51 protein-coding genes, 5 tRNA genes and 2 rRNA genes (2 of these 58 only partly in view) are annotated in these 57,671 nt (G+C 51.7%); 44 read left to right on the forward strand and 14 right to left on the reverse strand.

The features are described from left to right. The 7 genes from PAE68_RS05955 to PAE68_RS05985 form a co-directional block, all read left to right on the forward strand. Nucleotides 1–2,649, forward strand: a 23S ribosomal RNA gene (locus tag PAE68_RS05955); it begins 283 nt to the left of the window's first position. A gap of 171 nt (nt 2,650–2,820) precedes the next feature. After that, nucleotides 2,821–2,937: ribosomal RNA gene (rrf, locus tag PAE68_RS05960) — 5S ribosomal RNA — on the forward strand. A 38-nt stretch (nt 2,938–2,975) separates the two neighbouring features. Beyond that, nucleotides 2,976–3,048: transfer RNA gene (locus PAE68_RS05965), tRNA-Lys, on the forward strand. A gap of 13 nt (nt 3,049–3,061) precedes the next feature. After that, nucleotides 3,062–3,146, forward strand: a tRNA-Leu gene (locus PAE68_RS05970). Nucleotides 3,147–3,158: 12 nt separating this feature from the next. Further along, nucleotides 3,159–3,242, forward strand: a tRNA-Leu gene (locus PAE68_RS05975). 11 nt (nt 3,243–3,253) lie between these two features. Further along, nucleotides 3,254–3,330 (forward strand) — tRNA-Arg (locus tag PAE68_RS05980). 160 nt (nt 3,331–3,490) lie between these two features. Then, nucleotides 3,491–3,567, forward strand: a tRNA-Pro gene (locus PAE68_RS05985). A gap of 39 nt (nt 3,568–3,606) precedes the next feature. Here the strand turns inward: PAE68_RS05985 and PAE68_RS05990 are convergent. Together PAE68_RS05990 and PAE68_RS05995 are read right to left on the reverse strand one after the other, a co-directional pair. After that, on the reverse strand, nt 3,607–3,984 hold the full coding sequence (locus tag PAE68_RS05990) for an EMC3/TMCO1 family protein (RefSeq protein WP_281885053.1): 378 nt from the start codon (nt 3,982–3,984) through the stop codon (nt 3,607–3,609). Nucleotides 3,985–4,167: 183 nt separating this feature from the next. Continuing rightward, the gene (locus tag PAE68_RS05995) at nt 4,168–4,896 is read right to left on the reverse strand and encodes a 3D domain-containing protein (RefSeq protein WP_281885055.1); all 729 of its coding nucleotides are present in this window, start codon (nt 4,894–4,896) and stop codon (nt 4,168–4,170) included. A 98-nt stretch (nt 4,897–4,994) separates the two neighbouring features. Between PAE68_RS05995 and PAE68_RS06000 the strand changes: the two genes are divergently transcribed. Continuing rightward, on the forward strand, nt 4,995–5,807 hold the full coding sequence (locus PAE68_RS06000) for a uroporphyrinogen-III synthase (protein ID WP_281885057.1): 813 nt from the start codon (nt 4,995–4,997) through the stop codon (nt 5,805–5,807). Between the two features lie 57 nt (nt 5,808–5,864). On the opposite strand, the gene PAE68_RS22780 is transcribed toward PAE68_RS06000, so the two are convergent. Continuing rightward, nucleotides 5,865–5,990 (reverse strand): response regulator, encoded by a 126-nt coding sequence (locus PAE68_RS22780; RefSeq protein ID WP_397378259.1) that lies wholly within the window; start codon nt 5,988–5,990, stop codon nt 5,865–5,867. A 438-nt stretch (nt 5,991–6,428) separates the two neighbouring features. Here PAE68_RS22780 and phnC point away from each other — a divergent pair, with 438 nt between their 5' ends. From phnC to phnE (PAE68_RS06015), 3 genes are read left to right on the forward strand one after another with little or no spacing between them, the layout of a single operon-like run. Next, nucleotides 6,429–7,199: a phosphonate ABC transporter ATP-binding protein gene (gene phnC, locus PAE68_RS06005; protein WP_281885059.1), complete on the forward strand. Its 771-nt coding sequence runs from the start codon at nt 6,429–6,431 to the stop codon at nt 7,197–7,199. A gap of 1 nt (nt 7,200) precedes the next feature. Then, nucleotides 7,201–7,992: a phosphonate ABC transporter, permease protein PhnE gene (gene phnE / locus PAE68_RS06010; RefSeq protein ID WP_281885061.1), complete on the forward strand. Its 792-nt coding sequence runs from the start codon at nt 7,201–7,203 to the stop codon at nt 7,990–7,992. Next, a complete protein-coding gene (gene phnE, locus PAE68_RS06015; protein ID WP_281885063.1) occupies nt 7,989–8,783 on the forward strand; it encodes a phosphonate ABC transporter, permease protein PhnE in 795 nt (264 codons plus the stop codon). Before phnE (PAE68_RS06010) ends, phnE (PAE68_RS06015) begins: the two co-directional genes overlap by 4 nt. 626 nt (nt 8,784–9,409) lie before the next feature. Here phnE (PAE68_RS06015) and PAE68_RS06020 read toward each other — a convergent pair. Both PAE68_RS06020 and PAE68_RS06025 read right to left on the reverse strand, forming a co-directional pair. Then, nucleotides 9,410–10,027 (reverse strand): TetR/AcrR family transcriptional regulator, encoded by a 618-nt coding sequence (locus PAE68_RS06020; RefSeq protein ID WP_281885065.1) that lies wholly within the window; start codon nt 10,025–10,027, stop codon nt 9,410–9,412. Between the two features lie 147 nt (nt 10,028–10,174). Further along, complete coding sequence (locus tag PAE68_RS06025; protein WP_281885068.1) at nt 10,175–10,540, reverse strand: DUF4277 domain-containing protein; 366 nt, start codon at nt 10,538–10,540, stop codon at nt 10,175–10,177. A gap of 209 nt (nt 10,541–10,749) precedes the next feature. Between PAE68_RS06025 and PAE68_RS06030 the strand changes: the two genes are divergently transcribed. After that, nucleotides 10,750–11,532 carry an SDR family NAD(P)-dependent oxidoreductase gene (locus PAE68_RS06030; protein ID WP_281885070.1) on the forward strand — a complete coding sequence of 261 codons (783 nt, stop codon included), beginning with the start codon at nt 10,750–10,752 and terminating at the stop codon, nt 11,530–11,532. 461 nt (nt 11,533–11,993) lie between these two features. Continuing rightward, complete coding sequence (locus PAE68_RS06035) at nt 11,994–12,554, forward strand: pyridoxal-phosphate dependent enzyme (RefSeq protein ID WP_281890923.1); 561 nt, start codon at nt 11,994–11,996, stop codon at nt 12,552–12,554. A gap of 90 nt (nt 12,555–12,644) precedes the next feature. Here PAE68_RS06035 and PAE68_RS06040 read toward each other — a convergent pair whose 3' ends face one another. Continuing rightward, nucleotides 12,645–13,616, reverse strand: a complete 972-nt coding sequence (locus PAE68_RS06040) for a phosphate/phosphite/phosphonate ABC transporter substrate-binding protein (protein WP_281885072.1) — start codon at nt 13,614–13,616, stop codon at nt 12,645–12,647. 202 nt (nt 13,617–13,818) lie between these two features. Here PAE68_RS06040 and PAE68_RS06045 point away from each other — a divergent pair, with 202 nt between their 5' ends. From PAE68_RS06045 to PAE68_RS06065, 5 genes are all read left to right on the forward strand, one after another. After that, nucleotides 13,819–15,417, forward strand: coding sequence for a bifunctional metallophosphatase/5'-nucleotidase (locus tag PAE68_RS06045; protein ID WP_397379400.1), 1,599 nt, complete (start codon nt 13,819–13,821; stop codon nt 15,415–15,417). Between the two features lie 169 nt (nt 15,418–15,586). After that, nucleotides 15,587–16,462 (forward strand): 5-oxoprolinase subunit PxpB, encoded by an 876-nt coding sequence (pxpB, locus tag PAE68_RS06050; RefSeq protein ID WP_281885076.1) that lies wholly within the window; start codon nt 15,587–15,589, stop codon nt 16,460–16,462. A gap of 201 nt (nt 16,463–16,663) precedes the next feature. Next, nucleotides 16,664–17,683 (forward strand): 5-oxoprolinase subunit C family protein, encoded by a 1,020-nt coding sequence (locus PAE68_RS06055; RefSeq protein ID WP_281885078.1) that lies wholly within the window; start codon nt 16,664–16,666, stop codon nt 17,681–17,683. Nucleotides 17,684–18,193: 510 nt separating this feature from the next. Then, nucleotides 18,194–18,478 (forward strand): CD3324 family protein, encoded by a 285-nt coding sequence (locus PAE68_RS06060; RefSeq protein ID WP_281885080.1) that lies wholly within the window; start codon nt 18,194–18,196, stop codon nt 18,476–18,478. 290 nt (nt 18,479–18,768) lie between these two features. Next, nucleotides 18,769–19,539, forward strand: coding sequence for a LamB/YcsF family protein (locus PAE68_RS06065; protein ID WP_281885082.1), 771 nt, complete (start codon nt 18,769–18,771; stop codon nt 19,537–19,539). 254 nt (nt 19,540–19,793) lie between these two features. Here PAE68_RS06065 and PAE68_RS06070 read toward each other — a convergent pair whose 3' ends face one another. Continuing rightward, nucleotides 19,794–20,555: a sulfite exporter TauE/SafE family protein gene (locus PAE68_RS06070; RefSeq protein WP_281885084.1), complete on the reverse strand. Its 762-nt coding sequence runs from the start codon at nt 20,553–20,555 to the stop codon at nt 19,794–19,796. A gap of 151 nt (nt 20,556–20,706) precedes the next feature. Here PAE68_RS06070 and tnpA point away from each other — a divergent pair, with 151 nt between their 5' ends. Genes tnpA through PAE68_RS22785 form a run of 3 tightly spaced genes read left to right on the forward strand, consistent with a single transcriptional unit; the run spans nt 20,707 to nt 21,610 of the window. After that, complete coding sequence (gene tnpA / locus PAE68_RS06075) at nt 20,707–21,105, forward strand: IS200/IS605 family transposase (RefSeq protein ID WP_281885086.1); 399 nt, start codon at nt 20,707–20,709, stop codon at nt 21,103–21,105. A gap of 2 nt (nt 21,106–21,107) precedes the next feature. Further along, complete coding sequence (locus PAE68_RS06080; protein ID WP_281885088.1) at nt 21,108–21,302, forward strand: helix-turn-helix domain-containing protein; 195 nt, start codon at nt 21,108–21,110, stop codon at nt 21,300–21,302. Continuing rightward, the gene (locus PAE68_RS22785; protein WP_397379403.1) at nt 21,239–21,610 is read left to right on the forward strand and encodes an RNA-guided endonuclease InsQ/TnpB family protein; all 372 of its coding nucleotides are present in this window, start codon (nt 21,239–21,241) and stop codon (nt 21,608–21,610) included. Before PAE68_RS06080 ends, PAE68_RS22785 begins: the two co-directional genes overlap by 64 nt. 242 nt (nt 21,611–21,852) lie before the next feature. Here the strand turns inward: PAE68_RS22785 and PAE68_RS06085 are convergent, their stop codons facing one another. Beyond that, nucleotides 21,853–21,993, reverse strand: coding sequence for an N-acetylmuramoyl-L-alanine amidase (locus PAE68_RS06085; protein WP_281885090.1), 141 nt, complete (start codon nt 21,991–21,993; stop codon nt 21,853–21,855). A 129-nt stretch (nt 21,994–22,122) separates the two neighbouring features. On the opposite strand from PAE68_RS06085, the gene PAE68_RS06090 reads away from it, so the two are divergent. Beyond that, the gene (locus PAE68_RS06090) at nt 22,123–22,515 is read left to right on the forward strand and encodes a gamma-glutamylcyclotransferase family protein (RefSeq protein ID WP_281885092.1); all 393 of its coding nucleotides are present in this window, start codon (nt 22,123–22,125) and stop codon (nt 22,513–22,515) included. Nucleotides 22,516–22,594: 79 nt separating this feature from the next. Here the strand turns inward: PAE68_RS06090 and PAE68_RS06095 are convergent, their stop codons facing one another. Then, on the reverse strand, nt 22,595–22,978 hold the full coding sequence (locus tag PAE68_RS06095; RefSeq protein ID WP_281885094.1) for a hypothetical protein: 384 nt from the start codon (nt 22,976–22,978) through the stop codon (nt 22,595–22,597). Nucleotides 22,979–23,192: 214 nt separating this feature from the next. Here PAE68_RS06095 and PAE68_RS06100 point away from each other — a divergent pair, with 214 nt between their 5' ends. After that, a complete protein-coding gene (locus PAE68_RS06100) occupies nt 23,193–23,579 on the forward strand; it encodes a response regulator transcription factor (protein ID WP_281885096.1) in 387 nt (128 codons plus the stop codon). A gap of 87 nt (nt 23,580–23,666) precedes the next feature. Next, nucleotides 23,667–25,409: a diguanylate cyclase gene (locus PAE68_RS06105; RefSeq protein ID WP_281885099.1), complete on the forward strand. Its 1,743-nt coding sequence runs from the start codon at nt 23,667–23,669 to the stop codon at nt 25,407–25,409. Between the two features lie 72 nt (nt 25,410–25,481). Here the strand turns inward: PAE68_RS06105 and PAE68_RS06110 are convergent, their stop codons facing one another. Together PAE68_RS06110 and PAE68_RS06115 are read right to left on the reverse strand one after the other, a co-directional pair. Continuing rightward, nucleotides 25,482–26,519, reverse strand: a complete 1,038-nt coding sequence (locus tag PAE68_RS06110) for a ribonucleotide-diphosphate reductase subunit beta (RefSeq protein ID WP_281885101.1) — start codon at nt 26,517–26,519, stop codon at nt 25,482–25,484. Nucleotides 26,520–26,741: 222 nt separating this feature from the next. Continuing rightward, entirely contained in the window at nt 26,742–28,967 is a 2,226-nt protein-coding gene (locus PAE68_RS06115; protein WP_281885103.1) for a ribonucleoside-diphosphate reductase subunit alpha, read from the reverse strand. Between the two features lie 532 nt (nt 28,968–29,499). Between PAE68_RS06115 and PAE68_RS06120 the strand changes: the two genes are divergently transcribed. Both PAE68_RS06120 and PAE68_RS06125 read left to right on the forward strand, forming a co-directional pair. Beyond that, on the forward strand, nt 29,500–31,179 hold the full coding sequence (locus tag PAE68_RS06120) for a copper resistance CopC/CopD family protein (protein ID WP_281885105.1): 1,680 nt from the start codon (nt 29,500–29,502) through the stop codon (nt 31,177–31,179). Between the two features lie 137 nt (nt 31,180–31,316). Then, on the forward strand, nt 31,317–33,062 hold the full coding sequence (locus PAE68_RS06125; protein ID WP_281885107.1) for a putative bifunctional diguanylate cyclase/phosphodiesterase: 1,746 nt from the start codon (nt 31,317–31,319) through the stop codon (nt 33,060–33,062). Between the two features lie 111 nt (nt 33,063–33,173). On the opposite strand, the gene PAE68_RS06130 is transcribed toward PAE68_RS06125, so the two are convergent. Next, a complete protein-coding gene (locus tag PAE68_RS06130) occupies nt 33,174–33,854 on the reverse strand; it encodes a DNA-binding response regulator (RefSeq protein WP_281885109.1) in 681 nt (226 codons plus the stop codon). Between the two features lie 670 nt (nt 33,855–34,524). Here PAE68_RS06130 and PAE68_RS06135 point away from each other — a divergent pair. The 6 genes from PAE68_RS06135 to PAE68_RS06160 all read left to right on the forward strand — a co-directional run bounded on the left by PAE68_RS06135 (nt 34,525) and on the right by PAE68_RS06160 (nt 38,992). Beyond that, complete coding sequence (locus PAE68_RS06135) at nt 34,525–34,662, forward strand: hypothetical protein (RefSeq protein WP_281885111.1); 138 nt, start codon at nt 34,525–34,527, stop codon at nt 34,660–34,662. 827 nt (nt 34,663–35,489) lie between these two features. Next, nucleotides 35,490–35,945, forward strand: a complete 456-nt coding sequence (locus PAE68_RS06140; protein ID WP_281885113.1) for a DUF6884 domain-containing protein — start codon at nt 35,490–35,492, stop codon at nt 35,943–35,945. An 18-nt stretch (nt 35,946–35,963) separates the two neighbouring features. Then, the gene (locus PAE68_RS06145) at nt 35,964–36,092 is read left to right on the forward strand and encodes a hypothetical protein (protein WP_281885114.1); all 129 of its coding nucleotides are present in this window, start codon (nt 35,964–35,966) and stop codon (nt 36,090–36,092) included. A gap of 57 nt (nt 36,093–36,149) precedes the next feature. After that, nucleotides 36,150–36,839, forward strand: a complete 690-nt coding sequence (locus PAE68_RS06150) for a CPBP family intramembrane glutamic endopeptidase (protein ID WP_281885116.1) — start codon at nt 36,150–36,152, stop codon at nt 36,837–36,839. A gap of 199 nt (nt 36,840–37,038) precedes the next feature. Continuing rightward, nucleotides 37,039–37,629 (forward strand): sigma-70 family RNA polymerase sigma factor, encoded by a 591-nt coding sequence (locus PAE68_RS06155; RefSeq protein WP_281885118.1) that lies wholly within the window; start codon nt 37,039–37,041, stop codon nt 37,627–37,629. After that, complete coding sequence (locus tag PAE68_RS06160) at nt 37,619–38,992, forward strand: hypothetical protein (protein WP_281885120.1); 1,374 nt, start codon at nt 37,619–37,621, stop codon at nt 38,990–38,992. The genes PAE68_RS06155 and PAE68_RS06160 overlap by 11 nt, the downstream gene beginning before the upstream one ends. Nucleotides 38,993–39,069: 77 nt before the next feature. On the opposite strand, the gene PAE68_RS06165 is transcribed toward PAE68_RS06160, so the two are convergent. Both PAE68_RS06165 and PAE68_RS06170 read right to left on the reverse strand, forming a co-directional pair. Further along, nucleotides 39,070–40,287, reverse strand: coding sequence for an MFS transporter (locus PAE68_RS06165; protein WP_281885122.1), 1,218 nt, complete (start codon nt 40,285–40,287; stop codon nt 39,070–39,072). A gap of 28 nt (nt 40,288–40,315) precedes the next feature. Continuing rightward, nucleotides 40,316–40,513, reverse strand: coding sequence for a tautomerase family protein (locus tag PAE68_RS06170; protein WP_281885124.1), 198 nt, complete (start codon nt 40,511–40,513; stop codon nt 40,316–40,318). A gap of 353 nt (nt 40,514–40,866) precedes the next feature. Here PAE68_RS06170 and PAE68_RS06175 point away from each other — a divergent pair, with 353 nt between their 5' ends. From PAE68_RS06175 to PAE68_RS06230, 12 genes are all read left to right on the forward strand, one after another. Continuing rightward, on the forward strand, nt 40,867–41,724 hold the full coding sequence (locus tag PAE68_RS06175; RefSeq protein WP_281885126.1) for a polysaccharide lyase family 7 protein: 858 nt from the start codon (nt 40,867–40,869) through the stop codon (nt 41,722–41,724). A 235-nt stretch (nt 41,725–41,959) separates the two neighbouring features. After that, nucleotides 41,960–42,958: a right-handed parallel beta-helix repeat-containing protein gene (locus PAE68_RS06180; protein ID WP_281885128.1), complete on the forward strand. Its 999-nt coding sequence runs from the start codon at nt 41,960–41,962 to the stop codon at nt 42,956–42,958. A 201-nt stretch (nt 42,959–43,159) separates the two neighbouring features. After that, nucleotides 43,160–44,149 carry a right-handed parallel beta-helix repeat-containing protein gene (locus PAE68_RS06185; protein WP_281885130.1) on the forward strand — a complete coding sequence of 330 codons (990 nt, stop codon included), beginning with the start codon at nt 43,160–43,162 and terminating at the stop codon, nt 44,147–44,149. Nucleotides 44,150–44,199: 50 nt separating this feature from the next. After that, entirely contained in the window at nt 44,200–45,525 is a 1,326-nt protein-coding gene (locus tag PAE68_RS06190; RefSeq protein WP_281885132.1) for a polysaccharide lyase family 7 protein, read from the forward strand. Nucleotides 45,526–45,875: 350 nt separating this feature from the next. Continuing rightward, nucleotides 45,876–46,832 carry an ABC transporter permease gene (locus tag PAE68_RS06195; protein ID WP_281885134.1) on the forward strand — a complete coding sequence of 319 codons (957 nt, stop codon included), beginning with the start codon at nt 45,876–45,878 and terminating at the stop codon, nt 46,830–46,832. Nucleotides 46,833–46,845: 13 nt separating this feature from the next. Next, nucleotides 46,846–47,727 (forward strand): carbohydrate ABC transporter permease, encoded by an 882-nt coding sequence (locus tag PAE68_RS06200; protein WP_281885136.1) that lies wholly within the window; start codon nt 46,846–46,848, stop codon nt 47,725–47,727. Nucleotides 47,728–47,857: 130 nt separating this feature from the next. Beyond that, entirely contained in the window at nt 47,858–49,405 is a 1,548-nt protein-coding gene (locus PAE68_RS06205) for a type 2 periplasmic-binding domain-containing protein (protein ID WP_309299311.1), read from the forward strand. A 98-nt stretch (nt 49,406–49,503) separates the two neighbouring features. Then, nucleotides 49,504–50,538 carry a response regulator transcription factor gene (locus tag PAE68_RS06210; protein ID WP_281885139.1) on the forward strand — a complete coding sequence of 345 codons (1,035 nt, stop codon included), beginning with the start codon at nt 49,504–49,506 and terminating at the stop codon, nt 50,536–50,538. Next, entirely contained in the window at nt 50,538–52,406 is a 1,869-nt protein-coding gene (locus PAE68_RS06215; RefSeq protein ID WP_281885141.1) for a sensor histidine kinase, read from the forward strand. The genes PAE68_RS06210 and PAE68_RS06215 overlap by 1 nt, the downstream gene beginning before the upstream one ends. Further along, on the forward strand, nt 52,402–53,166 hold the full coding sequence (locus PAE68_RS06220) for an SDR family NAD(P)-dependent oxidoreductase (RefSeq protein ID WP_281890927.1): 765 nt from the start codon (nt 52,402–52,404) through the stop codon (nt 53,164–53,166). Before PAE68_RS06215 ends, PAE68_RS06220 begins: the two co-directional genes overlap by 5 nt. After that, nucleotides 53,163–55,256, forward strand: a complete 2,094-nt coding sequence (locus PAE68_RS06225) for a heparinase II/III domain-containing protein (protein WP_281885143.1) — start codon at nt 53,163–53,165, stop codon at nt 55,254–55,256. The genes PAE68_RS06220 and PAE68_RS06225 overlap by 4 nt, the downstream gene beginning before the upstream one ends. A gap of 148 nt (nt 55,257–55,404) precedes the next feature. Then, nucleotides 55,405–57,671, forward strand: the 5' portion of a protein-coding gene (locus PAE68_RS06230) for a DUF4962 domain-containing protein (RefSeq protein WP_281885145.1). The gene runs 31 nt beyond the window's last position; 2,267 of the gene's 2,298 nt are visible here — the first part of the coding sequence; the start codon lies at nt 55,405–55,407; its stop codon lies beyond the right edge, outside the window.

A 57,671-nucleotide genomic window follows, 5' to 3' on the forward strand; every position in this document is an offset into this window, starting at 1 on the left:
ATTATATCGCTAGGGGTTGTAGGACCTCGATGTGGCAAAAGCTTGTTAGGCGAAGTGGTCTGGAAAGGCCCGGCACAGTAGGTAAAACCCCTGTAGCCAAAAGCGAGCGTATGCCTAGAGGAATCCTGAGTACGGCGGGACACGTGAAACCCCGTCGGAATCCGGCAGGACCATCTGCCAAGGCTAAATACTCCCTGGTGACCGATAGTGAAGCAGTACCGTGAGGGAAAGGTGAAAAGAACCGCGGGAGCGGAGTGAAAAAGAACCTGAAACCGTGTGCTTACAAGAAGTCAGAGCCCGTCTTGATATTTCCTTCGGAAAATCAGGGGTGATGGCGTGCCTTTTGTAGAATGAACCGGCGAGTTACGTTTGCAAGCGAGGTTAAGGTGAGAAGCCGGAGCCATAGCGAAAGCGAGTCTGAATAGGGCGAATGAGTTTGTAGACGTAGACCCGAAACCGTGTGATCTACCCCTGTCCAGGGTGAAGGTGCGGTAACACGCACTGGAGGCCCGAACCCACGAATGTTGAAAAATTCGGGGATGAGGTGGGGGTAGGGGAGAAATTCCAATCGAACTCGGAGATAGCTGGTTCTCCCCGAAATAGCTTTAGGGCTAGCCTCGGGATTAGCGTAGCGGAGGTAAAGCACTGATTGGGTGCGGGGCCCGCCAAGGGTTACCAAGTCCAGTCAAACTCTGAATGCCGCATACGTATACCCGGGAGTCAGACAGTGAGTGCTAAGATCCATTGTCAAGAGGGAAACAGCCCAGATCATCAGCTAAGGTCCCCAAGTGTGTGTTAAGTGGGAAAGGATGTGGAGTTGCACAGACAACCAGGATGTTGGCTTAGAAGCAGCCACCATTTAAAGAGTGCGTAATAGCTCACTGGTCGAGTGACTCTGCGCCGAAAATGTAACGGGGCTAAACACACCACCGAAGCTATGGGTCCATTAAGGGCAGTAGGGGAGCGTTGTATGCGGGTAGAAGCTAGATCGTGAGGACTGGTGGACTGCATACAAGTGAGAATGCCGGTATGAGTAACGAAAAGATCAGTGAGAATCTGATCCGCCGTAAGCCTAAGGGTTCCTGAGGAAGGCTCGTCCGCTCAGGGTAAGTCGGGACCTAAGGCGAGGCCGAAAGGCGTAGTCGAAGGACAACAGGTTGAAATTCCTGTACCACCGTGAACCGTTATGAGCAATGGGGTGACGCAGAAGGATAGTGACGCGGACTGATGGATGTCCGTCCAAGCAGCAAGGCTGGTTAGTAGGCAAATCCGCTAACCGTAAGGCTGAGCTGTGATGGGGAGGGAAATAAAAGTACCGAAGGTCATGAGTTCAAGCTGCCAAGAAAAGCCTCTAGCCAGGGAGAAGGTGCCCGTACCGCAAACCGACACAGGTAGGCGAGCAGAGCATGCTAAGGCGCGCGGAAGAACTCTCGTTAAGGAACTCGGCAAAATGACCCCGTAACTTCGGGAGAAGGGGTGCCTCGGTAGGGTGAATAGCCCGAGGGGCCGCAGTGAAAAGGCCCAAGCGACTGTTTAGCAAAAACACAGGTCTGTGCGAAGCCGCAAGGCGAAGTATACGGGCTGACGCCTGCCCGGTGCTGGAAGGTTAAGGGGAGCGGTTAGGAGTAATCCGAAGCTGTGAACCGAAGCCCCAGTAAACGGCGGCCGTAACTATAACGGTCCTAAGGTAGCGAAATTCCTTGTCAGGTAAATTCTGACCCGCACGAATGGCGTAACGACTTGGGCGCTGTCTCGACGAGAGATCCGGTGAAATTTTAATACCTGTGAAGATGCAGGTTACCCGCGACAAGACGGAAAGACCCCATGGAGCTTTACTGCAGCTTGATATTGGACTTTGGTACGATCTGTACAGGATAGGTGGGAGCCTGAGAAGCCGGAGCGCCAGCTTCGGTGGAGGCGCCGTTGGGATACCACCCTGATCGTATCGGAGTTCTAACCTGGTACCGTGAACCGGTATGGGGACAGTGTCAGGTGGGCAGTTTGACTGGGGCGGTCGCCTCCTAAAATGTAACGGAGGCGCCCTAAGGTTCCCTCAGAATGGTTGGAAATCATTCGCAGAGTGCAAAGGCATAAGGGAGCTTGACTGCGAGACAAACAGGTCGAGCAGGGACGAAAGTCGGGCTTAGTGATCCGGTGGTACCGTATGGAAGGGCCATCGCTCAACGGATAAAAGCTACCCTGGGGATAACAGGCTTATCTCCCCCAAGAGTCCACATCGACGGGGAGGTTTGGCACCTCGATGTCGGCTCATCGCATCCTGGGGCTGAAGTAGGTCCCAAGGGTTGGGCTGTTCGCCCATTAAAGCGGTACGCGAGCTGGGTTCAGAACGTCGTGAGACAGTTCGGTCCCTATCTGTCGCGGGCGTAGGAAATTTGAGAGGAGCTGTCCTTAGTACGAGAGGACCGGGATGGACGTACCGCTGGTGTACCAGTTGTTCCGCCAGGAGCACGGCTGGATAGCCAAGTACGGACGGGATAAGCGCTGAAAGCATCTAAGCGTGAAGCCCCCCTCAAGATGAGATTTCCCAATATGTAAGACCCCTTGTAGACGACGAGGTTGATAGGTTCGGGGTGTAAGCACGGTAACGTGTGTAGCTGACGAATACTAATCGGTCGAGGGCTTATCCTAAATAATTATGAGATGTACATCTCATAATGCTAATAAAGAGCATCAGCGTGCTTGAGTTTCGTATCCAGTTTTCAAGGTGCAATAGCCTTGAGTTTTAAGCTGCATGTCCTTTTCAAGGTTGGATATTTTATTTTCGAATCTCGAAGAAGTGATGTCAGCATAAAAATCCGGTTTGGTGATGATGGCGGAAGGGAACCACGCGTACCCATCCCGAACACGACCGTTAAGCCTTCCAGCGCCGATGGTACTTGGACCGCAGGGTCCCGGGAGAGTAGGACGTCGCCAAGCTTGAAATGATGTGAGTATTAAGCTCACATCATCCTCATGAGTCATTAGCTCAGTCGGTAGAGCACCTGACTTTTAATCAGGGTGTCGTAGGTTCGAGTCCTACATGACTCACTTTTCTAAATATGCGGTTGTGGTGGAATGGCAGACACGCTATCTTGAGGGGGTAGTGGGCTTCGCCCGTGGAGGTTCGAGTCCTCTCAACCGCACCATAAACTAAATATGCGTTCGTGGCGGAATTGGCAGACGCGCTAGATTCAGGTTCTAGTGGGGTAACAGCCGTGGAGGTTCGAGTCCTCTCGAGCGCATATTGTAAGTTGTGCCCTTAGCTCAGCTGGATAGAGCGTTTGACTACGAATCAAAAGGTCGGGAGTTCGAATCTCTCAGGGCACGCCATTTAACTTCATCGATACACAAAGTGACATGAGACACGATTCGAACGAGAGGGAGTTCGTCGGAGCGTAAGCTTCGTTAGGACAACTTCGCAGTCGGTCGAAAGGCCGCATCTCTCAGGGCACGCCATTTAATTTTATTGAAACAAACCTATTTATTATATCGGGACGTAGCTCAGCTTGGTAGAGCACCTGGTTTGGGACCAGGGGGTCGCATGTTCAAATCGTGTCGTCCCGACCATATCAAACATTCAAATTGCAGAGAATCTCTGCAATTTTTTTAGTTGTTTTCGGGCTTGTTTTTTGACTGCGTATTTTCTTCAGGTTTCGCCCAAGGGTTATTGTTCTTTCTAAGCTTCGTTTGCATGTCAAGCTCTTGCTTTAGCATCTGCTGTCGTTCCTTTTGCAGTTGCTTGAGTTGCTTTTTTTCAAGCTCTCGTTTTTGTTTATATTGCTCGTATTCTTGCTCTTTGATCTCCTGATACATCTCCATCTGCTGCTTCAACACGGTATCGATCGGCTTAGACTCTTGTTTAGTACTCTTGGCTTGTGGTCCGCTGCTGTCAGAAGCGGCTTGCTCACTCGAACTGCAGCCTGTAACCAGTAGACCAACCGAAGTGAATACGACAAGCCATTTTATTGGCTGCTTTGTGTTCATAACGTTACTACCTCCCAGTGCTCGACATCGTATGACAACGTTATTTTACCCAAAAGTATAAAAAACATGTTGGGAAAGTACGCAATATCGTATTATGATAAAGAGGATCGTACAAACGGTATGGACAAGACGCAGCACAAAATCGTTGTTCCCATTGAATCAGGACCAACGATTGATGAGAGGTTAACCGGTAAAGCCGCTGCCAACCGCTTTGTCTGTCAGTACATAGACTTTGACATTTTTCTTGACACCAAAATCTCGAGCTTCTTGGAGATCCGGGATGTACACATCGATCCTAGAGCCGCGGATCGCAGAGCCGGTGTCTTCTGCCGTACGAAAGCCGATTCCGTCGATGAAGACCTTGGAGCCAATCGGGATAATGTCGGGGTCGACAGCAATGGTGCGACCTGCCTGAACTTTACTACCGCTGTATGTAATTCCGTATTGCGGATGGCCAGGGGTCTTGCCAGTTGATTCATAGCCGGCTGTATAAGCGGTCAATGTCGATGATAGCACCTGCTTAATGACAGCGGACTCACCACTGGCGGCTTGTAGCACAGGCTCTTGAACGGGTACATTTAATTGTAAGCCGATTGCAAGGCGATTAGGGTCTAACGCAGTGTTAGCCGCGAGCAGTTGTTGAATCGAGACACCGAATGAACGGGCAATGCGATAAAATGTGTCTCCAGGACGTACCTCATATGGGATCGATGATGGTAAAAGGACAGCTTTGGCGGTTTCGACCGGGGCTACATGCTCTTCAGACTCTGAAGCGATATAAAAATCATTAATGAAAATAGCACCATAGCTATCTTCATTAGCGGCAGCAGTTAACGTGGAGACAAAGGTCAGCAGCAACGCAAGCGTAAGCATGCTGAAGCAATTACGAATCTGAGAAATGATGGTTACCATGTGTAAATCCTCCTCTAGCAATTAGTTGTACAACTCTAGTACAAGAATTGCCAGCTTCGGAGATTTCTAAACATGAATAGATAAGGGAGAGATATAATTTGGCAAAGCTCGATGGAAAGCGTATCGCAATAACAGGTCCTCGTAAGGCCGCGGAGTTAAGTGTGATCGTAGAAAAGATGGGTGGTATTCCGATCGTTCGTCCTGCTCAAGGAACGGTTGCTGTAGAGTCAGAGCTTGTTCACCTTGAGGTAGAGAAGCTGCTGCAAGAAGGAGCAGATTGGTTCATCTTGACGACGGGAGTCGGCACAGAGCTACTACTTAAGGCGGCGGAAGAAACGGGGCGCTTAGATGATTTTATTGCTTTGCTTAAGTCCTCGAAGACGGCGGCCCGGGGCTATAAGACGGTGAATGTGCTGCGTAAGCTCGGTGTGGACCCAGAGGTTCGTGACGATGACGGCACGACATCCGGACTGCTGCGAGCACTGGAGGGCACGGATCTTGCTGGAAAAAGAGTAGCGCTGCAGCTATACGGCGATCACGCACCAAAGCTGGTACAGTGGCTGAAGGCGCGAGGAGCGATTTTCCACGAAATATTGCCGTATCGACATATCGCGCCTGAGCTGTCTGTCGTGGATCAGCTTCTGCATGAGGTGATAGATGGACAAGTAGATGCGGTAACGTTCACAAGCACCCCGCAAGTACGCTTCTTGATGCAGTATGCCAAGGAAAAAGGGCTGCACGAACGTGTGCTGCAAGCCTTTGAAAGCTCGGTTGTGGCCGTTGCGGTAGGGAAGGTGACTGGGGAAGCGCTTCGCGAGGAAGGAGTAGGACACGTCGTCGCCCCAGAGGAAGAGCGAATGGGTAGTATGATCGTATCCTTGTCTAAATATTACGAGTCGCTGGATCAATAGTACGAAACGGACAAGTCCTGTACTTCTGCAATAATAGAAGGGGCGCTTGTCCGTTCTTCATTGTTTGCGCGTGTCTCCGGTTAAGAGCAGAATGGGAACAGATGACGTAGGCTCATGCGCCTGTAGAAGCTCGAGAGCGTCTAGTCCGTTCGTACCTGGCATGTTCATATCCATAATATGCAAATTAACATCCTTATGTTAATGCAGTTGATGAAATGAACAGTAATGGGCCGGCAACTCAGTCTCAGTCCTCTAGAGAGGAGCGGATGAAAGCGGTATTGCTCCAAACCAAGAGGCTGTTTATTTCAGATGCTCGTTAAAAGGCATCGCCCAAGCAGAGCTACAGGCTGCGGCTGATGATCTGCTGCAAGCGGTTCGGCTGGAGGCAGAAGCATTCCTTGATGAATAGCGAGTAGCCAGTAGCGATAGATGCTCAAGCAATCCTTGTACATTATAACGTACTCATGACGGATAGGCATAAGGATACAGATATGAATGCTTACAATTGATTGACTTCACATTAAGGTTTTATGAAGATCGCAAGATGTAGAGGATTAGCACGTTAAATGTCGAATATAATCGTGTTAGTCATTATTCCAAAAAGGGGATTTATGGTAGCCTATGATCGAATTTAAGAACGTCTCCAAGCAATACCCGAATGGAACAATAGGTCTGAAGGACATTAATCTCACGATCGGAAAAGGCGAGTTTGTCGTCATTGTCGGTCTTTCCGGAGCAGGTAAGTCGACACTGCTGCGCTCGATTAATCGATTGCATGAAATAACCGACGGTCAGATTCTCATTGACGGCAGATCGATTACGTCTGCCAAAGGTGCGGAGCTACGGCGATTCCGCCGTGACATCGGCATGATCTTCCAGAGCTTCAACCTCGTCAAGCGCTCGACCGTGCTTCGTAACGTGCTGTCAGGGCGTGTGGGCTATCACTCGACGCTGCGTACGCTGCTCGGATTATTCCCGAAGCAGGATATGGAGCTCGCCTTCAACGCACTGGAGCGTGTGAACATTCTCGACAAGGCGTATTCCCGTGCAGATCAGCTCTCCGGCGGTCAGCAGCAGCGGGTGTCGATTGCGCGTGCGCTAGCGCAGGAAGCGAAGATCATACTGGCGGACGAGCCGGTCGCTTCACTTGACCCGTTGACGACACGGCAAGTTATGGACGACCTGAAGCGGATCAACCAGGAGCTCGGCATTACGACGATCGTGAACCTTCACTTCATCGACCTGGCACGCGAATATGCAACACGTATTATCGGCCTACGGGCTGGTGAGCTCGTGTTCGACGGCCCAGTGGAGCAGGCAACGGATGAGGCGTTCTCGGAGATCTATGGACGTCCGATCAAGAAGGACGAGCTGCTGGGGGTGGAAGCGTAAGATGTCGGATGCTGACCGCAAGAAGCTGCTTCAGAAGCCTTCAAGGATGAAGTCGTACATGACAGCGGTGCTGCTGCTTGGGCTGCTCTGGTGGAGCGCAGATAATACGGAATCCAGTATGGTGAAGCTCATTCAAGGCTCGCCGGAGATGGGGAAGCTGCTCGTCGAGATGGTCCCGCCGGATTGGAGCTATATTGACGTCATATGGGACCCGATGATGGAAACGGTACAAATGGCTGTCATCGGTACAACAATCGGTGGTCTGCTTGCGATTCCGATCGCTCTGCTCGCTGCAGGCAACGTGACGAGAACACCTTGGATTTATCAGCCGGCGCGCTTCATACTTAACCTCATTCGTACGATTCCAGAGCTGCTGTTCGCCGGCTTGTTCGTCGCCATATTCGGGATCGGCGCTGCGCCGGGGGTACTCGCTCTGATCTTCTTCTCCTTCGGCTTGATCGCCAAGCTGACCTTCGAGTCGATCGAGGCGATCGATCCAGGGCCGCTTGAAGCGATGACGGCTGTAGGCGCGAATAAGCTGCAGTGGATTCAATTCGGTGTCGTTCCTCAGGTAGCGGCGCAATATATGGCGTACTTCCTCTACACATTCGAGGTCAATGTGCGCGCGGCGGCTGTACTTGGTCTGGTCGGAGCAGGCGGTATCGGCTTGTACCTCGACCGCACGCTGCAGCAGTTCCGCTATGACCGCGCATCGCTCATCATTATATTGACGCTAGTGATCGTTCTGTTGATTGACTACGTCAGCACCAAGGTAAGGGAGAAGCTTCTATGAATAATAGACCTGTGCCTAAGAAGCCGAGCCGTATCCGTTTTTGGCTTGTTGCTGTATTTATATTCGCTATTTATGTCTGGTCGTTCACGGGCATTGATTTCGGTGGCTTTACAGAGAACGCCCTGCGTGACTTCAAGACGATTATGCGCGGACTGTTCAATCCGGACTGGGGCTATGTGTACTTGCCCGAGGGTGAGGACCTGCTACGGGGTCTTCGTGACACGCTAGGCATCTCGATCATCGGAACGTTCATCTCCGCGATATTGTGTGTACCGTTCGCATTTTGGGCGGCTGTTAATATGAGCAAGCTTCGCTCCGTATCGGGCAGCGGCAAGTTCGTGCTCAGTCTCATTCGGACGTTTCCGGAAATTATTATGGCTATCATCTTTATTAAAGCGGTCGGACCAGGCGCCTTCGCCGGCGTACTCGCGCTCGGATTGCACTCGATTGGTATGCTCGGTAAGCTGTACTCGGAGGCGGTTGAGGATCTCGACCTTGGACCTTCCGAGGCATTGACGGCTTGTGGAGCGAACCGTCTGCAGGTGCTGTGGTTCGCCATTATGCCGCAGGTGCTGCCGCAGTTCTTCTCCTTCGCGCTGTACCGTTTCGAAATTAACATTCGTTCCGCGTCGATTCTCGGCTTGATCGGAGCAGGTGGTATCGGTACGCCGCTGATCTTCGCTCTCGAGGCGCGCGCGTGGAGCCGTGTCGGGATTATATTGCTCGGTATTATCGTGATGGTTACGATAATTGATATCATCTCGTCCAGTATTCGTAAGCGACTCGTATAAAAGCATTGCAGCATAAGCAGCAGCCTGCTTCTTAGCCTTCATGGCTAGGAGGCAGGCTGTTCGCGTTAGGTTGAAGCATGGCTAAGGTGTTACTAGAGAGAAGGTCAGCCAAGCTTTAGCCTATGGGCACAACTGCATCGAATCGAAGGCTCATACGATGATGGAATCCGTTATTTACAGCTGTTCGAAGAAAATAAAGTATTAGACTGGAGTTGTTGATTTGACGCGGTTTTTGAGTTTGAAAATCGTCAGCTTATGAGAATTAAGTTTTAGTCTGAAATTCAATTAGAAACATAGTTGTTTCAGATTCTCGAAAATAAAGTATCAGACTACGCGACAAGTAATATGTGTTTCTTAATGTTACTTTATTTTGAAAGCACGGAAGCTGAATCAGACTGTAACCAATAACGTACGGTTTGGAGTAGAGGATGAATCCCTTTCGGGTCAGAGAAGTCTATGTCATCATCTACTTCACGACCATCATACAGTAAATAAACTGCCCCCGTTACTATTATGACACGTTGGATGATAGTGTTGATATAATCGACATGGATATCCGGTTCAGGGAGCCATGGTGTGGGAGGTCGGTATTCAATTAATGGATAGTCTCCTACCCGATTGGATTACTAATTAGAGCTTCGGAAGTAAGTGTGAATCAAATTTGTTACAGATTTGTCATACAAGGCTTTTGTGGTTTCTAAGTTTTCGATGTGGCCTCCAAGATAGAGGTGGATCACTCCGTGTAACGATGCCCATATAACTTGGACTACTAATATAGGGTCTTTCTCTGCAATTAGCCCCATTTCAATCGCCTCTGTAATAATATTAATGAACTGCTGCAATGCTGTTACTGTAGAGTGTAAACTTTCTTCCTCTGGCTTAAACTCACTAAAAGCTCCGCCGAACATTAACTTATAATAACTCGTATAGTTTTGTCCGAAAACCCAATAGGCTTCACCAAGTTCTCGAACATACTGCTCTAGATTTTCTTGCCTGATTACCGATTCGAAATTTTTGGCCAATAACTTACAGCCTTCTAGATATAGAAGTTTAATCAAACCATCCTTATTGTTGAATAAATTATATATAATTTTGGTCGAACATTCCATTTCTTCGGCAACCCTACGTATAGTGACGGCTTCAGGTCCATGTTCCTGCAGGATCATTGCAGCAGCTTCCACAATGGTATGTTTTAGATTCTCAGCATGCTGTAGTTTTGATTCTTGATAGGTTTTGGCTTTCATGTGATCTCACCCTCAGAACATATTAATGTTATAGCCCACATTCCGCATATGAAATTTAAACGCGACGACACTTAACCCTCTAGATGACACACTTGCAACCGTGAAGGCCGTTGGTCTGTGAGCTTCACGACGAAAGCTGCGGAGATTTCACCATCTTCGACAGAGCGCGTACAGACTGGTGGTGTATTTGCTTAGCGGCTTACGGATTTGACAACGTTCGCAGTATATATTGTCATGTCGTAGCTCGCGGGCGAGGGCATCATCGTTCAAGTCGTCGGCTGTAACCTCTTCGCCGAACAGAAGCCCAACATCTTGGTCGCGATAGAACTGATCGACATGACAGAGTGGATCTCGTCCGGTCATCACATTGATGACCAATGCTTTCAAGCGCGTGCCAGGCGAAAGCTTGCAACGCTTCTCGTCCCATGACAGCAGACGATTGATCGTAGGCTCGAACTCGATTTCCTTACTCATCCGATCCAGCAGCACGCTGGACCGGATGAGTAAGGACAAGGATGGAAATCCTATCGAAATTCGTTTAGAGATTCAATTACACGTGCGGAATGTGGGTTATAGAAACACCGTTTTCAATACCTGTACTATAGTGTATGATCCGACGTCTAGTCAAATAAATTGACAATAATCTTTTTCTCAGATACAATGTTTTTGAAAAGAAACATTGTTTCCTGATTGTGAAATAAAATACTGAGAGGGTTGGAAATATGAAAAATGTGAATAACAAATGGACTCTTATTACAGGTGCTTCATCAGGTATAGGTGAAGTATTCGCACATGAATTGGCAGCTAAAGGGAGTCACTTGATCTTAACGGCTCGCTCGGAATCTAAGCTCAATGATCTTGCACAGAAACTTAGTAAGAAACATGGAATCCAAACTGAGGTTATTGTCTCAGATCTGTCCCAAGCAGGTGCTCCTGCAGAGCTCTATCAAGCATGTATTGAGCGAGGTCGTAGTATTGATATATTAATTAATAATGCTGGCTTTGGTACACATGGACTTTTTGAGGAACAGTCCTTTGACAGAAATCATGATGAAATTATGCTTAACGTTATGGCTGTCGTAGAGCTTACTCATCTATTCTTACCGGAGATGCTAAGAAAGAGAAGTGGTGTGGTCATTAATGTGGCATCCACAGCGGCATTCCAACCGGATCCTTATATGGCTGTATACGGTGCAACCAAGGCTTTTGTACTCTCGTTTACACAGGCATTATGGGAAGAAAATCGCAAACGTGGCGTTCAATTCCTTACTTTGTGTCCAGGTTCAACAGAAACAGCCTTCTTCGATGTTCTAGGTACTAATGATGCATCAGTTGGAAAGAAAGCTACTCCAAAGCATGTAGTAGATGTTGCTCTTCGTTCACTAGGGACTAATCGATCTTATGTCGTTGCAGGGTCTATGAATTATATTAACTCTCAAGCAACTCGCTTAATTCCAAAAAAAATAATGCTTCGTATAGTCAGCGGTATGCTGCGTCCACGTTAGTAGACCAATAAGTAACTTTCCCCACGTCGAGGTTCGTACAGTACGAATTACTCGAATATTTAGAGTTATATACTCTTTAACAGTCTCCACACATGTGGAGCGACTATGAATTAGGTATAATCGGAATTTTAGACTTTATATTACATATTTTGTTGATATAATAAGTGCCTTGTGCTTGGGTGAACTTCATACCAATGGGATAAATCCCTTTCTGTAATCTGTCCAGAAATTGACGGTGTTAGTTGTCCAAGATTTGACGGGCTGAAAAGAAAATAGGGCTACCCGAAGGTAGCCCCAAATGGAGTCATGATGTTATTCTAGATGTCGATTCTTAGACTGTAGAAGAGCTCCTAGTAGCAGTATGGCCAAATTCGTCAGTCTAATACTTTATTTTCTTCTGACAACAGCAGTATGCTGCCGAGCAGCAGTGGTATGTATGAAATTCGATTAATCCTTGGCGTATAGAGGGGCAAAAAAGTATAGCCTTCGAGCTGGCACAAACGTTCGATTGGGTGCTTCCAGACTGGATCGTGCTTCCAGGTGGTGCGCTCAGTAATGTGTCCGCTCTCGGTAAAGGTCTCCGAGAGATGCGGGAGATCGGGCTCATTCAGAGGCTGCCGCGAGTCGCGGTCGTGCAAGCGAAAGGGGCATCACCGCTGGCCGATATGCTCAGTCGAGGGAGTAAGACGCTTGTCCCTGTATCGAAGCCTTCTACTAGGGCGAGCGCCATGCGAATAGGTGCACCGCCAAGCTGGCGCAAGGCGCTGCGGGTTCTCGAAGAAACGAACGGTGTCGCCATCTCCGTGAGCGATGAGGAGATCTTCACGGCTAAGGTGGTGATCGATCGGAGCGGCATCGGCTGCGAGCCAGCATCTGCTGCATCGCTTGCGGGCTTGAAGCAGCTTGTGGCTGCTGGAGTCATTCATCGTGAGCAGTCTGTCATCTGCTTGCTGACCGGCCACATGCTGAAGGATGCTGAGTCTCTGGAGCTTTATTGGAACGATGGAATGGACGCTGAGTGATGAGCATAAATAGAAACAACCTCCGAAGGCGTAGGGTTACGCAGCTTCGGAGGTTGTTTGGCATGTTAGACTGTTGAGGATGGTCAGAAATTACTTCTGGCCTACACCCTTGGAGTATTCACGAACGATATTGAACTTTGCATCCTCGGACTTCACATAACCGCGGTGCGAGTATACTTCGTAGATGATTTTGCCGCCTTCTTCGGATTTACCGATCTCAATGAAGGCATTTGCAATCTTTTCTTTCCATGCTGCATCCATGTCGTTACGAACGGCAATCGTATCGTTAGGAATCGGCTCTGTGAACGCCAGTACGCGAGTCTTCTCGAATACGTCTGGGATGTCCTTCTTCACAGTGTTACGAGCGTCTTGGAAAATAGCAGCTGCGTCAGTCTGGCCGTTCAATACAGCAAGAACGCCCTTGTCATGACCTTTCACTTCTACGCCTTTAACGTCCTTCTCTGGGTCAACGCCATTCTTCTTCAGGAAGTTAGCCGGCCATACGAAGCCTGCGGAAGATGTTACACCTTGCCATGCGATCGACTTGTCCTTCAGATCTGCAACCGTCTTGATAGGGGAGTCAGCTTTAACGATGATCATAGCTTTGTAGAAGTCAACCAGATCCTTCGTTTCGCCGCCTGTTTTATCGTCTACACCGTAGCGTTGAGCTTGCAGAAGCAGGTCAGCTGCCTTCTTCTCATCGTGTGCAAGCACGTAAGCGTTCGGAGGCAGGAAGCCTACGTCTACTTGCTTGGAAGCCATTGCTTCGATAACTGTGTTGTAGTTCGTCGATACGGAAACCTTAACCGGGATGCCGAGCTTGTCGCTGAGAAGCTTCTCGAGCGGCTTCGCCTTTGCTTCAAGCGTCTCAGCGCTCTGGGATGGAACGAACTGTACGCGAAGCTCCTTCGGCTCGAAGCCTTTTGCTGCCGGCGTTTCTACTTTTTTGTCTGTTGCCGGAGCTTGACCACCTTGATTCGTTTCTGGCTTAGTGCCGCAACCTACCGCGATCCCTGCAGTCAGTACGAGGGACAGGCTCAGAGCTGCCATTTTCTTAAGCATGGTTCTTTTCCTCCTAAAATATGGGCTTGGTTTCTATTACCATAAAACAATATACCATATTTTCATATAAAAACTCTTTAAGATTTTATGAAGAAATTGCACGATTTTACCAGCTTGTTGTCGAATATAGCTCTTTCAGATGGAATTTGTTATAGTGTAAGCAATTTAATGACATAGGAGTGAGCTTCCCTTGAACAGATGCATGACGATGACTGTGCTGGAAACAAGTGACATTCATGGGCATATTGTGCCCATTTCATATGCAGACCATTCGGCGATCGAAAGCGGGCTTGCCAAGCTGGCCGCCGTCATTCGTAAGGAGCGGGCCAACACGGAGCATGTCTTGCTGATCGATAACGGCGACCTTATTCAAGGGACTCCACTGGCGTATCACCATGCGAAGCTCGATGCAAAAGTGCCGAACCCGATGATCCGCGTCTTGAACGAGCTGGGCTATGATGCGGCGATTATTGGTAATCATGAGTTCAATTACGGGCTTCCGCTGCTGGAGAAGGCTGTGGGGGAGTCGAATTTTCCATGGTTGAGCGCTAATATTGTACGTGAATCAGATGGGGAGCCGCTCTTCGGTCGACCGTATGTGATCAAGGAGCTGGGTGGCGTGAAGGTCGGGATCTTGGGCCTGACGACGCGCTACATTCCGAATTGGGAGAAGGCCGAGCATATCGCCGGGCTGCGGTTCGAGGGAGCGGTGGACAGCGCCAAGCGTTGGGTGCCGTACATGCGTGAGCAGGAGGGCGTCGATGTGGTCATCGTCTCGTATCACGGTGGCTTCGAGCGCAGCCTCGATACAGGAGAGCCGACCGAGCCGTTGACTGGAGAGAATGAAGGCTACGCTCTGTGTCAGGAGGTGGCGGGAATTGACCTGCTGTTAACCGGACATCAGCATCGCACCATAGCAGGAGTTCAAGTGTGCGGCGTCCCTGTAGTGCAGCCGGGGAGTGCGGGCGGATGGCTCGGGAAGGCGACGATCAAGCTCACATCAGGCAGTGAGGGCGGTTGGCACGTGGAGGAGATCACGACGGAGCTGTTGACACCCGCAGGCGTCGCGCCTGACCCGGTTGTGCTGTCGATGACAGAGCCGCATGAGCGTCTCGCGCAGAAGTGGCTGGATCAGCCGATTGGCAGACTTGTCGGTGACATGCGGGTAACGGACCCGATGCAGGTGCGGCTTGCGGAGCATCCGTTGATTGAGTTTATCAATCGCGTGCAGATGGAGCTGTCGGGTGCACGTATCTCCAACACAGCTTTGTTCGATAATGTGTCACCGGGCTTCCCCGAGCATATTACGATGCGCGATATCGTATCCAATTACATCTATCCGAACACGCTGCAGGTCATTCGGGTCAAGGGCAGCGATATTCGGGCTGCGCTGGAGCAGACGGCGTGTTATTTTGATACCTATACGGGGGAAGGGGACATTCGGGTCAGCGCCGAGTTCGGCGAGCCGAAGCCTCAGCATTATAACTACGACATGTGGGAAGGAATCCGATATAAGCTGAATATCTCGCGTCCGGCAGGACAGCGGGTGGTCGAGCTTGAGTTCGACGGCGCTCCGCTTGATCCAGACGGTGAATACGACGTCGTCATGAACAATTATCGAGCAGCAGGCGGCGGGAATTATATGATGTTCCAGGGCAAGCCGGTCGTGAAGGACATTCCGACGGATATAGCGGAGCTGCTGGCGAGCTATATTATGGAGAGAGGCACGATCGAGGCGACGCTGAATCGCAACTGGCAAGTGGTGTGGGACGGGAAGTCGGAGTTGTCCGAGGCAGAGTGAGTAGTGGTGTGAGCGTAAGTGTTAAGAGTAAGTGATAAGATCAAGTAAGCAGATCAAAGATGACCCGCTTGTGCACATGTAGGTGTAGCTATATATGAAGAAGTGAGGATCAGTTGGACTAGAAAGGGGGACGGTCACGCTGGAGCCGCAGTCATTGGAGGCAAGAGGGATGCGCATTCAGACCAAGTATGGGCTTCTGGAGCTTCATTCTCTGGGGGAGGAGGCTGTTGTGCTTCGTCCGGTGCTGGAGTGTGCAGCTGACGAACGTCCCATGCAGATGGACAGTCGTCTGATCGAGTGGCTGGACGATATTCAAGCACGTCTCGCTCTACAGCCGTCTGAGGCGATTCGCGATGTGGTGCGAACGTTTATGACGATTACGGTGTTCTATGAGCCTTGGGCTGTGCAGAAGGGAAGGCTGGACTTCGTGCAGGCAGGGGAGCTGGTCAGCCGTTCCGGGCACAGGTTGCTTCTGAATGCGGATAGTCCGTACGAGCGGGTGTGCGGTTGGCTGAGCCGTGTGCTGGAGGACCGAGACAGTGGCAAGGCCAAGGAGCAGGAGCTAATGCCATCGTCGGGAGTAGACGGTGTGAACCGTGGTAGCAGCATCGCTGTCACGTACACGCGTGTACCGGTATGCTTCGATCCAGAGCTCGGCCCGGATCTCGAGGAGGCGGCTGCATGGAGCGGTCTGACCGTGTCGACGTTCATTGAGCAGTTCTGCGCTGCGGAGTATACGGTGATGATGCTTGGCTTCATGCCGGGCTTTCCTTATCTGCACGGACTGCCTGAGCAGTTGGCTCAGCCTCGCAAGCAGGTGCCCCGGCTGCAGGTTGCACAAGGCTCGGTGGCGATCGGTGGTGCTCAGGCTGGCATCTATCCACTGGAGGCGCCGGGCGGCTGGAGGCTGCTAGGTCGCACTCCGTTGAGATTGTTCGTACCGGAGCGGGAACGGCCGAGTCTGTTGATGGCAGGCGATCGGGTGCGGTTCGAGGCGATTGATCTTGGGACGTATCGACGGCTTGTGGAGTTCGTGGACAAGTGATCGAGGCAGTTGTTGAAAGTAGATTCCGACTTGGTTAAAATTGGAACATACCTTGTCGGGAGAGGTGTTGCGCTTGATGAAGCTGCTGATGAACATCTTGTTAGTGACGGTATTCATGATGATTGTGATTGGAATTATTCAATTCTACACGAATTAAATATCGTTACAATTGACAGAAGGTTGATTAGGGGGGGATGTGTTGTGGCGGTGCATGTCTTGTCGCCGGGTCTCCTGGCGACGGTGCAGGACGCGGGGCGCTTCGGGAGCCGCGCGATCGGCGTCGCGGTGAGCGGCGCCGCGGATTCGTTCGCCCTGCGTGCGGCGAACGTACTGGTTGGCAACGCGCCGGGGGAAGCGGCGCTGGAGCTGACACTGACGGGCGCATCGCTCCGGTTCGAGAGCGATGCGCTCGTCGCCTTGTGCGGCGCGGCGATGGACGCGCGCGCCGAGGGCGGGCCGCCACTTGCGCTGTGGCGGCCGTGCTATGTGCGCAGCGGTACCGTGCTGCGCATTGGTGCGGCGCGCGCCGGTGTGCGCGCCTATCTCGCTGTGGCCGGCGGCTTCGCCGTGCCGGCCGTGCTGGCGAGCCGCAGCACGCATGCGCGCGCGCGGCTCGGCGGCTTCGCCGGTCGCCCGCTGGCCCCGGGCGACCGGCTGCCGCTAGGCGCGCTGCCTCGCCGCTCGGCAGCGCTGATGGCGTGGCTGGCGGCCCGCGCCGCCGCCAGCGACAAGCTGCTGGCCGCGGCCCCGTGGGCGCTGGCCGAGGGCGCGAAGCCGCCGTATGCGGAGCATCCGGCGGTGCGCGCCGTGCGCGGGCGCGAGGCCGAACGCTTCGAGACCGCAGGTCTCGAGGCGTTCTTCGGCGCGCCCTACAGGCTCTCCCCGCAGTCGGACCGCATGGGCTGCCGACTGGAGGGGCCGCGGCTCGCGTTGCAGGAGCCGCTCGAGATGCTGTCCGAGGCCGTCGTCCCCGGCACGGTGCAGGTACCACCAGACGGCCAGCCGATCGTGCTGCTGGCCGACGCACAGACGACCGGCGGCTACCCGCGTATTGCGCAGGTGGCAGCGGTCGATTTGCCGCTTGTCGCGCAGGCGCGACCGGGGGCGCGGCTTCGTTTTATCGAGATTACACATCGGGAGGCGGAGCGACTGTACCTCGAGCGGGAGCAGCTGCTCGTGAGTCTGGCTGCATCGGTAGACTTGCGGATAAAATCATTATAACGATTCTGCACCTTGCCGCTCTCGGGGCGATTGTGCGTTAATAGTACATGTAGCGGGCTGACTACCGCCGAAGTGAAGTGTGCAAGGTGCTGCGTAGACAATTTGGCAAAGTATGGTTTATAATGAGGCAAGATTGAAGCCGAAAGCACGATGCGGCGATGGTCAACGAATCATGAATACGAAGGGAGTGGCGTGTGATGCGTATCTACACGTGGATTATGATAAGAGGAATTGATGACAAATGAATAGCATTTTCTCCAATCACCGTCACCTGATCCCCGTCTCCATGCAGGAACTGAACATCGAGGTATTCGGGCACGTATCGGCAGAGCGTGTTTTTTCCATTTTATAGAGACTATCGAGAAGACCGAACACTTGGATCAGAGTGCCCTGAAGGCTCTATGCGAACGTACCTGTATGTTAGAGGCACATGCGTAGGAGGTGTGAAGATGAAAATGCTGACAACTTTCGGATTAATGGCCGTCTCGGCTCGAAAGGAGGCATTCATCGGTGGGGTACAAAAATGGCAAGGACATTTTACCGCCCAGCTTGCTCAAGCAGCTTCAGGATTACATCCAGGGCGAAATTATATATGTTCCGAAGAAGGAGCATACCCGAGCCGGCTGGGGTGAGAACAACGGCACCCGGCAGTCGATCCGGAAGCGGAACGACGAGATTTTCCAACTATATGAGAACGGATATTCGGTTACAGAGCTTATTACCAAGTTCCATCTCAGTGAGGACAGCATTCGTAAGATTATAGTGAAAACGCGCGGTCTGGCTGCGAGGCAGTAGGCGGTGCGGGGCATGTGGCGTTCAGCGATTAGTCAAGAATCATATTGTGACGGACCCCGGACTTGACAAAGTTGCGGGGTTCTTCGTTGATGGATATGATGATAGTTAGATTGATGTTTATGTAAATGGTTACGTAAATGGTTACGTTAATAGTTACGTTGATGGTTACATGATATGGATATGAATTTGGTTTTGGTGGTTATAAATGGTTGCGAAGAGTGTCGCGACTTTGCGACTTCGAGACATCGAAATATTGTACGACGGTACGATATAGGGAAGGAGGAGCTGTCATGGCTAACCTATCGCTTCGAGTGGATTTGAACGCCGATATGGGCGAAAGCTTCGGCGTATATCGGCTAGGCGCTGACGAGGAGCTTGTCCAGCATATTACGTCTGCGAATATTGCATGCGGCTACCATGCAGGTGATCCGTCGGTGATGAGGCGGACGGTCAAGCTTTGTCTGGAGGCAGGGGTAGGGATCGGTGCGCATCCGGGTCTTCCCGACTTGAGCGGCTTCGGCCGACGCATGATGCAGGTCAGCCCGGAGGAGGTATACGACCTGATGCTGTATCAGATCGGAGCGCTGCAGGCGATCGCACGTGCCGAAGGGGGGAGCGTTCGGCATGTGAAGCCGCACGGCGCGCTATACAATATGGCTGCTGTGCAGCCTCCGCTTGCCGATGCGATCGCGGAGGCGGTGCTGCGGCTCGATCCAACGCTAATGCTGTTCGGTCTCGCCGGTAGCGAGCTTATTCGTGCTGCGGAGCGCAAGGGGCTGCGTGCTGTTCCGGAAGCGTTCGCGGACCGGACTTATACGCCAGAGGGGACGTTGACGCCGCGAGGTGAGAGCGGGGCTCTGCTTCACGACCCGGAGCAGGCGGCCGCGCAGGTACTGTCCATTGTGCGCGATGGCCTCACGATCTCGAAATCCGGCTCGCCGGTGTCCTTGCAGGCCGAGACCTTCTGCATCCACGGCGACGGTCCCGGCGCTGCCCAGCTTGCCGCCGCTCTGAAGCTGAGCCTCATCCAACACGGCGTTGAAGTAAAGCCCGTCACCTGATTGAGCGCGGTTCCACCCGCTGCTCGGGCCAGGTGACGGAAACGTGTTCCCCCGTAACTCCCCGTCACCTGATTGAGCGCGGTTCCACCCGCTGCTCGGGCCAGGTGACGGAAACGTGTTCCCCCGTAACTCCCCGTCACCTGATTGAGCGCGGTTCCACCCGCTGCTCGGGCCAGGTGACGGAAACGGGTTCCCCCGTCAAGCCCGTCACCTGATAGATCGCGGTTTCTCCCGCGACTGGGGTCAGGTGCCCCCTACATCAGCTTGATGCCGCTGATCAAAATAATGATCGCCATGACCGTTCTCAGCGGCTTGGCGGGTACCTTCGCGGATAGGCTGCTGCCGAGGAGGACGCCGGGCACGGAGCCGATCAGTAAGTTGATCGCCAGCATGTAATGGATGTTGCCGAAACCAGCATGCAGCAGGCCTGCAGCCGATACGAGCAGGAACGCGTGTACGATGTCGGTGCCGACAAGCTCCGCTGCCTTAAGTCGGTAGAAGAACATCATGGCCAGAGCGAATAAGGAGCCGGAGCCGATCGAGGTCAAGCCGACTACGAAGCCGAGGAGAACGCCGATCATGATCGATAAGGCTCGTTTCTCATGAAGCGGCTTATCCTGAAGCGCCGTCGGCTCACTCGGGATGAACCATACCTTAATGATGCTCAGCAAGGCGACGATGACCAGGACGAAGCCGAGCGCGTGCTTAATGATCGTATCTTGATACGCATGCAGCGACGGCACGAACTTCAGCAGCAGTACGGCGACGATCGCACTCGGGATGCTGCCCCAGGCCATGTGCTTCACAAGCGTCATGTTGACCGTCTTCTGCCGAACGTGCTGGATGCTGCCGAATAGCTTCGTCACCGCATTATAGAACAGATCTGTAGCGACAGCGACAGTAGGCTGAATGCCTAGAAACACGAGCAGCGGGGTTAACAGGGCGGCTCCGCCTACACCGGTCAGACCGACAAGCAGGCCGACCAGCGCCCCCATGAGCACAATACCCAATTCCATCGTTTCCACCTCTAGTCCTCAATTTATAGTCTGCGACGTAAAACCCCTTGCTTGAGCTATGGGGATGTAAGTCGCCATCTGCGAACAGCTTTCGTTAGTTTTCTTGAATCTATCTATTGTTTTGTGGTATGCTGATCTTGAGGTGATAACCGTGTCAAGAGACGTATATAGCACTAACAATGTGGTGTTCGATTGCAAATACCATGTCGTATTCTGCCCGAAGTATCGGCGTAAGGTGCTTGTATCTCCAATCGACGAACGACTGAAAGAGTTGTTCCTGCTGAAAGCTAACGAACTTCAAGCGGAAATCGTCCATATGGATATCATGCCTGACCATGTGCATGTGCTGATTAGGTGCGATCCGCAGTTCGGCATTCACAAAGTTGTGAAGCATCTGAAAGGGTATACGTCGCGTATGTTGCGCCAAGAGTTCAAGCAGCTTACATCTCGGCTTCCGTCGCTGTGGACCAATAGCTATTTCGTCGCTACGGTTGGAAGCGTGTCGCTTGAAACGGTACAGCGATATATTGAAGAACAGAAGGATCGTTGAACATGCGAATAACGTACAAATACCGACTGTATCCAAGCCGCGAACAGCGCAAGGCGATTCACTTCACTATAGAGCGTTGCCGCCTGCTGTATAACCGTTTGCTGGACGAACGTATTCACGCCTACTCGCTCGACTGCATGAACATGTTGCCAATCAGCGCAAGGATTACGCGCATAAGCTGTCTCGTAATCTCGTAAGCCGCTTCGGCTTGATCGCTTTCGAAGATTTAAATACGGTTGGTATGGTCAAGAATCACAACCTCGCAAAGTCGATCGTAGACGCTGGCTGGCATCAGCTCGTACAATTCACGAAATACAAGGCTGAGAGTGCCGGTAGAGTCGTGAAACAAGTCGATCCACGAAATACGTCACAGATATGCTCGAATTGCGGTGAAGTCGTCAAAAAAGAACTGAAGGAACGCACGCACCACTGTCCGCATTGCGGTTTCGTTGCAGACCGAGACGTGAACGCGGCTATCAATATTTTGCAAAGAGCAACAGCCTAAGCATGAACGGGCTCGGATGGAGCCTTCAGCGAGGAAATGGGTTGCCGTTTCTGTTGACCTGAGAAGCCCCTCCCTTTAGGGATGGGGAGTCATCACGTCTAAGTCATACATCCGCAATCCTTCCACACTCCTCACTATATGTACGCCCACAATCGAAGGTGTGCATGTGTCACGGTAACGAAAAAAAGCTCCCGCAGGAGCTCTTCCAATCACTAGCCATCTATTACACGTTGAGACTGCAGCTATTGCACCTGCTGACCGGACGCTTTACGCAGTTCATTGGCGAGCCGGTTAAATTCCTTGCGCGCTTCCTCGGATTCCGTACAGAAGTAAGCGGCGGATAAGAAGCGGATGATCTTGTTGGCGTCTTCAGCACTCAGCATAACCATTCCTCCTCAGTTGAAGCTTCGGGCTTCCCTAATATAATGTACGCAGACGATAGGAGGAAGGTGAAGCTCTTGAATATGCTATAATCGAAGCGTCACGTTCAACCGAAGGAGAGTGAGCTCAGTATGATTCCGGTGTTCGTCTATGGTACGCTGCTGACGGGCGAATCCAATCATCACGTGGTCGCTTCATATGTGAGATCAGTCAGGCCGGGAGTCGTTCACGGGAGCCTATATGATGTGGGAGCTTACCCGGCGCTGGTGCAGGAACATAGCGCGAGCGGAAGGATGGTCGAGGGAGAATGGCTCCTAGTGGAGGATGCAGGGCTGATCGCGATGGACGAGCTCGAGGAATATTACGGTCCAGGCCAGTCTAACGATTATGAGCGAGTATGGATACGCGATGCTGCAGACGAGAGTCTGGAGGGCTGGGTGTACGTATGGGCGAGCAGCAGAGGCTGTCCGCTCATCGACAAGCGTTCCTGGAGAGAGCACTGCAGCAGCAGGAGCCGACAATAATCGTACGTAAGCAAAAACCGCTGTGCGCCTAAATGCGCTACAGCGGCTAGGATGCCTCATATATGACCAGAATATCGGTTTACGCTCTGCTTGAGTATCTTCTCCAATCATCCCGCTCGGATTTCTTGATCGTCTCCGAAATTCGCATCATGATCGCGTTCACTTCAGTTTCACCGATCGTCTCAAGCAGCTGCTCGTAGCTCAGGTCATCCTTTAGCAGCTTACGGGATACGGTGCTTTCGCGATACCAGGCCTCCGTCAGGGCGAAGGAGCCGTCCTTTTTTAGCCATACCTCATGGTAATAATCTTTTTCTCCCTCTTGGGCGATCAAGGTTAAGTAGTAGGCGAGAATCGGTATGCGCGGGTCTGCCAAGCGCTGACTAATGACGGAGCCGGAAGCAACCGGCTGTCCGAACGTAACATATTTCGACACTTTTCTTATAAGCTGATCAGCAGCAATCATTATTATCCCCCTTTCATCATAGGACCTTAATCCTTTAAATCATTAAATTATAATCAACTCATGATAATCACAATACTACCATAGTTCTAATGACTTATGCATCATACTTTTGGATTATTACAAGCTGCCAAATGTTTCGTCCGTTCACCCAAAAGAAATTGAAACGTGTTATAATAAGGATATGTGAAAGACAATCGGGGTGGGAATGAAGCCTATGGAATCGTATCAAATTTTATTGGCGGACGATGAGGCCGCATTGCGATTTTTGCTAACCGAAACGCTAGCGGAGGAAGGGTATCACATCGTAGAGGCTGCTGATGGTAAGGAAGCGATCAAGCTGCTAGATCAGACGAAGTATGATCTGGTGATCTTAGATTATATGATGCCGGAGAAGACAGGGATCGAGGTGTGCGAGTGGCTGAGAGCGAGCTCGGAGCTGAATCGCGATGTTCCTGTGGTGCTGCTCACAGCCAAGGCGCAGGAGAAGGATAAGGAAAGAGCGATTCAAGCGGGCGTAACCCGTTACATCGTGAAGCCATTCAGTCCGATGCTGCTTCTCGATGTCGTGCAAGAATTGATTGAAGCATCTGACACGATATAGGGTGTAACGTACATGTCATCAAGAATGAATAGACAGGCAGCAACTGTAGCAGGACAGCAGTCTCCTCGGATATTATGCGGATCGGAAGTGGACACAGTGCGAAATCCGACAGGTGAAGATCGAAGCGGGAAAGAGCAGCGATTGTTGAAGGAAGGCCGTAAGCGTTACGTTCGTGAGCTAGAGAAGCAGCTCGGGCAGCTCAACGCCTGGATCGGTGCGCCGGACGATGAGGAGTATGCGGTCGACACAGCCAAACAAATTTATCGGGTCGTACATACGCTAAAGGGCAGCGCTCCTATGTTCGGTTTCATCAGAATTGGGTCAGGCGCGCAGAAGCTGGTCGACCTGTGGGAATGGACACAGCATGACGACGCTGTCATCAACGGGGCGTTCATCATGGATCGGTTTATTCGAACCTCCTCTTTATCGGAGCCTATTTTGCGCGAGCTGGAGCTTGAGCTTGATATATATAGTCGGGAGCTGGAGCTTGATGAGCATCATGAGCGATATGGCTCCGGTATGATGATGAGCGGCGGAGAACGAATGCTGGTTATCGACGATGACGACGTGCTGCGCTCCTATCTGGTGCGCCGACTACGGATGGACGGCTACGAGGTCGATGAGGCCGCAGATGTTGCCGAAGCGCAGCGGCTGCTGCGTCAGAAGCCTTACCAGCTCATTACACTCGATTTGATGATGCATCCGGTCAGCGGCTATGAGCTGTTTGAGTTTTTAAAGGATGATCCGACGCTGAAGTGGACGCCGCTCATCGTGTTGTCCGGCCGCAACGATGTGAACGATAAGGTGCGCTGCTTTTATTTGGGCGCTGACGATTATGTGACGAAGCCCTTTCAATACGAGGAGCTGAGCGCGAGAATCTACAGCCTGCTGAAGCGCACCCGCACGTTCGAGCAGATGGCGTTCAGAGATCCGTTAACTGGGGCGTATAACCGCCGCTTCTTCGACCATCAGATCAATGTGGAGCTTCAGCGCATTACCCGCTATCCGGCGCCCATCTCGCTCGTATTCATCGATATTGACCGATTCAAGTCGATTAACGATACTCATGGCCATCATATCGGCGATCTGGTGCTGCAGGGACTCGCGCACTTGCTGCAAGGGAACATTCGGAGCACGGATCTGTTGGCGCGCTTCGGGGGGGAAGAATTCGTCGTCGTGCTGCCGAACACCACCGGGGCTGATGCGCAGCGGATCATGGAGAGCATTCTGCGGCAGGCTCATCTCGAGCCGGTTGCACAGAATGAGGGTCATATGTTCTACATTACGTTCTCTGCGGGTGTGGCTGAATGGAGGCCAGGTATTAGTGTTCAGGAGTGGACGGCGCTGGCCGATGAGGCGATGTACGAGGCGAAGCAGTCCGGACGTAATCGGATTGTGCTGTCGGCCTCCTGCTTAAGCTCACCTCTGCCTAGTAATGCAACTGCATCCGGCAAGCGATCCAAGGTGCTTATCGCCGATGATGATAAAATATTGCGCTCCATCCTGCTCGCGAAGCTCAAGCATCTGCCGGTTGATTTCTACGAGGCGGAAGACGGAGAGGAAGCGTATAAGCTGATTCGGCATAGCGCATTCGACCTCTGTATTCTCGACGGAGTGATGCCGAACCTTGACGGCTTCGGGGTGCTCGAGCGAATGAAAGAGCACAACACACGTCCACCTGAGCTGAAGGTGCTCATCCTGTCCGGCAGAAGCCGCGAGGAGGACGTCAGCCGAGGGCTGGAGCTTGGAGCGAACAGTTACATGCATAAGCCGTTCTCGATGGTGGAGCTGGAGCTCAAGGTGAAGGAAATGCTGCAGATTTATACATAAATGATTCAAAAAGCCCGAATCCACCAGCGCTGTTGCGCCGCGTGGACCGGGCTTTTTCATTGAACGGATCGATTATAGATCGTCCCAATTAAGGTTCGAGGATTTGCTGTAGTTGGTGACCTTCTGCTCGAAGAAGTCAGTCTTCATCGCATTCATGTTGCTGAAGCTCTCTACCCACTTCATCGGATGGTCGACGACGTCCGGATACAGAATCTCGAGTCCCAGCTTGCGCATCCGTTCGTTCGAGATGTACTTGATGTACTGCTCGATGATCTCGTTGCTCAGACCGTGAATCTTGTTGTTCGTAATGTATTGTCCCCACTCGATCTCATGCGAGACGGCAGTCCACATCATGTTGCGCAGGTCCTCGATCAGCTCGTCGGTGAACACCTCTGGATTTTCCTTACGAATTTCCCGGAAGATGTTCTGGAATAGCGCCAAGTGCGTCAGCTCATCGCGCTGAATATATTTAATCTCGGACACGGTGCCGAGCATCTTGCCTTGACGGCCGAGCGCGTAGAAGAAGCTGAAGCCGCTGTAGAAATAGATGCCCTCTAGAATGTAGTTGGCCATAATGGTGCGCATCAGGTTGTCCGTTGTCGGCTCCTCGATGAACCGCTCATACAGGTCGGTGATGAAGCGGTTGCGGCGCGCCAGATGCTTGTCCTCGCGCCACTGGTTGTAGATCTCATCGCGAACGTCGGCCGAGCAGACGCTGTCGAGTATGTACGAGTAGCTCTGGCTATGGACCGCTTCCTGGAACGTCTGAACAGTTAAGCACAGATTCACCTCAGGAGCAGTAATGTATTCATTGATGTTCGGCAAGTTCGCCGTCTGCAGCGAATCGAGGAAGATCAGGAAGCTGATGATCTTGTCATAGCTCTGGCGCTCCTCGGGCGAGAGGAATTTGTAATCCTTCGCATCCTGTGCGAGCGGAATTTCCTCCGGAATCCAGAAGTTATTCATCATCGTTCGGTACATCTTCGTTGCCCAGTCATACTTCACATTATTGAGCTCGATCAGGTTCGTCGTATTGCCGCCGATCATGCGGCGCTTGCCCCAATCGCGGTCGCCGTGCTCGTTGAACAGCTTCTTCTTCTGAAGATCCATATGCAAGGTACCTCCACTATCGATATGACTTACCAATACTTGCCATGCTGTATGCGTGTGAAAACGACAGGGGTCCGTACCCCTGTCGTAGGTTCTCTTAAAGCGGCCTGACGTATGCGCATCGTCTAACGCGATACGTGGCTTATGTTATAGCGCTATGGCGCCCGTCAGCAGCGTCTAGCGCTGCTGACGGGCGCTTGCGGCGGGATAGCTAGCAGCTCCTTACGCGCTGCAGCTGACGCAATCCTCGACCTCGAGACTCTTGTTGCGAACGTAGTAGACGGTCTTCAGCCCGTTCTGCCAAGCAGCCATGTACAGCTCGAGGAACTCGCGAGCGGACAGCTCCGGCGTAATGTACAGGTTGAACGACTGCGACTGATCAATGTGCCGCTGGCGTGTGCCTGCAGCCTTGATGCTCCAGAGCTGGTCGATCCGATGCGCTTCCTTGTAATACCACATCGTGTCAGCGTTCAAGTTCGGCGCAGTCTGTGGGATGATGGCATTCTTCTTCTCCTCGACGAAGAACTTGTTGAAGATCGGGTCGATGCCCGCCGTCGAGCCGGCGATGAGCGACGTGGACGCAGTCGGCGCGATGGCGAACATCCAACCATTACGAACGCCGTGCCTTGCCACCTCAGCCTTCAGCTCCTGCCACTCTGGACTGCTGTAGCCGCGCGAATCGAAGTATACGCCGCTCTGCCACTCGCTGCCCTCGAAGGCCGGGTAAGCGCCCTTCTCCTTGGCGATCTGCATCGAGGCCTTGATCGCGTAGTAGTTCATCCATTCGTAGATCTCATCAGCCTTCGCGATATGCTCATCGGATTCCCAGTTAATCTGCAGCTGGGCGAGCATCTGATGGTAGCCGCTAGAGCCGAGACCGACGGCCCGATATTTCTTATTCGTAATTTCCGCCTGCGGAATCGGATAGTAGTTCAGGTCGATGACGTTGTCCATCATGCGCATCTGCGTCGTCACGACTCGCTCAATATCTTCCTTCGTATAGACGCGGCCCAGATTCGTGGACGACAGGTTGCATACGACGAAGTCGCCGCTCTTCACCTGCGTGGAGATGATTCCATCCTCATGGGTCGTCTGAATATGCTCGGTCGCGCTCATGTTCTGGCATATTTCCGTACACAGGTTCGAGCAGTAAATAATGCCCTTATGCTTGTTCGGGTTCGCCTTGTTCACCGTATCACGGAAAAATACGAATGGCGTACCCGTCTCGAAGGCGCTCGTCAGGATGCGCTTCATAATGTCGATGGACGAGATCTCTTCCTTCGACAGCTTACTGTCGTTCACGCAATCGAGGTAGCGCTCCTCCCACAGGTCACCGTAGCAATCCTCGAGCGAGTAGCCCTTCACCTTGCGTACCTCATGCGGATCGAACAAGTACCATGTGCCGCGCTCTTGTACGGTCTTCATGAACAGGTCTGGTATGCATACGCCTGGGAAAATATCGTGAGCCTTCATCCGATCGTCACCGTTGTTCGTCTTCAGGTTCAGGAAGTCGAGAATGTCCTTGTGCCACACGTCGAGGTAGACAGCGACTGCACCGGAGCGGACGCCAAGCTGATCGACGGCGATCGCTGTATTATTGTAGTTTTTGATCCACGGCACAACGCCGCCTGCGACACCCTTGAAGCCCCGAATGTTCGAGCCGCGGCTGCGTACCTTGCCGACATAGATGCCCATGCCGCCGCCATGCTTCGATACTTGTGCGAAGCTCTGGTCAACGTTGTAGATGCCCCACAGGTTGTCTGGCACGGTGTCGATGAAGCAGCTGGACAGCTGATGCAGCGGCTTGCGCGCATTGGCGAGCGTCGGCGTCGCTACGGTCATCTCCAGCTGGCTCAGCACATCATAGAACTGCTTCGCCCAGTGCAGCTTGTCCGTCTCCTTCATCGCAAGGTGCATCGCCACGCCCATGAACAGCTCCTGCGGAAGCTCCAGCACCTCCTTGTCCAGGCCGCGGATCAGGTAGCGATCAGACAGCGTCTTCAGTCCGATGTAGTTGAGGAGGTAGTCACGCTCAGGCTTGATGTAGGTGCCCAGCTCGAGAATTTCTTCCCGTGTATAATGCTCGAGAATATATTTACCGTACAATCCCATGTCGGTTAAGTAAGTAACAAGCGAGTACAGGTCTCCGTAGCCGAAGTGTCCGTACTTGCGATTCAGCCGAGCTTCCTTATATAGATCGTAGGCTAGCAGCTTCGCGGCGACATATTGCCAGTTCGGCTGCTCTACGCTTGTCTTCTCCACCGCCACCTGAATAAGCAGACGTTGAATTTCCTTCGTTGTAATGCCGTTGCGGAACAGGGGGAGCAGCGCTGTCTCCAGCTCAAGCGGGTCGCACTCCGGGTAATCCTCGCAGGCGAAGTCGATTACCTTTTTCATTTTGGAGAATACAAGCTCTTCTTTCGTGCCGTCACGCTTTACGATAATCATAGTATTCGTCGGGCTCCTTTGCAGTGGATAAGTATATAAGGAAGTAAGAACGCCAGCAGCTGCAGCCTCGGAAATAAAAGCGAATAAAAAGCACGCCTCTAGCACCGAATCGTTGCCGCTTCGGGATAAGGCATGCCGCAGATGCACGTACTGGCTAGACTGACGGAAGATGACGAGTCATGCCGAAGGCAGTAGCATGAGGGAGCTGGAGCTTCCTCATCGCTTCTCCGCATGAATGTTGTGTTCCTACTACATATCGTGTTAATGTCGTCAAACACATACAAGATATAGATCAAGTTTTAAAGCGATAAATTGAATTTACATGATCTGGCGACGTTCTGTCAATCTATTATTTTGCGAAAAAATGTAAGATAGTTGCAGGTAGAGGCGGATGGTGTGACAATTTGGTTAAGAGGTTCGATTATCCAGGTTCGTTTGTGCTACATTATTACATATAGAGTAAGATCAAGAAAGGCGCCGCAACATGCATCGCCTAGCAGCGCTGCACGGCGTCCGGATGGAGGAAGTATAGATGAACGCAATTGAACGGTACTCGAATAGATGGATTAAGCTAGGTATGCTCATCCTGTCGGTAGCGCTAGTCGTCAGCTTGCTGTTGAGCCCGCAAACCGCGAGCGCACACGCCAGTCTTGTGGAGGCGACGCCTGCGGCAGGCAGCGAGCTGGGTGAGTCTCCGACTAAGGTTAAGCTGATCTTCAATGAACGGCTTGAGAATGGGCTCTTCGAGCTCAAGGTGTTCGATGCGGCCAAAAATAAAGTGACGGATCGTAAGCCCGTTCTCAACAATGCGCAGACGGAGCTGTCGTTAGAGCTGCCGCAGCTCGATCGGGGCATTTATCTTGCGACGTATCGGGTCATCTCGGCGGACGGTCACCCGGTGGAGGGCAGCTATCTGTTCGCGGTTGGACAGCAGCTAGACGCCCCGTCTGCAGCCGCTCCGGACTCCATGATGGACCATTTGCACGGCAAGGAGGACCCGCTCGGTTCGTTTGGCGCGAAGGAGCTGCTCCTGTACAGTCTGCGCATTGCGTTCTATGCTGTTATGCTGACTCTGACAGGCTGGGTGCTGTGGAACCGATATTTAAGCTTCAGCGGTTGGGTCCGCGAGCAGGAGCGGCATACTGAATTGCAAGCAGCGCTCGACCGAACGCGAACCGGATTGCAGCAAGCCTATGTCATCATCTTCCTATTATTCATGGGAGCGCATCTGATTGAGCTGCTCGGTGAGAATGGGACGCAAGGGCTGTACATCCTGTTCGGCAAGACCGTAATCGGCTATGCGTGGATAACTGGACTCGTGCTGTCGATGCTCTCGTTCGTCATGCTCGGACGAGGGGCGAAGCTTGAGCTGCTATGGATTGGTGCGGTGTGGCTGGATAAGGGCTTACTCGGGCATGCAGCGGCGATGGAGCCGCGCAGCCAGACGTTGCTGCTTGATTGGCTGCATCTGGGGGCCTCAGCGGTCTGGATCGGCGGACTGGTGCTGCTCCTAAGCCTGATGTGGCGTAGCCGGGAGGCGGCTGCCGCCTTCCTGCCTATTATGTCCCGTACCGCTCTGCTGAGCATCATTCTTCTTGCCGTCTCTGGAACGGTGCTAACCTTCATATATTTACCTAATATTCGCCATGTGCTTATAACCGAATGGGGACGGTGGCTCATCGCCAAGACGGGGATCGTACTGCTCGTAATTATCGTTGGGGGACTCATACGCTATGCGATGAAGAAGCAGCGTTCGCGGACAGCTGGTATGCTCGTTCGCATCGATGCGGCGTTCATGGCAGCCATACTGGTCATTGTCGGATGCTTCACCTACATGTCACCGCACCCGGAGAACAAGCCGCTCTACTGGCACGTGATGGGCGAGACGATCCATATGACGACGCAGATCAGTCCGAAGGTGCCCGGAGTGAACGAATTCACCGTGAAGGTGTGGCTTCCGGAGCAGCTGGGCAAGCCGAAGCAAATCATGCTCAAGGTAAGACCGACCGATACACCGGATATCGCTCCGCTGCTTGTCCCGCTCGAGCCGGTCGAGGATGTATCTATTGATGAATCCTACGGCATGATGCGCCATACGTACAAGGGAAAGGGTGCATATTTGCCATATGCAGGCAGGTGGCAGCTGGAGGTACGCGTGATGGATGCTGAAGATAATGAGACGGTTTACTCGAGGGAAATCGACATTTATTGATATAGTTCGACTTGTTTCTACATAAATTAACGTTTTCTAAATGATGGATAGGTCGAAAAGGGTAAAAATATGTTGTCCTTTGGAGCTACTCGCATTACAATAGGGGTATACCTTTCATTAGGAAGCAGAGGTTCATCATGGAAACTAAGATATTTCATCCGGATATGAATCCGAACAGAAGGCCAACCTGGTACGAGGTCGTTATTCAGCAAGTGCTGCTGCTGCGGCTATGGTTCGTATTCGTCGGCTCGGTGATCGTCTTGTTGTCCCTCCGGCAACTCGTCGGTATTCCTAATGGAGTGCTAGAATACATACAAGGTTTGTCTTCCCTACTGATAACGTTGCCTTTATTGTACATTGCCTTGCGACATGCGAGCCGCCAACATTATAAATATATAACAGCGGCGCTTGCCACCGTGTTTATGATCGAATGCATCGGCTTTGGACTGAAGCTGCTCGGCCTGACAACACAGCTATCGTGGTGGTGTGTTTGGTTTGACCTGCTCTACTTGCTTATCGTCACTACGCCCATGCTGTTCTTAGTTGCGTCTGATATCGTACAGCGCGCACACACGGTCAATCAGCTTACGCATCTGGCGTATCATGATTCATTGACAGGCTTGCCCAATCGTCAGAAGTTCCAGCAGTCTCTAGGGGAATCGATCGACGCGACCAAGCTGACCGCAGGTCAGCTGTCGGTCATACTGATCGATCTGGATCGGTTCAAGCATGTGAACGAGACGTTCGGACATGCCTTCGGCGACCAGCTTCTCATCGAGGCGTCTGAACGATTGAAGGATGGGCTGCATGCAGCAGCAGTCGTGTCGAGGCAGGGCGGAGACGAGTTTTCTATTCTAGTCGAAAATACAGCACATCCTGAGGAAGCAGAGAAGACGGCGCAGACGATCATTCATCTGCTGAATCAGCCGTTCTCGATGGACGGGCACCTGCTTCGCGTCGGCTGCAGTGTGGGCATTGCGATGTATCCGCGTGATGGCGAGGATGCGATTACGCTCATGAAGAATGCCGATACCGCCTTGTATCAGGCGAAGGAGCGGGGGAAGAACGGCTATCGTTTTTTCCAAGCGGAGATGAACGACACCGTTATTCAGAAGCTCGTGATGGAGGAATGGCTGAACCAGGCGCTCGAGCAAGAGGAGTTTATGCTGCTGTACCAGCCACAGGTCGACATCTTTACCAATCGAGTGAATGGGATGGAGGCGTTAATTCGTTGGAACCATCCTCGTCTAGGCTTCATATCGCCAGGAGATTTCATTCCGCTAGCGGAGGAGACCGGTCTGATTATTCCGATCGGGGAATGGGTGCTGCGCACGGCCTGTAAGCAGAACAAGGCTTGGCAGGTGGCGGGCTTTGCGCCGCTGAAGGTGGCGGTGAACATATCGCCGATCCAGTTCTATCAGGAGGACTTCGTGCGGGTCGTGCTTCATGCACTGGAGGAGAGCGGACTGGAGCCGCAATACTTGGAGCTCGAGATTACCGAAGGCATCGCGATGTACAATGTCGAGCAGGTGATTGAGAAGCTGCAGATGCTTCGAGGTCTTGGCGTGCACATCTCGATGGACGACTTCGGCACTGGCTATTCCTCGCTCAGCTACTTGAAGAAGTTCCCGATCACGAAGCTGAAGATCGCGCAGCAGTTCGTCCGTGATATTACGGTGGACCCGGACGATGCGGCGATCGTTCAGGCCATTATGGCGATGGCGAGCAGCCTTAAGCTCAACGTCATCGCGGAAGGTGTTGAGACCGAGGAGCAGCTCTCGTTCCTCCTCGACGTGAAATGCCGCGAGATCCAGGGCTACATCTATTCGAAGCCAATCCCGGTTAATGAATTTACAAGCTTGCTTCAGCGTATATCGAGCTGAGCACTATGCCTGTCCGAGTTGTATGCGGACAGGCTTTTTGTGCGCGCGGGCGAGTCTGGGGCCCGCCGGAGGTGGTGCGTTACGATGGGAATCATCGTAACAGTAGGCGCCTTACCTTCGAAGTAAGGCGTATACTTTTTCCTCGCTAATCTGGTACATGTTGATGCGTTGTTGACCTCGGCCTGCGGGAGATACGAGGCCCTGATGCATGAGTCGCTTCAATAATCGACTCGCTTTCTGGTTCTCGATCGTTAGCAGCTTGCAGACGTCACCGGGAGTGATTCGGCCGCCGATCCTTGCGGCATAACGTAGCACCTCGCGTTCTTCCAGTGTGATCGTCCACTCGTCCATGGTCCCGCCGAACCATTTTCCGATTAGCTGCCCGATCATTTGCTCACATTGACGGGGCTGTGCCTTGATGTCGTGATAAGAAAACCGTAGAATTTGCCAACCGTCGATGATTAAATGGTTTTGCCTCGTACGCTCATCAGAAAATTGCTGCTGTGTGATCCGGTCTATGGCGTGCGTATCCATTCCATCAATCTCAATAGCAAGCCGCAGCCCTCCGCGCAAGTATGCGAAATCCAAGTAGCGTACCCCATCACGAAAGTCACTTACCTCGTATTCCGGATGCAAATACTCGAATTGTTGAAGGGCAGGCCACCATACGGTTTCAAGAAAGCCTCTCTCTGCATGACCCTGTCCGTGCTCTAGCCTTCCTCTCCGGAAGCCCGTCCGTTTGTTCAGATGATCAGATAAGCAGGCAGCATGTACGCGATCAAAGGTGTTCATCACGAAAAGCCTCCTCTATATCGTTCGATATTTTCACCTCGTGACAACAGGGGGTAGCAGGTCGCCCAATCCGCTGTCCTCCTGTCCGACCTGCGCGCAAAAAAAACGCCGTTCATTCCAAGCACAGGAGTGCAAGGGAAAACGGCGCATACTTTACGACCACGAGGCTTAATTTCAATTACATTCACTATGCAATATGACTACCTGCTATGTAAATGCAGAGCCTGTCTTACCCCTACTTACGGGCTTGCCCATGGCAATTTATAACGCATATCGTTTAGGCTGTTCATCGTTTACGGAATCAAGAGTTAAGATCGTTGCGATAGAATATCTTGTCTAACAACCTGACCAAGCGAATCCATGATATCCTTAAGGTTCCTACGCCAGAAAGGAGGTCAGATCGCTAGAAAGGGTTACTTTGCTAGTTTACCTAATTTTATAACGATCAACCAGTCCCATGTTAACATGTATTGATGAAATTCTATCTTCCTTTAGCCCCTGCTTCTCCCGAAAGGCTGCTTACTGAGCAGCCTGTCCGCAAAGCGGGTCGAGGGCGTCAGCCCATGGAGGGCAAGCTGCTTAAACTCGCGGCGTTGTTTCACATGCTTGCGTCCGAGTTTCAATCCGTTAAGGTCACGATCTATAGCAAGGAGGAGCTCGTCTCTTATCTATGTCTAGACTTGCTGTGGGACAGGGACTGTACCAAGATCTTCGCTTCGTTATGGTCAGACAAGGTGACCGTCACTCCATTCTCGTAAGCACCGACCTGTCGTTGGAAGCGATGGAGATTATTACGTTATATGGGTAACGATTCATTTGCGCAACTCGATTTTTCCATGTTTGCTGTCCAGTATAGGCCTTCGTTACCATATGTGGTCGCTCGGTGTACAGGGGAAGGCACGATAAATATATGAAATAATAAGGAGGAATATGGGGGAAATTGACGAATATGTATAAGTGGTAATATATACCTATAAGTAACGTTGAGGGGGAATATACAGGCGTGCAACGTGAGACTAGAACCACATTTAAACAAACAAACAAACCAACTTCTGCCCAAACCAGCAGCAGGACGGTTAGCGGTCAAGCTCAGGTGACGAGTTCCCAAGTAAGCAGGGGTACTGCAAGTCAAACAGTCGGGGCTGTTAATCCCTCAAATGCTTCTGCCAATAATTCTGTTGTCTGTCGAACATGTAACGGAACACAAATCGTAGCCAATAAAAGAGGCTATAGCTTTGCTAATATGTTCTTAGCTTTAGGATGGATGACTTTAATTCCGATCCTAATCACTATTATCTTAGTACTTGTAACAACCCTTTTACTATGGAACGGTGGTACGTCCGTTTTGAACGCAATGAACTTTTCGAGCGCATCAATAATTGATGGAATAATAGGTGTTATTATGCTCTTATGTTTGGTTTCGTTAAGTTTATCCCTGCCAGTAAGCATACTTATTGGGTTTAAGGGGAGAAGCGAGCTTGTAAACAATTGTATGAATTGCGGGTTCAAATGGACACCTGGTAAAAGTAAAAAGAAGTAAAGACAATTTAGTTCAGCGATATATGGATAACGTGGTATGGGCAGATTATATGCCGCTAAGCACCTAGATGCACCCATCAGAGGAAGTGACCCATCATGAACAGTCTATGTATCATCCCGTGCGGCTCGAGGAAAATATGGGACGCAGACCCGTCGGCTCAGGGGGCCTATCCGGCCAGATATGCCTACGTGGCGACGCTGCACCGCAAGTGTCAGACGTACGCGACACAGCATGATCTTAGCTGGGTCATCTTGTCGGCGAAGCATGGCTTCCTCCTGCCGGACGATGAAGTGCCGGGCAATTACAACGTCGCCTTCGGTACGCGTCATCCGGAGGTCATCTCGCTGGACAGCCTGAAGGCGCAGGCCGAAGCGAAGGAGCTGAATCGCTTCAGGCGAGTCGTCGTTTTGGGCGGACGCAAGTTCAGGGACGTCGTGCCGCACATTTTTACCGAAGCTGAGCGCATTGAATATCCACTGTCTGGCTGCACCGGAATCGGCTATATGCTGCAGAGACTGGATCAGGCGATTCATAATCATACAGAGCTGTAAGGCGGTGCTGGTACATTCATGATCAGAACGATCGCGATGAAGCTGCCCTTCACGGTGAAGCGGCATCATCACAGCTTCGGACCTTTTCCCGATGAGAGGAGGGAGCTGCCGTACAGCTATCATATCGAGGAGCGGAACCACCAGTAAATACGAGATCGTTTGCATGTCTTGAGCATCATCATGTATGGTCAGGAGGGGATAGGCGTGGTATTGCTGCATGCGCTATTCTTATATTTACTTGCTGTAGAGCCTGTTCTCGGCTACCGAAAGTATGAGACGTTCAAGCAAGTCGTACAAACCGATAGCTCCGCGCGAATGAAGTATTACCGCTTCGTGCTCCTGATGCTGTGGGGGTTGACTGCCTATCTGATGCTTGCAGCCTGGCTTACAGGCGAGCTTCCCGGCTTGCTTGAGCTTCAGCTCAAGCTGGAGCTTGATAGGACTGGAGCGGTCCTGCTAGGCGCTCTGCTGATCGGTACGGTTGTGCCTGTCGTTCTGGCGCTGGTCAGCAAGGCGTTTCGCCACACGATGAGCCGGCAGCTCGCCGGGGTGGAGCCATTTTTGCCGAAGACGCAGCCGGAGCGGCTCTATTGGGTCTGGATATCGCTTAGCGCTGGCATCTGTGAGGAGCTGCTGTACCGGGTATTCTTATTTCATTATCTGGCGTCGCTGGGCCTTGAGCCGTTCGGCTGGAGCGTGATTATCATTTCGGCGGTCATCTTCGGTCTCGGGCATACGTATCAAGGGGTGCAGGGCGTTGCCACTACGGCGCTGGTCGGAGCTGTGCTTGGCTCCCTCTATGCGTTGACCGGCTCGATATGGCCTGCTATGATCATTCACTTCCTGATGGATGTACGAATCTTAGCTTTTTTGCCGAGACATTCGTCGGAGTAAATCCAGATTCCCGGTGTCAAGTAAAACGGATTGCGGATGGAGAAGGTACGTGGAACCGTTATGGAGGATATGTAGCTCGGATTCGGAGCTAGTGTCCTCTTTTTTGTGCGTGGAGGCGGGGGCTGAAAGTTGAGCTTCCTGAGTGCTTCAGCTGTATGACGACGTAGTAAGGAGTACAATGATACCGGAGGTTCGCAGCATGCTTAATAAGGAGAGCCTGAGCTGGGCTCAGCGATTCGAGAGTCGTGATGAGCGAGCATTAGAGGAAGCAATAGACGAGTGGGGACCGAGTGTGCTAGCGCTCGTACGTCGTGTGATGTCCGGTATGGGGAGCGAGGAGGATGTGGAGGAATGTGGGAGCGACGTGTTCTGGACGGCCTGGCATCACATTGATCGCTATGACGCAGACCGTGCCTCCTTCCGGACGTGGCTGCTCCTAATAGCTAAGTACAAGGCGCTGGACTCGAGGCGCAAGCTGATGCGTCAGGAGGAAGAACGGATTACGTTGCGGGAGGCTGAGCTGATCCCGGGTGGCACTTGTACCGAGCAGCGCGCATTATCCCGTGAATTCACACAGGAGCTGCTTGCTTGTGTCGTCAAGATGAGCGAGCCGGATCGCAGCTTGTTTTGGCGAAGGTACTTTTATTACGACAGCTTGGATGAGCTGGCCGCGATGTTCAACCTGACGAAGAAGGCGGTTGAAGGTCGGCTCTATAGATGCCGCGTGATGATGAAGCAGGCGCTAGGGCTCGCGGGAGCTGACGTAGGAGGGCGTATAGATGAAAGATGAAGAGAAGCTTATATATGAGTGGATGGACAATCTCGACGCGGACCGAGCAGAGCTGGAGCAGCTAGAGACAGAGTACATTGCTCATCATTCTGATCCCATACGTGCGGTTGATACGTCAGCCATCGCACGAGTGAAGACACGTACACTGGCAAGGCTACGGCTTGAGCAGACCGATACAGCTCTGCCTAAGAGACTCCGCTCGCCTCGGCGTCGAGTCATCGCAGCTGCAGTAGCGGCTGTTCTCATTGTCGCTCTCGGCGCATCCTCGATCCCATCCGTACAGGCCGAGTTGAAAAAGGTGCTGCAATATGTGCCAGGTATCGGCACGGTGCAGGAAGCCGCGCAAGGTCAACAGACGTTTGTGCTGGAGAAGCCGCATGTGCACAAGCTTGGCGAGGGCATGCTGATGATTGACGGAATTGTACTACAGTCGGGCGGTACGATGATCAAGCTGCGCGGTGTGCAGACGCCAGAGGTAACTGGCTTCAAGGCGGAGATCAACGGTAGCACTTATGCGTTCACCTCTGCCATGCGTGCTTCGTCGGGCGATTGGTACGGGACATACGTTCCGGCCAAAGGAGTGAAGGTGCCCACGTCCCCTGCGATCACACTGCATATCAACGGTGCTGTCATTGGCCCATTAGCGCTCGTAGCGCCGAGAACAGCTGAATCGCTGGAGCATCTCGGCTCGAGCGACGTTCAGCAGGACATTAGAGTGACCGCATTCCCTACGCGAATAACCGATCAGCACATTCGAGTACAGCTTGTCCCGAAGCTGCCGCAGTCTGGTCTTAGTGTTCAATCTTATGGCGTATCTCCGTCTGTGCCGGAAGCGAGCTTGTACGTGGAGGATGCAAGTGGAGGGAGAGCGGAGCTTGTGAAGTCTGAGCTGATGACGTATCCTTCCGACTTTCAATTTCAAGAGCTGCCTGCAGGAGGCGCGTTGCCGTATACGGTAGTTATTCCTTATCTTGAAGTGTCAGACCGGGATGAGATCTCTTCGAAGATATCGATTCCTCTCCCTCAGGTGGGCATAGAGCGATCGATTGATGTACAAACTGCCCTAGACGGCTTCCCGGTTCGCTTCACCCGCTTGGGGCGTGTGAGTGAAACATCCGTCATTCTTGACGTGGATCTAGGCTACAAGCCGTCTGAGCCAAGGAGCTTGCTCAGCTTTAGGATTCGATATCCGAACTCGGAGTATAATAACTCGTTCAGCTGGAATAATATCAGTCCGACAACAGCCGTTATGAAGTCTCTCCGGCTGGAAATAGCTCCAGACCAATCGGTGCTTGCCTTCTCACTTGCGGAGCCGCATTATTTGGTCCGAGGACCATGGAAGCTGCCGCTGCAGCTGGAATAAGCTTAAGCATATCAAAAAGAAGCCTGATCAAGAGCTCTGTGCTCAAGATCAGGCTTGTTCTCGTATCGTACAACTTATTACTCTTTATATGGCAGCTGATCGAAGCGCTTGCCTATCGTCATGAACAGCACGGTTAGCAAGGCTCCGAAGCTGAACAGCACCGTCCAAGGCACCCACTGCAGCTCCGCGTAAGAGCGAGCAATATCATACAGCTTACCAGAGCCCGAATTACCTAGGAAGCCCCCGATCGCCAGCGCAAAGCCATTCAAGCCGAAGTAGGTCGCGAACCGACTTGGACCGGAGAAGCGGGATATCATATTATTCATAAGCGGAAGCGCAATCATCTGTCCGAATGTGAACAGCAGAATCGCAAGCAGCATCGTCCATACACCTTGTGAGAAGCCGAGAAGCAGTAAGGCTGTTCCAAGAATGATCGAACCGAGCGCAAGGCCTTGGCTTGCAGACAGCTTCTGTTCCACGAAGCGGAGGACAGGCAGCTGCAGCAGTACCATACAGATTGCACCGCCCATATACATATATGCGACGACGGACGAGTCGGGAAGAATGAAGTCAGCTCTCACTGGTACGGCCAAGTAGAGCTGTGTCATCAGTGCCCATAAGCCTAAGGCTAGCACGCTGAACAGCACGAACGCGCGGTCACGCAACGCATCAGAGAATAACGTGAGAAAAGCGGTATCCGACTGATCGCCTCCAAGCGAAGGAAGCAGCACAAGCGTAACGACGAACGCGATGGCGAACATCGCTGCAGCTGAGAAGCAGACGTACGTGAAGTCAAGCTTCAGCAGGAACATACCGATGACCGGTCCGAGAATGAAGCCGATATTGCTAAGCATCTCTCTCATGGCGAATATGCGGGACTTGTCTTCACCCTTGACTAGACGCGCATACGTAGCATAGCTCGCAGGATGGAAGATCGACCCGCCGAGTCCGGCAATGAAGGCAGCGAGCATGAAGCCCCCTGGAGTATCCACTAGGCCATACAGCGTATAGCCTACGATACGGACGCCGACGCCGAGCAGAATCGCCTTCTTATAGCCGATCCGATCCGCGAATGCGCCTGCTATGAACTTGAAGCCGTGCTGCGATAAGCCGCTGATCGCCATGACTGATCCGGCCACCGCAGCACTCCAGCCGAGATTGTTGATCATATGAACGCCGAGCAGCGGTCCGAGCATGAAGAAGCCGATCGCCATGAGCAGCGTGTCGGCATACATCGTGATCAGATGAACAGACCATAAGCTCTGCTTGCTCGCTGAGGCGTTAGGTGTTGTCATGGAATTCGTCTCCATGACCGTTCACCCATTACTGCGAGCCCTGATCCGTCTTGTTGCGTAGGTTGGCAGGAGCGTTCTCATCAACTGGAATTTCGTCGAAGTGGATGCTGATGAATTGTGGGTCACGGTCAATAATAGCGGACAGCTCGCGGGTAAATACCTCTACAATTTTGTCCTTCTGCTCCTGAGTGCGGCCTTGATACATCTTGATTGTAATTTGTGGCATGTTTGTCTACCTCCTGTTTTATAGTACGCAAGTATATTAATCGTAGTGGAGTGCGCTATGAGAAGCAATTGGGTTACATTGCGGCCCTTGTGTTTTTTTAAGATACAATCGAATTATTGTGAATATGAGGTAAAAGTGTATATAGGTTACAAAGAATAATTAACAAAAAATACTAACAAAATCCAAATTAAGCTTTGAATTATACAAGAATTTCTCTTGTGAAATAGATTACACTTCATGTAAGCGCTGGAGGATAAGCGCAAATCTGGAATGGAGGGCTTGGCCGACTACTTCGAACTCAGTCTGTCGTTTAGGAAACAGCAGCAACTATTCTAAGGAGGAATGAATGGATTATGAAAAAGAAAAGAATTGGCTCGTTAGTACTCGCATTAGCTTTGACCGTATCAAGCATGGGTAGTATCGCTTACGCGGCACTGTGCACAACGTGCGCACCATCCTCCAACTTCGATCTGACGAAGTGGAAGCTGACGCTGCCAACGGGCTCCGAAGTGACGAACCTGTCCGGCTACCAAAACTCCAGCTACTTCTACACCGATTCGGCGACAGGCGGAATGGTGTTCAAGTCGCCGAATCTGGGCTCGACTACGCCTAACAGCACCTACACACGCTCTGAGCTTCGTGAGATGCTGAATGCTTCTGCAGGCACTACGTCGCTCGGCAACAACTGGGTAACTTCGACATCGTCCACCTCGACGAAGTCGCAGGCTGGCGGTGTAGACGGCACGATGAAGGCTACACTTCGTGTTGATACGGTGTCGACAACAGGTGACAGCTCCAAGGTAGGTCGTGTCGTTGTCGGCCAAATCCACGGACCGGACACAGAGCCGATCCGTCTGTACTTCCACAAGCGTCCTTCCGACAGCAAGGGTGCGATCTACTTCGGTACGGACGACCTGAGCAACAACAACACATGGGTGGACGTTATTGGCGGACCGAACAACCTGAACCCTTCGAACGGAATCGCCCTTGGCCAGAAGTGGAGCTATGAGATCAAGGTTGTTGGCTTGACCATGACAGTTAAGGTTACACCAGAAGGCGGTTCGACTACAACGAAGACGTATACCCTTCCTTCGGGCTACAACAACAAGTACATGTACTTCAAGGCAGGCGTGTACAACCAGAACAACACAGGCACATCCTCTGACCACGTGAAGGCAACATTCTTTAACCTGACGCATACGCATCCTTAAGTTAGAGTCTAACTTCAATTGACGCAGATGCTTGAATCGGTCTGCGTCTTTTTATATTTTTCATTAAAATATGACAAGCACATCTAGTGTTTTCACAAGACTTTCAGTGGAAATCTTTGTATGGTAAAAATGTAAGCGCTGTTATACAACGATAATGATTGAAGGAGGTAGGGAAACAAGCCACAGCAGCTTGCAGGATGAAACCGCATTCAAACATATCTTGTAGAAGAGAGGAATGAATGAAATGTACATCACTCAGCCACCTGTTGGAAAGCTTAAGAAATCGGTAGCACTTGCTGCAATACTATCACTCACCGCCTTCGCAATCCCCACACCTTCGCAAGCCGCTTCTGTAACATGCAGCACGTCCTCCTGCTTGAAATCGGCTCTTGCTAATGCGCAGCCAGGCGATGTCATCACGCTTGCAGCTGGGGCAACCTTCACGGGGAATTTCGTAGCAGCGAAGAACGGCACATCCTCGGCGAAAATTACGATCAAGGGCGCAAGTTCGACGAACAAGCCTATCATTAATGGCGGTACGACGTCGAGTGGCTACGCATTGCATATCACGGGAGACTATTATGATATTCGCAATGTGAAGGTAACGAATGCGAAGAAAGGCATTATGCTTGATCATGCGAATAACACATGGATCGAGTACGTAGACGTGTACAAGATCGGTGAGGAAGGCGTACATTATCGCGACGGTAGCTCGAATAATGTCATCAAGAACTCGACCGTACAAGATACCGGCTTGCTCAATCCGGAGTATGGTGAAGGTGTCTACGTCGGCTCAGATGTTGGCAAGTGGGGAAGCTATAAGAAGGAAACCAATAATAATCGCATCTCGTATGTGACGTTCGGTCCTAACGTTCGTGCTGAGCATATTGACATCAAGGAAGGCTCCTCTAGGACAACTGTCGAGTATTGTACATTCAACGGAACAGGTATCTCCGGAGCGAATTATGCAGACAGCTTCATGGATGTCAAGGGTAATGATGTCGTGGTTAAGAACAATACCGGATATCGTAACAATAACAGTAAAATTATAGACGCTTTCCAGGTTCATGAGCGAGTAAGTGGTTGGGGTAAAAATGCAAGCTTTACCGGAAATAAGGTGTACCTCGATAACTCCACACCTTATGTCGTAAATGCTTACAGTGGTGCAACGGCAACCGCTTCGAGCAATACACGTAGTCCGTCCGGTAATATGTATAAGGGAAGCGTTAATTAATATTACAATGGACGATTTACTGTATTGAAAAAAAACAAGAACATGTGTGATTTTGACAAGACGTGTAAAGGAAAACTTTGTATTGTATAAATGTAAGCGCTGTTACAACGAAAGCTTAGAGAAAGGAGGCTCCGAAGAAACTCTAATAAACTGAAATATGAAACCGCATTCAAACACCAGACGAAGAGAGGAATGAATGATATGTACAACACACAGACATCCTTTGGCAAGCTTCATAAATCGGTAGCACTTGCAGCAATATTCTCTCTTACCGCAATCGCAATGCCGACTCCTTCGCAAGCTGCATCGGTTACTTGCAGCACGTCCTCCTGCTTGAGCTCTGCGCTTGCGAACGCACAGCCAGGAGATGTCATTACGCTTGCAGCTGGTGCTACCTTCACAGGTAACTTTGTCGCTGCGAAGAACGGCACGTCCTCGGCGAAAATTACGATCAAGGGCGCGAGCTCCACGAACAAGCCAATTATTAACGGCGGCACGACATCAAGCGGATACGCGCTGTACATCACAGGCGACTATTACGATATTCGCAATGTGAAGGTAACGAATGCGAAGAAGGGTATCATGCTCGACAACGCGAACAACACTTGGATTGAGTTCGTCGACGTGTACAAGATCGGTGAGGAAGGCGTCCACTACCGTGACGGAAGCTCGAACAATACGATCAAGAATTCGACTGTTCAAGACACGGGTCTGTTGAATCCTGAGTACGGTGAAGGTGTGTATGTTGGGTCGGATATCGGCAAGTGGGGCACTTACAAGAAGGAGACGAACAACAATCGCATCTCAGCTGTTACGTTCGGTCCTAACGTTCGTGCGGAGCATGTCGACATTAAGGAAGGTTCTTCGTACACAACGGTTGAGAACTGCACATTCAACGGAACGGGCATTTCTGGTGCGAACTACGCGGACAGCTTCATTGACGTGAAGGGCAACAACGACACGATCAAAAATAATGTCGGCTACCGCAACAACAACAGTAAAATTGTAGACGCTTTCCAAGTGCATGAGCGCGCAAGCGGCTGGGGACAAAATGCAAAGTTTACAGGCAATACACTGTACCTTGATAATTCCACACCTTATGTTGTAAACGCTGACAATGGTGCAACGGCGACAGCTTCGAGCAACACACGCAGTCCGTCCGGCAACATGTATAAGGGAAGCGTGAACTAATTTAGTACGGTCAAACGTTACCAAATAAAAAAATTATTGGAGGTTTGAAAATGACTTATAAGTCGGTTGTTCGAAAGCTTAGCGTTTCCACACTAGGTGCTGTTATGATGATGGGCTCAAGCTTCACTGGCGCTGTTACAGCTGCTGGCGAGACGAAGCTGAGCGCCACTGCATCGGCGAGCACTTATGATACTCGTTGCACATGCGGACCTGCTCAAGCGGTTGATGGCAGCTTAAGCACGCGCTGGTCGGGAGATGGAAACGGAGCTTGGTTGAAGCTGGACCTCGGATCGACCAAGACGGTAGCCTTTGTAAAGATGGCTTTCCACAATGGCTCCTCGCGTACGTCGAATTTCGATATTCAGACATCCACGGACAATACGAACTGGAGTACTCGTCTTAGCAATGTGAACAGCGCCCAGAACAACAACCTTCAGACCTTTGATTTCACTGACGTGAGTGCTCGTTATGTACGTATTGTAGGACATGGTAACTCTGTTAATACATGGAATAGCTACAACGAAGTAGAGGTATGGGGCGCAGGCTCCAGCACAGGCGGCGGTGGCGGCGGTACAGGCACACTAGACCCGTCCAAGGCTCCATCTGGTAACTTTGACTTGACTAAGTGGAAAATTACGCTTCCGAACGCTTCGGAGGTACAACCTTCCACACTGAGCAACGGCTATACGCACTCTGAGTGGTTCTACACAGATCCGGTAACCGGAGGCATGGTGTTCATGTCGCCGAATCTCGCCAGCACGACGACGAACAGTACTTACCCGCGCTCGGAGCTTCGTGAAATGCTGAACCCGTCCGCAGGCACGACTTCGCTCGGTAACAACTGGGTGACGTCGACATCTTCTTCGTCTACGAAGTCGCAAGCTGGTGGTGTGGATGGCACGATGAAGGCTACGCTGACGGTTGACCGCGTCTCGATTAGCGGTGACAGCAGCAAGCTGGGCCGTGTTGTCGTTGGTCAAATCCATGGACCGGAAACAGAGCCGATCCGTCTGTACTTCCACAAGCGTCCTTCCGACAGCAAGGGTGCGATCTATTTCGGTACGGATGACCTGAGCAACAAGAACACATATGTAAACATCCTTGGTGGACCGAGCAACCTGAATCCTTCGAACGGTATTGCATTGGGTCAGAAGTGGAGCTACGAGATCAAGGTCGTAGGTCTTCAGATGACAGTCAAGGTAACGCCAGAGGGCGGCTCCACGACGACGGTCAACTACACGCTTCCGTCCGGCTACAATGATAAGTATCTGTATTACAAGGCTGGCGTATACAACCAAAATAATACGGATACAACTAGTGACAAGTCCGATCACGTGAAGGCGACATTCTACTCGCTTACGCACGTGCATCCTTAAGATGCCATTGATTTAAATTGTCAAATAATGAAAAACCCGGCTCTTGTAGCCGGGTTTTTTGACGATTCATGTAATTTTAGGCGACAAAATATGCCTGTACCTTAAAAAAACACAAGAGCGGCAGAAGGCATTCCATTGTTGCTGTACAGCCTCTACACTATGATAAGTGTGTAAGCTCTTACACCGTCAAAGTACATTTAGATAATATCGAAGGAGGTACGAACACGCATGCAAGGCTCTATATTATGCAGGCAGAGCTATGATAGCAGCTCACTGAATCGATCTTGCAGCATGAACCACAGTAAGGCCATTCCATGCAAAACATAATCTACAGATAAAGGATGAGTGACATGTCACGAGCGAAAATTAAACCCGCCGACCAAGTAATGGTCCTCAGCAGCTCCATGAGCGTGTGGAAGTACATGTGGAAATTCCGCGTGCTGTACTTCCTGACAATTCCAGGTATCGTGTACTACTTACTCTTTAAGTATGTACCGCTTGCCGCATCATTTATTGCATTTAAGGATTACAACATTTTCAAAGGTGTATTTGGTAGTCCGTGGGTTGGTTTCAAGCACTTCGAGCGTATGTTCGAGCATGCAGATTTTTTGCGAATATTGAAAAATACGTTCATTCTAGGCGGGCTTGATATTATCATCGCTTTCCCGATGCCGATCGTCATTGCCCTCATGCTGAATGAGCTTCGCATTGTTGCGTACAAGCGAGTAATTCAGACAGTCATTTATATGCCACACTTCTTGTCTTGGGTTATTATCGGTGGTATTGCAGTAGGTATTTTGTCGCCATCGACAGGTATTGTGAACCAGTTCATCAAGTGGCTGGGCTTCGAACCGATCTACTTCTTGGCTGAGAACTCCATGATTCGCGGTGTACTCGTCACCTCCGGTGTATGGAAAGAAGTCGGCTGGGGAACGATCATATATCTGGCAGCATTGGCAGGGGTTAACCCGGATCTGTATGAAGCAGCGGAGATTGACGGTGCTAACCGTTGGCAGCAGACGCTTGCGATCACGATTCCATCGATCCTTCCAGCGATGACCATCTTGTTCCTTCTGAAAATTGGTGATTTCCTTGACTATGGCTTTGACCGTGTATTCGTATTCTTGAATCCGTTGACGTACGAAAACGGTGAAATTCTCGATACTTACATCTACCGCGCAGGCTTGCTGCAGCAGGAATACAGCTATACGACAGCAGTTGGCTTATTCAAGTCCTTGGTCGGCTTGACGCTGATCGTGGTTGCGAACAAGCTGAGTAAAAAAGCTACTGGCGAGAGCTTATACTAGGGGGTGACATTCCATGAACCATCGTATTACACCAGGCATGCGTGCCTTTAACGTATTCAATATTATTTTCTTGACAGTGCTTGCGCTCACGATGCTTCTTCCGTACTTGAACATATTCGCACAGTCGCTCAGTAGCTCGAAGGCGATTACGAACGGTCTAGTTGCTTTGTGGCCGGTCGAATTCACCTGGATCAACTATCAGCACGTCTTCAACGATCCTACGATCTGGAGAGCATTCATGGTCAGTGTAACCGTTACGGTATGCGGTACCGCAATTAACCTGTTCATGACGTCGACGCTTGCTTATCCACTTTCGCGGCCTGAGTATTTGGGACGCAAATACATTCTCATGATGGTTCTGTTCACGATCATCTTCAGCGCACCAATCGTTCCTGTCTTCATTCTTGTGAAGGAACTCGGAATGATGAACAGCCTATGGGCGCTCATGATTCCGAATGCGATCAGTGCCTTCAACTTCTTCGTTATGCGTTCGTTCTTCATGAACATTCCGAGCGAGCTGATCGACGCTTCCCGTATCGACGGCTGCGGAGAGATGGGCATCCTGTGGAGAATCGTTGTACCTTTGTCCAAGCCAGCTATGGCTACTATGGGTATTTATTACTCCGTATACCATTGGAATGCTTATACGAACGCGCTGTATTTCATTAACGATCGCGCCCTGTATCCGCTACAGATTAAGCTTCGTCAGCTCATCGATGCAGATCAGATCAACAGTGATCCGAATGCTTCGTTGTTCTCTGAGATGCTGAACATGTCGCCGGAGGGTATCAAGATGGCAACCGTATTCATCGCGACGATTCCGATTCTGTGTATCTATCCATTCCTTCAAAAGTACTTCGTTAAAGGTATGTTGATCGGTTCGGTTAAATCTTAATAACTTGGGGGACCTTAAAAAAAGACAAGTCAGCTAAAGGTCCTCCATTGTTCCTTAGCGAAAAATACGCGATACTATGTGTAGGCGTTGAAAGCGCTTCATAAAAACATGACAGAAAGAAGGGGTTCGATTGAACAAAAAGTGGACGCTAGGCACACTTTCTATGGTGATGGCACTTGGTACGGCAGCAGGTTGTACACCAAGCAATGATCAAGGCGCTGCACCGAAGGAAGGCGAAGCAAACAAAGGACCAACACAGTTCTCGATCTCGCTCCGTACGAACAATTTTGATTACGTTGAGAAGCATGCGGACATCAACAAGGACAAATGGGTTCTTGAGCTTGAGAAGAAGACGAACACCGATCTTAATATTCAACTCATTCCTCACAAGGATTATGAGCAGAAAATGATTCAGATGTTCGCGATTAACGAAATTCCGGACGTTGTTCAGGCAGGTGCGGGTACGAACGGTAAGGAGCTTGCAGGCTCTGTACAGGCTGGTGTCTTCCTTGAGCTGAACGAGTTGCTCGAGAAGCACGCTCCAACGCTTCTGAAGACGATCCCGAAGGAAGCTTGGGATGAAGTATCCCTGAACGGCAAAATTTACGCGATTCCAGAGTACCTCTCCAACCCGTCCCGCCGCGCAACTTGGGTACGTGCTGACCTGATGGAGAAGGCTGGTATTACGAAGGATCCGAAGACAGTTGACGAGTACCTCGAAATGCTGCGTGCGTTCAAGAAGATGGGCGTTGAGCATCCGTTCATGGGTCGCCAAGACTTCAAATATGCCGATATCTTCTTCGGCGCGTACGACGTATATCCATACCTGAGCCAGTTCGAGGTAGTTGATGGCAAGGTACAGCCGAAGTTCTTCGATGTAGAGAACATGCAGAAGGCTCTGCAAACATATAAGACAATGTTCGACGAAGGTCTGATCCATAAGGAATTCCCAACGATCAACCCGACGAACTTCAAGAACCTGATCATCTCCGGCAAAGCTGGTATGTGGGAAATGAACGCGCAGGAGTATCTGCAGTGGCAGACTCAGCTTCAGCAGAACGTACCTGATGCGAAAATCAAGATCATTGCTTCTCCTGTAGGTCCTGATGGCAAGGGCGGCGGCTACCTGTACTCGTCCGCAACTCGTTCGTACTTCATCAATGCGAAGGCGAAGGATAAGGCTGCAGACATTCTGAAGTTCTTCGAATGGCAAGTAACGGATGAGGCGAACAAGTGGTTCGATCTGACGCTTCCGGTAGAGCCTAAGACAGCTGAAGAAGTATCCGAGCAGCGTTACCTGAGCGGCTTCCTGCACTTGGTGAAGGACGATGCTTACCGTAAAGATATCTTGAATGCAACACCTGCTGGTAAAGAGTTGATGAGCATTTTCGATACGATCCTTCCTAAGGAAGGTCGCGGCGGTCTGGAATTCGATCCTCGTCTTGATTCCATGGCGAAGAATCCGGATGTATCCCCGCTGTCTGACACGCCTCCGCCAGTATTGATCACGCACATGGTTAAGATGGTGTATGGCGTAGAGCCGATCTCCGACTGGCCGAAGGTTATTGAGGAGTGGAAGGCTAAGGGTGGTAACGAGGTTCTGAAGGAAGCGAACGAGCGCTACTCGAAGAAAGAAGGCCTCAAGTATAGAGGACCAGAAGCTCAGCAGTGGAAATAGGGTCGCCATAACAGTACAATAAACTAGACCCGCTCCTTTCGTCACTATGATGAGGGAGCGGGTCTACTTACAAACACAACTTTGACTGAGGTGAGCCAATGCTTCGAGTGCTGATCGTAGATGATGAACCGATGATTTTGAAAGGCTTGACTACACTGCTGACGCAGTATAAGGATAATCAAGTGCACATCCGGACCGCTGACAACGGGAAGTCCGCATTGGCTCTCATCCTCGAGCAAGCCCCTGACATTGTGCTCACAGATATACGTATGCCGGTCATGGATGGGCTCGAGCTTACTCGCTCTGTTCATGAGCTGGGACTAGAACTCGATATGATCGTCATCTCTGGATACAGTGACTTTGAATACGCAAGAAAGTGCATGGCGTCAGGTGTGAAGGATTACTTGCTGAAGCCAGTTGCGAGACAGGAGCTGTATGAGACGCTGGATCGGGTGCTGGCGCAGCGTCAGCAGTCAGCTTTACCGGACGTATCCGCAGCGACACTGACCCATTGGGCTGAGCGACTGGAGCAGAAGCTATGGGACTTGCGGATCGAAGATCTGATGGAGACGCTTACGGAATGGCGGAAATGTTGCACGGAAGGCGCCTACAGCGCGAGGACGGTGCATAAGCTGCACACCGACCTCTTGGAGCTTCTAGTAAAGAAGTTGCAAGCCCGCGGCACCTATAAGTTCGAGCAGCGGTCTCCGCTTCGCCTAACCGAGCTGGAAGCTGAAGCACATGAACAGCTGAACGATTACATTATGTCCCTTGTGGAAGAGCTGAAGAGCAAGCGCAGAGGCAAGACTCGTGATCCGATTGAAGAAGCAAAGGCATATATCGATGACAATCTGTCCCGTGAGATTCAGCTAGAGGAAGTGGCCGAATATCTAGGTCTGCACCCGTCCTATTTCAGCCAAATGTTCAAGCAGCATACCGGTGAGACGTTCGTGCAATACCGAATTCGCAGACGGATGGAGAAGGCGAAGCAGCTACTCGAGCAGCCGCATTATCGGATTACCGATATTTCCTACGAGGTAGGCTACGCGGACCATCCGCATTTTACGAAGACGTTCAAGAAATATACCGGCTATTCACCGTCGGAGTATCGGCAGAAGCTGGGGATTGAGTGATGAAGCACAGTCTCGCTCGGCAAATCTTTGTCTATTTTTTGATTGTCATTGTGCTGCCGCTTAGCATAGTCAGTTTTATCTCATACTATCAAGCGTCAACCCAACTGTCCCAGCAGGTTGAGAATTATGTGACGCAATTTATCGAGACGTCGCTAGGCCAGTCAGATCGTATCCTGCAGAGGTACGAGCGTGCAAGCCATTCCATCTTGTCCAATTCAGATGTGAAGTCGTTACTTGATATTAGCCCTGAAGACAGCTATGCGCTGCTGCAGCTACGCGAGCGTATCCAGAATACGGTGTTTCGTCCGACCTTCATCCTGTATAACGAGATTAATGTGTTGTTCGTGCTCGGTGATCATGGCAAAGCGATTATTGATGACAATCAAAGTGCAGCATTCATTCAGCGTATTGATTCCAAGGAGCAGCTCGAATTTTTTAACAAGCGACTCCCGGACAACGGTTCTATCGCAATCATTAATCGAAGCCTGCGTGATGTACCGACGACAGATGTGTATACGCTGGCCCGTCGTATTCGCGGACATACCTCCTATCAGACGAAGGGTGTCCTAGCGATGGAGATTAAGGCAGATGAGCTCGCGGCGACATGGAAAGATATTGAGCTCGGCAGGCGCGGCTTCTTCTTTATCCTTGATGCAGAGGGTGAACTGATTTATCGTCCGCCAGGTTTTCCACAGGATAACCGTATAACAGGACCATTAATCAGCAAGCTGCTTGCAATGAAGGATGTAACGATAACCGAGCAGCTAGGGAATGAGGAGCATCTGCTCGTCTCCCGCAAGTCGGATTACTCCGGCTGGCGCGTCGTCGTATCGTTGCCTACGGAGGAGCTGCGCGAGCCGATCTCTACGATCCGGTCGACGACCATCATGGTCGGGCTACTTGCACTCGTGCTTGCGCTTATACTGGCGTACCGTTTCGGCCGATCGATTGTGCGTCCGATTCAGACGTTGAAGGAAGGAATGCGGCAGACGGAGAAGGGCAACTGGCAGCATATCGAGCAAGAGCTTGACCGTCAGGATGAGATAGGCGGCTTAATTCACAGCTACAACCTGATGGTGTCCAGGCTGTCTGAGATGATCGAGCAGGTGTATTCAGCGGAGCTGTCGAACCAACGTTCGGCCTATGAGCTTCGCAGTATTGAGCTTGAGCGCAGGAACGCTGAATTCCAGGCGTTGCAACTTCAGATCAATCCACACTTCCTGTATAACACACTGGAGACGATTAACGCCTATGCGATCGTACGTAACTCCGAGGAGATCTCGGAGATGGTCGGCGCGATGGCCTTCATGCTGCGATATTCGATCCAGACGAATCTCGAAGAAATTACGGTAGCGAACGAGCTGAATCATGTACGTAATTTCATGATTATACTACAGCACCGGATCGGACGAGAGTTCGAGCTGGATGTCGTCATACCACCTTCCTTATTAATGGAGAAGATGGTTCGACTGACGCTGCAGCCGCTCGTAGAAAATATATTCCAGCATGCCTTCCCTCTCGGAATTGAGGACAGGCACTGGATCCGCATTGATGCTAGGGAAGAGGATGGCTTGTTCTTATTCTTCGTCGAGGATAACGGCGCCGGCATGACGTGTGAGCGTCTTGCCGAAGTACAAGAGGCGCTCGCTCGCAATCAGCTGGCAGAGCCTGCAGTGAAGGCATCGAACAGCGGCGGTATCGGTTTGGTGAACGTACACCGCCGAATCCAGATGGTGTTCGGCGATCAGTACGGCTTAAGCATAGAGAGTGAAGAAGGACTCGGCACCACCATTATAATGAGGATGCCGAAGGTCGAACGCTCAGCCAAACTATTCAACAAAACAAAGGAGAAGAGAAACCATGATTGAAGTAAACCTGACTGGTAAAGTAGCACTCGTAACTGGAGGTAACAACGGTATTGGTCTGGCGATCGCGCAGACGCTGGCTAAAGCAGGTGCGAAGGTAGCGATCAGCTATTTGAAGGATGCAGAGGCAGCTGCTCGTGCTGTAGAGAGTATTCGTGAGCTTGGTGCTGAGGTTGTATCGTTCCAGTCTGACCTGACTGATGTTGCACAAGCAGATGTGCTAGCGAACAACGTTCGTGAAGCATTCGGTCCGATCGACATTCTGGTTAACAACGCAGGCCATCTGGTTAAGCGTGTGCCGAATGCTGAGATGGAAGAAGAGCATTACCAGAAGGTTATGGATGTGAACTTCAAATCTTGCGTGTTCATGTGCAAGGCCGTTGCTAAAGATATGATCGAGAAGAAGGGCGGCAAGATCGTAAACCTGACGTCTGTAGCAGCTCATAACGGCGGCGGACCTGGCGCTACGATCTATGCAGCGGGCAAGGGCGCTGTACTGACATATACAAAAGGACTCGCGAAGGAACTCGCGGCGCACCAAATTCAAGTCAATGGCATCTCCCCTGGCTTCATCGGCCAGACGGCGTTCCACTCGACGTTCACACCTGATGCAGCACGTGTTGCTACGATTAACTCGATCCCACTCGGACGTGAAGGCACGCCGCAGGATGTAGCGAATCTTGCTCTCTTCCTGAGCTCGAGCTTGTCCGATTACATTACGGGAGAAACCGTAGAAATCAACGGCGGGATGTTCATGCGATGAGAATATACGAGAAGCTTCAGACTACACAATGGTCCGGCGAAGTACTTGAGCAGCTCCGCAAGGAGCTCGACGCTTTTGCAGAAAGCGGAATGACGATTCCGCATGAGCCGGGCGGCTGGTGGCATCAATACGTATGCCCGGAGCATCATGCGGAGCTTCTGTTTAATCCATTCGAAGCGAATGCAGAGCAATTTCATTGTCCGCACGGCTGCGTCGTAAGCGGTGAGCCGTATCGCGGCGGCTGGCTCGTGTTCAAGCATCAGTCACTCGCCCGCTATGCGCTGCAGGCGGCGGCTGTATATGCTGGAACGCACGATGCCCGCTATGCGGAGCTGGGACGCACCATCATTACGAGCTATGCTCTTCAGTTCCCGAACTATCCGGTACATCCGGACGCGCAGCCTTGGATGCTGAAGGGCCGCGCGTTCCATCAGGCATTAACCGAGGCGATCTGGTCCACAACCTTAATTCGTGCTTACTTGCTTCTTCTTGATGAAGGTGTGAAGTTCGATGAGGATGCGGAGCCGCTGACGCGCTTCTTCGCTATGCTCGAAGAGAGCATGACGCTGTACCGCCACATTCTGATTCACGAGAGAAAGAATGCGGAGAACAACTATACAGCGTGGCTGAACGCATCCCTCGCAAGCGTATATGCAGCGACGGGAAAAAGCGAGAAGCTGAGCGGTCTGATCGGCGGCGAGGGTGGCATTCGCCATCACTTGACGATCGGTGTTATGCCGGATCAGTTCGAGTTCGAGGGCAGCACGTATTACCACGTGTTCGTGCTTCGCGCGTACTTGATCGCAGCGGAGATGGCAGAGCGTATGCAGGTAGACATCTTCAGTATTCAAGGTGAGCAAGGTCAGACCTACGAGGGTATGCTCGACGTACTGGCTGCAATGGCTAACGATCAGGGCGAGCTTCCTGCCCTGCACGATGGTCCATATGCACGCGTTCCTTATGCAAGAGAGATTGCCGAAGTGTTCGAGATCGGTTATTCGAAATACAAGAAGGCTGCTTACTTGCCAGTTCTCGCAGAGGCATACCGTCAACTGAGCGCCGCGGAGAAGCTTCCTCGCGTGTTCCGCTGCTCGCTGGAATCGCTCGTGTATGGTGAGCAAGAGGTAGATCCTAGCTCAGCTGGTGCGCGTCAGGCTACATCGCTGTTGCTTCCGGAATCAGGCTTCGCCATCGGACGTACAGCGGGCAATCCGTTGTCGTTCCTCGTGGACTTCGGTCCGCACGGCGGCTCCCACGGACATTACGATAAGCTACATATTAGCTTAGAGCACCGTGACGGCACGCTGGCACCGGAGCTCGGCATGGTGCCATACGGCTCGAACCTGCGCAAGGACTGGTACGCAGAGACGGCGAGCCACAACACCGTATCCGTTGGTGGCCGCTCGCAGCAGCCGCATACTGGCGAATTGATGAAGTGGCAAGAAGCTGAGGGCAGCGTATACGGTTGGCTGCGCTCAACCGAAGCGTATGAAGGTGCGGTTATGAACCGTCACCTCTATATGAATGCTACGCTACTCGTCGATGTATTCCAGGTCGAGCTGGAGAAGTCCGATACGATTGATTGGTGGTATCACGGAGCAGGCACCTTGACAGCGCAGGGAGCACAAGCGGAGCCGTCTGCAGCACTTGAGTTCAACGCTGTTCATGCGAATGCGGGCGTCAGCTTAGGTGAGGCGGAATCTGCAGGATATGCGTACGTACGTTCGGTGTCGCGTCATGTGACCGAACAAGCGGGCGAAGCACGTGCGTTCTTGCAGCAGTCGCAAGGAGCACAAGCTGCGATTTCGTTGTGGTGCACACCTTATACCGAGCTGCATCAGGTCGTATATCCAGGTACAGCCGACGATCCTTCGCGTCCGATGAGCGGAATCTGCATCCGTACCTCGGGTCTGGCTGCAACCTTTATTGCTGTGTACCAGAATGGAGACGCTCCTGCTGAGCTCGATCTGTCTGGTTGCAGCATCGAGGGCGGCGTCATGACTGGCGGCAGCTTCGTTGTGCGTGCGGCAGGTCAAGCATGGAAGTACTCGCTCGATCAAGAGCAAGGACTTCGCTGCGAGCTTGTATAATACGTTACAGGTTATTCGTATAGTAGTTGCATAAATTGCGTTGAATGATAGCGCAAAGAACGCGGGACGCCGATGTCGCATATTTCATGCAACATCGGCGTCTCACTACAAACAATCATTATAAACAACATCGAAAGGAATGGTATTCATGAAAACGACTTATGAACCAGCAAGCGGCATATTGACTGTCCTGTACCAACCCGACGAATCGACGAAGCTCTTGGAGAATCCTCCACGCTTCACCTGGATGCCTGCTCAGCTTGACGATGACCAATATGTGCTGCAAATCAGCAGCTCGCCCGACTTCGACGAGGCTAGTACGCAATCGTTCGCACCGATTCCTTACAATCTATTCACGCCTGACACAGCATTGTCGCCTGGAACATACTACTGGCGTTATGCACTTGTGGATGAGTCCGAGAAGCGCTGCAGCGAGTGGAGCACGGTTCGTAAGTTCAACGTGAGCGAAGGTCTTCCGGAAACACCGCTTCCTAGCCGCGCAGAGCGTTATGCGAGCACCGATGCAACTCACCCTCGCCTGTGGCTGCAAGCGTCGGAGCTGCAGAAGTTCCGTGAGCAGGTGCTTGCTGACCCGAGCTACTGCGGCTGGAACGAGTTCTATGAGAAGTCCGTGCTGCCGTGGACGACACGCGAGCTGATCGCCGAGCCTGCACCGTATCCGGACAACAAGCGCGTCGCGAAGCTGTGGCGGAAGATGTACATGGACTGCCAGGAAACGCTGTACGCGATTCGTCATTTGTCGGTCGCAGGTGTTGTGCTTGAGGACGCAGAGCTGATCGCTCACGCAAAGCGCTGGCTCATGCATGTCGTAAGCTGGAACCCGGAAGGTACGACTTCCCGTGATTATAACGATGAGTCGTCGTTCCGTATCGCCGGTGCCCTTGCATGGGGCTATGACTGGCTGTATGCCCACATGAACGAAGAAGAGCGTACGGCGGTTCGAGATGTGCTGCTACAGCGTACAGAGCAGGTAGCCTTCCACGTTATCGAGCGCTCCAAGATTCATCAGGTGCCTTACGACAGCCATGCGGTGCGTTCCTTGTCCTCCGTGCTTACTCCTTGCTGCATTGCGATGCTGCATGAAGAGCCGAAGGCGAAGGAATGGCTGGACTATACGCTCGAGTACTACGCAGGCTTGTATTCCCCATGGGGCGGAGAGGACGGCGGCTGGGCGGAAGGTCCGATGTACTGGACGACGCAGATGGCTTTCGTTACTGAGGCGGTTAACCTGATTCGCAAATATACAGGCCATAACTTCTACAAGCGTCCGTTCTTCGATAAGACAGGCGACTTCCCGCTCTACTGCTTCAGCCCGGATACACTCCGCGCAAGCTTCGGCGACCAGTCGACGCTCGGTGATCCAGTAAGCTTGAAGACAGGCTTCAACATTCGCCAATATGCAGGTAACACGGGCAACGGTATGTACCAGTGGTACTACGAGCAGACTCGGAAGCTTGACCCTGAGGCGGAGAAGAAGTTCTACAACTACGGCTGGTGGGACTTCCGCTTCGATGAGATGATGTATCAGTTCGACTATCCGAGCGTAGAGGCTGTAGAGCCTGTAGATGTTGAGCCGCTGAAATGGTTCCGTGACATCGGCTGGGTAGCCATGCACGAGAAGATGCACGATCCGAACGAGCACATTATGTTCCTGACGAAGAGCAGCCGCTACGGCTCCGTCAGCCACAGCCACGGCGATCAGAACGCATTCCTGCTGCACGCTTATGGCGAGCCGCTTGCGATCGAGTCGGGCTATTATGTCGCGTTCGGCTCGACGATGCACCGCAACTGGCGCAGACAAACCCGTTCGACGAACAACATCTTGATCGACGGTAAGGGTCAATATGCTGGTACGGATAAGGTTCTGAACATGGCAGCTAAGGGCGTTATCGAGTTAGCTGAGCAGAGAGCAGATGGCGTCGGCTACGTGCGTGCCAATGCGACAGCTGCTTACCTCGAGAACGTGCCTTACTTGAAGAAATATATTCGTGAGACGTACTTCATCAACAAATCGTACTTCGTTATCGTCGATTCCGTTGATCTGGATCAGCCGGGCTCGATTGATTGGCTGTTCCATACGCGCAATGAGATGCAGCTGAAGGGACAATCGTTCCGCGTCGTTGGAGAGAAGGCCGAGCTGGACGGTCGATTCATCTACAGCTCGTCCGGCGATTTGGCTCTGTCGCAGCAGAACGAGTTCCTCGATGTGGATCCTTCCGAGATCGAAGGACTGGCGAAGGAATGGCACCTTACAGCGAAGACGAAGTCTGCTCGCAGCCACCGCCTCGTAACACTGCTCGTACCGATGAAGAAGGGCGATACGAAGTATGTGTCCTACTTCATGGACGATCAGGATCACGGCGTTCATCTCTACTTGACGGATCAAGGCATTAC

Source organism: Paenibacillus sp. YYML68 (assembly GCF_027923405.1).
Classification (GTDB): Bacteria; Bacillota; Bacilli; order Paenibacillales; family NBRC-103111; genus Paenibacillus_G.

Excerpts from the sequence above, each read along its gene's own strand:
- PAE68_RS05990 (WP_281885053.1), bottom strand. The coding sequence starts at position 3,984 with ATGAACACAAAGCAGCCAATAAAATGGCTTGTCGTATTCACTTCGGTT.
- PAE68_RS05995 (WP_281885055.1), bottom strand. The coding sequence starts at position 4,896 with ATGGTAACCATCATTTCTCAGATTCGTAATTGCTTCAGCATGCTTACG.
- phnC (WP_281885059.1), top strand. The coding sequence starts at position 6,429 with ATGATCGAATTTAAGAACGTCTCCAAGCAATACCCGAATGGAACAATA.
- phnE (WP_281885061.1), top strand. The coding sequence starts at position 7,201 with ATGTCGGATGCTGACCGCAAGAAGCTGCTTCAGAAGCCTTCAAGGATG.
- phnE (WP_281885063.1), top strand. The coding sequence starts at position 7,989 with ATGAATAATAGACCTGTGCCTAAGAAGCCGAGCCGTATCCGTTTTTGG.
- PAE68_RS06020 (WP_281885065.1), bottom strand. The coding sequence starts at position 10,027 with ATGAAAGCCAAAACCTATCAAGAATCAAAACTACAGCATGCTGAGAAT.
- PAE68_RS06030 (WP_281885070.1), top strand. The coding sequence starts at position 10,750 with ATGAAAAATGTGAATAACAAATGGACTCTTATTACAGGTGCTTCATCA.
- PAE68_RS06040 (WP_281885072.1), bottom strand. The coding sequence starts at position 13,616 with ATGCTTAAGAAAATGGCAGCTCTGAGCCTGTCCCTCGTACTGACTGCA.
- PAE68_RS06045 (WP_397379400.1), top strand. The coding sequence starts at position 13,819 with ATGACGATGACTGTGCTGGAAACAAGTGACATTCATGGGCATATTGTG.
- pxpB (WP_281885076.1), top strand. The coding sequence starts at position 15,587 with ATGCGCATTCAGACCAAGTATGGGCTTCTGGAGCTTCATTCTCTGGGG.
- PAE68_RS06065 (WP_281885082.1), top strand. The coding sequence starts at position 18,769 with ATGGCTAACCTATCGCTTCGAGTGGATTTGAACGCCGATATGGGCGAA.
- PAE68_RS06070 (WP_281885084.1), bottom strand. The coding sequence starts at position 20,555 with ATGGAATTGGGTATTGTGCTCATGGGGGCGCTGGTCGGCCTGCTTGTC.
- PAE68_RS06080 (WP_281885088.1), top strand. The coding sequence starts at position 21,108 with ATGCGAATAACGTACAAATACCGACTGTATCCAAGCCGCGAACAGCGC.
- PAE68_RS06085 (WP_281885090.1), bottom strand. The coding sequence starts at position 21,993 with ATGCTGAGTGCTGAAGACGCCAACAAGATCATCCGCTTCTTATCCGCC.
- PAE68_RS06090 (WP_281885092.1), top strand. The coding sequence starts at position 22,123 with ATGATTCCGGTGTTCGTCTATGGTACGCTGCTGACGGGCGAATCCAAT.
- PAE68_RS06095 (WP_281885094.1), bottom strand. The coding sequence starts at position 22,978 with ATGATTGCTGCTGATCAGCTTATAAGAAAAGTGTCGAAATATGTTACG.
- PAE68_RS06100 (WP_281885096.1), top strand. The coding sequence starts at position 23,193 with ATGGAATCGTATCAAATTTTATTGGCGGACGATGAGGCCGCATTGCGA.
- PAE68_RS06110 (WP_281885101.1), bottom strand. The coding sequence starts at position 26,519 with ATGGATCTTCAGAAGAAGAAGCTGTTCAACGAGCACGGCGACCGCGAT.
- PAE68_RS06115 (WP_281885103.1), bottom strand. The coding sequence starts at position 28,967 with ATGATTATCGTAAAGCGTGACGGCACGAAAGAAGAGCTTGTATTCTCC.
- PAE68_RS06120 (WP_281885105.1), top strand. The coding sequence starts at position 29,500 with ATGAACGCAATTGAACGGTACTCGAATAGATGGATTAAGCTAGGTATG.
- PAE68_RS06125 (WP_281885107.1), top strand. The coding sequence starts at position 31,317 with ATGGAAACTAAGATATTTCATCCGGATATGAATCCGAACAGAAGGCCA.
- PAE68_RS06130 (WP_281885109.1), bottom strand. The coding sequence starts at position 33,854 with ATGAACACCTTTGATCGCGTACATGCTGCCTGCTTATCTGATCATCTG.
- PAE68_RS06135 (WP_281885111.1), top strand. The coding sequence starts at position 34,525 with ATGTCTAGACTTGCTGTGGGACAGGGACTGTACCAAGATCTTCGCTTC.
- PAE68_RS06140 (WP_281885113.1), top strand. The coding sequence starts at position 35,490 with ATGAACAGTCTATGTATCATCCCGTGCGGCTCGAGGAAAATATGGGAC.
- PAE68_RS06145 (WP_281885114.1), top strand. The coding sequence starts at position 35,964 with ATGATCAGAACGATCGCGATGAAGCTGCCCTTCACGGTGAAGCGGCAT.
- PAE68_RS06155 (WP_281885118.1), top strand. The coding sequence starts at position 37,039 with ATGCTTAATAAGGAGAGCCTGAGCTGGGCTCAGCGATTCGAGAGTCGT.
- PAE68_RS06160 (WP_281885120.1), top strand. The coding sequence starts at position 37,619 with ATGAAAGATGAAGAGAAGCTTATATATGAGTGGATGGACAATCTCGAC.
- PAE68_RS06165 (WP_281885122.1), bottom strand. The coding sequence starts at position 40,287 with ATGACAACACCTAACGCCTCAGCGAGCAAGCAGAGCTTATGGTCTGTT.
- PAE68_RS06170 (WP_281885124.1), bottom strand. The coding sequence starts at position 40,513 with ATGCCACAAATTACAATCAAGATGTATCAAGGCCGCACTCAGGAGCAG.
- PAE68_RS06175 (WP_281885126.1), top strand. The coding sequence starts at position 40,867 with ATGAAAAAGAAAAGAATTGGCTCGTTAGTACTCGCATTAGCTTTGACC.
- PAE68_RS06180 (WP_281885128.1), top strand. The coding sequence starts at position 41,960 with ATGAATGAAATGTACATCACTCAGCCACCTGTTGGAAAGCTTAAGAAA.
- PAE68_RS06185 (WP_281885130.1), top strand. The coding sequence starts at position 43,160 with ATGTACAACACACAGACATCCTTTGGCAAGCTTCATAAATCGGTAGCA.
- PAE68_RS06190 (WP_281885132.1), top strand. The coding sequence starts at position 44,200 with ATGACTTATAAGTCGGTTGTTCGAAAGCTTAGCGTTTCCACACTAGGT.
- PAE68_RS06195 (WP_281885134.1), top strand. The coding sequence starts at position 45,876 with ATGTCACGAGCGAAAATTAAACCCGCCGACCAAGTAATGGTCCTCAGC.
- PAE68_RS06200 (WP_281885136.1), top strand. The coding sequence starts at position 46,846 with ATGAACCATCGTATTACACCAGGCATGCGTGCCTTTAACGTATTCAAT.
- PAE68_RS06210 (WP_281885139.1), top strand. The coding sequence starts at position 49,504 with ATGCTTCGAGTGCTGATCGTAGATGATGAACCGATGATTTTGAAAGGC.
- PAE68_RS06215 (WP_281885141.1), top strand. The coding sequence starts at position 50,538 with ATGAAGCACAGTCTCGCTCGGCAAATCTTTGTCTATTTTTTGATTGTC.
- PAE68_RS06225 (WP_281885143.1), top strand. The coding sequence starts at position 53,163 with ATGAGAATATACGAGAAGCTTCAGACTACACAATGGTCCGGCGAAGTA.